Raw genomic sequence first — 56669 nt, 5'->3', positions numbered from 1 at the left:
TACGCCCGCCCCCGCCATCCCTATACGCGCGCGCTGCTGTCCGCCGCGCCGGTGCCGGATCCGCGCGCCCCGCGTTCGCGTATCCTGCTCAAGGGCGATATCCCCAGCCCGGTCAATCCGCCTTCCGGTTGTGTGTTCCGCACCCGCTGTCCATACGCCATCGAAAGCTGTGCGACGACCGAGGCGCAGGCCGCCAATGTCGGCCCGGGCCATTACGTGGCTTGTTCGCGCATCGGCGACGCCGAGCTGGCCGCCTGATCGCCGCCCAGTCCAGACCAGACCCAGGAAGCCCACATGAACATCATCCGCGACATCGTCTTCCAGATACGCAGTCGGCGGGACTCGCTAAGCGTCACCGAGCGCAAAGTCGCCGACGCCATTCTTGACGACATCATCTGGGGCGCCAGCGCCACCGTCGACCAGCTGGCGGCCAAGGCCGGCGTCAGCATCGCCACCATCTCGCGCTTTGCGCGCACTGTCGGTTGCGACGACACGCGCGACCTGAAACTGAAGCTGGCCCAGGCCAGCACCGTGGGCAGCCGCTTCCTGGACCCCAGCGCGCCCCCCGAAGAAAGCACCTTCTACGCCCGCATCTACGCCGACATCGAAAGCACGTTGCGCGCGCATCTGCCCAACTTCACTGAACAACTGTTCGAGGCCGCAGCCGGCATCGTCGACGGCGCGCGCATGATCTATGTATTCGGCATGGGCGGCGCATCGGCCGTGCTGGCGCAGGAAGTGCAGTCGCGCCTGGTGCGCCTGGGCTACCCCATTGCCGTCTACAGCGATGCGGTGCTGCTGCGCATGGTGGCGGCCACCCTGGACGAACGCGACGCCGTGCTGATCCTGTCGGCATCCGGCCTGACGCCGGAAATCGTGGGTGCGGCACGCATCGTCAAGCAGTACCGGGCCCGCATCGTCGCTATCACCGATGCGACCTCCGCGCTGGCCGAGCTCGCCGACGTGGTGCTACCCATCCGCACCGACGAAACCGACTTCATCTACAAGCCTTCGGCATCGCGCTACGCAATGATGCTGGCCATTGACCTGCTTTCGACCGAGCTGGCCATGCTGAACCAAGAAGAAAACCGGGAACGCCTGCGCCGCATCAAGCTGGCGCTCGACGAACACCGCGGCGGCCCGAACCGCCTGCCGCTGGGCGATTGAACTGGAACACAAGATGTACGACACCCTCATAGGCAATGTGCTGGTCGTGGACGGCACCGGCGAGGCCGCCTACCGCGCCAGCGTCGCGCTGGAAGGCGGCCGCATCGCCGCCATCGGCGACCTGCCCGGCGCGGCCGCCCGCCAACGCTTCGACGGCACGCGGCTCGCCCTGGCCCCCGGCTTCATCGACGTCCATACCCACGACGACACCAACGTCATCCGCACGCCGGACATGCTGCCCAAGCTGTCCCAGGGCGTAACCACCGTGGTGGTAGGCAATTGCGGGATCAGCGCTTCGCCCGTGGCCTTGCGCGGCGAGCCGCCGGATCCGATGAACCTGCTGGGCGCCCGTGCCGACTTCAGCTATCCCACCTTTGCCGACTACACCCGCGCCATCGAGGCCGCTCGCCCCGCCGTGAACGTAGCCGCGCTGGTCGGCCACACTGCCTTGCGCAGCAATCACATGGACCGGCTGGACCGTCCCGCCACGCGCGCGGAAGTACTGGCCATGCGCGAGCAGCTGCGCGACGCGCTGGCCCATGGCGCCATCGGCCTGAGCACCGGGCTGGCGTACGCCTCGGCCTTCGACGCGGACACCGAAGAGGTCAAGCTGCTGGCCGAGGCCCTGGACGAATTCGGAGCGCTCTACACCACTCACCTGCGCTCGGAATTCGCCGCGATCCTGGAAGCCATGCAGGAAGCCTTCGACATCGCCCGGCACGCCCGCGTGCCGGTGGTGGTGTCGCACTTGAAATGCGCCGGCGCCGGCAACTGGGGCCGCACGAAAGAGGTGCTGTCCACACTGGAAACCGCGGGCCGCCTGCAACACGTGGGCTGCGATTGCTATCCCTATTCGGCCAGCTCATCGACCCTGGACCTGAAGCAGGTCACGGACGAATTCGACATCGACATCACCTGGTCCGTGCCGCATCCCGAGCAGGCTCGCCGCAAGCTGGCCGACATCGCCGCCGACTGGGGCGTGACCTTGCTTGAAGCGGCCGCGCGCCTGCAGCCCGCGGGCGCGGTGTACCACAACATGCATGAAGACGACGTGCGGCGGGTGCTGTCCCATCGGCTCACCATGGTGGGTTCGGACGGACTGCCCAACGATCCCATGCCGCACCCCCGGCTGTGGGGCGCGTTTCCGCGTGTGCTGGGGCACTACAGCCGCGACGTGGGCCTGTTCCCGCTGACGGAAGCCGTGCACAAAATGACGGGCCTGTCCGCCGCCCGCTTCGGGCTGGCCGATCGCGGCCTGGTGCGCGAGGGCTATCACGCCGACCTGGTGCTGTTCGATCCGGCTACGGTCATCGACCGCGCCACCTTCGCCGCCCCCGTGCAGACCGCCGCCGGCATCGAGGCGGTATGGGTCAACGGCGCCCTGTCCTACCGCCAGGGCGCAGCCACCGGCGACCGCGCCGGCCGCTGGCTGCCGCGCAGCGGCGACCTGCGCAAGAACTTCCAGTAAATGCCGGGCGGGTGCCTTGCGCGTCCGCCATCAATTCAAGGAGAGAACCATGAGCACGACTCCCACCGCCGACGACAACGGCATCACCCGCTACGGCGTCGCCGGCGGCACGGGCCAAGGCGGCTCGCACATGCCCTTTGCCCGCGCGGTTGCGGCCGACGGCTGGCTGCACGTATCCGGACAGGTGCCAATGGAAAACGGCGAAGTCGTCGAAGGCGGCATCGTGACGCAGTCCCACAAAGCGATCCAGCAGGTGCTGGCCATCCTGAAGGAAGCAGGCTACGGTCCAGAACACGTGGTGCGCTGCGGCGTATGGTTGGACGATGCGCGCGACTTCGCGTCGTTCAACAAGGTGTTCAAGGAGTACTTCGGAGAGAATCCTCCGGCCCGGGCCTGCGTGCAGTCTTCGCTGGTGGTGGACGCCAAGGTCGAGGTCGACTGTATCGCGTATAAGCGCCCCCACGCCGCGCCCGCTAACGCGGGCTAGCTGCCCCCCGAGGGGGCCCTTTCCCCTTGGGGCGGCCCGGCGGGGAAAGTGCGCCCCCACGCCACGCCCGCTAACGCGGGCTAGCTGCCCCCCGAGGGGGCCCTTTCCCCTTGGGGCGGCCCGGCGGGGAAAGTGCGCCCCCACGCCACGCCCGCTAACGCGGGCTAGCTGCCCCCCGAGGGGGCCCTTTCCCCTTGGGGCGGCCCGGCGGGGAAAGTGCGCCCCCACGCCACGCCCGCTAACGCGGGCTAGCTGCCCCCCGAGGGGGCCCTTTCCCCTTGGGGCGGCCCGGCGGGGAAAGTGCGCCCCCACGCCACGCCCGCTAACGCGGGCTAGCTGCCCCCCGAAGGGGGCCCTTTCCCCTTGGGGCGGCCCGGCGGGGAAAGTGCGCCATTCCTACGAAAAAAAGCCCGGCGTTGCCGGGCTTTGTCTTTACATCTTCACCACATCCACGCCCTTGGGCGCGACGAACTGGAATTCCTTGGCGGGCAGTTGCGGGTTGGCGGCAATGCCGGACAGATCCACGCGGGTGGTCTGGCCGAACGAGTCCAGCAGTTCCACGCGAACGGGCAGGTTGTCCTTCATGCCGATGTCGACGCGCGAAAAACCCGCGTCGGCGGTGCGCGGCTTGGCGCGCAGCCAGTCGATTCCGTCCTTGGACGGCAAGGCGGATACGTCGAACGACTGCTCCAGCGAACCCGAGCCGAACAGAATGGCCGCAGGCGACGTGCCGATGGCGGCATCGACCTTGCGTTCGGTCACCTGGGCCAGATCGGGGTCGAACTGAAACACCTGGCGGCCATCCGACACGACCAGTTGTTCATAGGGCTTCTGCACCGCCCACTTGAACTTGCCGGGACGCTGAAACGAAAACACGCCGGTCTGGGCGGGTTGCGTGCCGCCCTGGTTGTTCACCGTGTACTGCGAAAACGAGCCAGTGGCCGAGGTCACCGTGGCCACGAAGGCTCGCAGTTGTTCCTGCGCGCTGGCGGCGAACACCATGGCCGGCGCCAGGCTCAGAGCCGCGACGGCGGCCAGGCGGCGTAGGGTCTTCATCAAGCTTCCTCTCGGGCGGCGGCCGCCGCGGGAACGAGGATCTCGCGGTTGCCATTGGACTGCATCGCCGACACCATACCCGATTGCTCCATCTGCTCCAGTAACCGGGCCGCACGGTTGTAACCAATGCGCAGGTGGCGCTGCACCAGCGAGATGGACGCGCGGCGATGCTTGAGCACCACTTCGCAAGCCTGGTCGTACATCGGATCCGATTCGGCGTCCCCGCCGATGCCGGTCACGCTGCTGGCGCCTTCGCCTCCATCGCCGTCCAGTCCGCCTTCCAGCAGGCCTTCGATGTAATTGGGCTCGCCCTGCGCCTTGAGGCTTTCCACCACTCGGTGCACTTCGTCGTCGCTGCAGAACGCGCCGTGGACGCGAACCGGCAGGCCTGTGCCCGGCGGCATGTACAGCATGTCGCCCTGGCCCAGCAGGGTTTCGGCGCCCATCTGGTCAAGAATGGTGCGCGAATCGATCTTGGACGACACCTGGAACGCAATACGCGTCGGGATGTTGGCCTTGATCAGACCCGTGATGACGTCCACGCTGGGACGCTGCGTGGCCAGGATGAGGTGGATGCCGGCGGCGCGCGCCTTCTGCGCCAGGCGGGCGATCAGTTCTTCGATCTTCTTGCCCACCACCATCATCAGGTCGGCAAGTTCGTCGATGACCACCACGATGGTGGGCAGCGGCGACAAGGGCTCGGGCTGGTCGGGCGTCAGCGAGAACGGATTCGGGATGGGCTCTTCACGCTTGATCGCGTCGCGGATCTTGGTGTTGTAGCCCGCCAGGTTGCGCACCCCCATCTTGCTCATCAGGCGGTAGCGCTTTTCCATTTCGCCCACGCACCAGTTCAGCGCGTTGGAAGCCTGGCGCATGTCGGTGACCACCGGTGCCAGCAGGTGCGGAATGCCTTCGTAGACGCTCATTTCGAGCATCTTCGGGTCGATCAGGATCAGCCGGGTATGGGACGCGTCAGCCTTGTACAGCAGCGACAGGATCATGGCGTTGATCCCCACCGACTTGCCCGAACCGGTCGTGCCCGCCACCAGCAGGTGGGGCATCTTGGCCAGATCGGCCACCACCGGATTGCCGGCGATGTCCTTGCCCAGCGCCATGGTCACGACGGAATGACTGGCGTGGTAAGTCTGCGAACCCAGGATCTCGGACAGGCGCACCATCTGGCGGCGCGGGTTGGGCAGTTCCAGGCCCATCAGATTCTTGCCGGGGATGGTTTCCACCACCCGGATGCTGACCAGGCTCAGCGCGCGCGCCAGGTCCTTGGCCAGGTTGACGATCTGGCTGCCCTTCACACCGGTGGCGGGCTCGATTTCGTAGCGCGTGATGACCGGGCCGGCCTGCGCCGCCACCACGGTAACCGACACACCGAAGTCGGCCAGCTTCTTTTCGATCAGGCGCGACGTGAATTCGATGGTCTCGGCCGACACGGTTTCCTGGTTTGCCAGCGGCGGATCCAGCAGGCTGATCGCCGGCAGATCGCCTTCGGCGCCGCCGGACGGGGCGAAGAATAGCGACTGCTGCTTTTCCTTTTCGACCCGTTCGGACTTGGGCACCACGGTAATCGCGGGCTCGATCCGGACCGGTTGTTCGTGAACCAGCTTTTCCTGCTTGGCCACGACCTGTTCGGTACGAACGGCCTTGGCGACTTCGCCTACCTTGCGATCTTCGCGCGCGGCATAGGAATTGCGGATGCGGCGCACCAGACCTTCCAGCCACGAACCGACGCGTTCGGCCACGGACAGCCACGAGAACGAAAAGAACAGGCTCAGGCCGATGGCCAGCATCACCAGGAAGGCCAGCGTGCTGCCGGTGAAACCGATGCTGCGGCCGATCAGGTCGGCCAGCGTCTGGCCGATCACCCCGCCGGCGCCGCTGGCGTTCTCGGAGGCGCCAGGCAGGTGCGTGCCGCGGCTGGCCAGGCGCAGGGCTTCCATGCCCAGCGAACCCACCAGCAGCAGGAAGAAACCAATGCCCTCTTCCCAGTGGACGCGGGGCAACACTTCCGGTTGCTTACTGTTTGTAACTTTAAGATGACTGGCAAGGCGCCGATAGCCGGCCCGCACCCGGTGCAACAGCAGTACTACCCACCACCAGGCGGAAAAACCGAACAGATACAGGAGGATGTCCGCCAGATAGGCGCCCAAAGTCCCGCCGCGGTTGTGGATGGCCCCGGCAGGAACGGAATGCGACCAGCCCGGGTCGGCCGGGTTCCACGTGGCGAGCACCAGCGTCAGCCAGGCCGCCAGGGCGGCGAAGAGGATCCAGCGGGCTTCGCGCAGCAGTGCGGATAGGCGCGTCTGCAGGGGAGAGGGCCCGTTACGGGTATTGCGCGAGGCGCGCGGAGAAGCAGTCGAGATACGCGGCATGCGGCTCATTATAATTGGGCGTTAACCTAAAGATACCCGCCCATGTCCACGCCCAAGCACGCTAAAGTTTTGATACTCGGTTCCGGCCCTGCCGGTTACACGGCGGCCGTCTATGCGGCACGCGCCAATCTGAGCCCTGTTCTTGTTACAGGTCTGGCCCAAGGCGGCCAGCTCATGACCACCACGGACGTCGACAACTGGCCGGCGGACGCGGAGGGCGTGCAGGGCCCGGACCTGATGCAGCGCTTCCAGAAGCACGCCGAACGTTTCAACACCGAAATGATCTTCGACCACATCGCCAAGGTTGATGTGTCCAAGCGCCCGTTCACCCTCACGGGCGACACCGGCAAGGTCTACACCTGCGACGCCCTCATCATCGCCACCGGCGCCTCGGCCAAGTACCTCGGCCTGCCGTCGGAAGAGGCCTTCATGGGCCGCGGCGTGTCCGGCTGCGCCACCTGCGACGGATTCTTCTACCGCAACCAGGACGTGGTCGTGGTCGGCGGCGGCAATACCGCCGTGGAAGAAGCGCTCTACCTGTCGAACATCTGCCGCAAGGTCACCCTGATCCATCGCCGCGACAAGTTCCGCGCCGAGCCCATCCTGGTCGACAAGCTCATGAGCAAGGTCGAGAACGGCAATATGGAACTCAAGCTGTTCCATACGCTTGAGGAAGTGCTGGGCGACGACAGCGGTGTGACCGGCGTGCGCGTGCGCCACGTGGACACCGGCGTCACCGAAGACATGGCGGCCACCGGCGCGTTCATCGCCATCGGCCACCAGCCCAACACCGAAATCTTCCAGGGCCAGCTGGAAATGAAGGACGGCTACATCGTCACCAAGAGCGGCCTGTCCGGCATGGCCACGATGACCTCGGTTCCGGGCGTGTTCGCCGCCGGCGACGTGCAGGACCACGTCTACCGCCAAGCCATCACCAGCGCGGGCACGGGCTGCATGGCCGCGCTGGACGCGCAACGGTGGCTCGAGAATGCGGGGCAATAAGGTCGGCCTGGCCGACCTGAAACGCCTGAAGAAAGACCTGCAGGCCGAGCGCGAACGCGCCGCCCTCGCCCAACGGACGGCGGCGCTGAAAAAGCCCGAGTCCGCTCCCCTGGACGAAATGGCGGCGTTCAAGCGCACGATGCAGTCGGTCACGCCGCTCAAGCAGTCCGCGCGGGTGGAACACAAGCCCATGGCGCAACCCGCGCCTGCCTTGCGCCGCGCCAATGCACTGGGTGAGACGCCCTCGCGCGCCGATGCCGGCGTCTCCGATGGCGGCGAAATTACGCATCTGCTGTCCGAAGGCGGCACGGCCTTCGTGCGCAGCGACGCCGCGCCGGACACCGCCCGTAATCTGCGCCGCGGCCAATGGCGGGCCGGCGCCGAGCTCGATTTGCACGGCCTGCGCGTGGAACAGGCCCGCCACGCCCTGCTGTCGTTCCTGGACGAATGCCTGGAACACGGGATCCGCTGCGTGCGCATCGTGCATGGCAAGGGCTACGGCTCGCAGGGGCTTGAACCGGTGCTGAAGGACAAGGCCCGCACCTGGCTGGTGCAAAAGAGCGACGTCCTCGCGTTCTCCGAGGCTCCGGAACGCGAAGGCGGCGCCGGCGCCCTGCTGGTGCTGTTACGGCAATCGGAAGGAACCCGCAAATGAAGTGGCTTTACCTGGGCGTGGCCATCATCGCCGAGATCTTCGCAACCAGCGCGCTCAAGGGATCCGAAGGCTTTACCCGGCTGATGCCGTCCATCGTCACGGTGTTCGGCTATCTGATCTCCTTCTACTTCCTGTCGCTGACGCTGCGCGAGATCCCGGTGGGCATCGCCTACGCCATCTGGTCTGGCGTGGGCATCGTGCTGATTTCCATCGTGGGCGCGGTGCTGTTCAAGCAGCACCTGGATACCCCGGCGCTGATCGGCATCGGGCTCATCATCGCCGGCGTGGTGGTGATGAACGTCTTCTCGAAGTCCGTTTCGCACTGAGCCGCCGCGGCGCTCAGGCGCGTTCGCCCTGCGGCTTGGTCGCGCCCGGATGACGCAGGTAGTCCACCAGCGCCAAGGTGGCGCGGTCGGGCGGCGGAGTCAGCAAGGACACCACGATTATCGTCAGGAAGGCCACTGGCGCGCCGAACACGCCCGCCGCGATCGGCTGGATGCCCCACCACAGGTCCACAGGCTGCGTGCGCGAAATGCCCAACACCCACTCGCGCAGCCACGGGTGCGTATGCGTCATGTAGGCGAACGTCACCGCCAGCCCCGCCGCCATGCCCAGCGTAGCGCCCCACTTGTTGGCGCGGCGCCAGAAAACGCCCATGACCAGCGCCGGGAAAAAGGACGAGGCCGCGAACGAAAACGCGGCCGACACCATGAACAGAATGTCCGCCGGCTTGCGCGCCGCCACCCACGCGGCGCCGAAGGCCACCAGCAGCAATAGGATCTTGGACACCATCACGCGGCGCGCCGCCGACATGCGCGGCGAAACCATCCGGTACCACATGTCATGCGAGAGGGAATTGGACAAGGTCAGCAGCAAGCCATCGGCGGTGGACAGCGCCGCAGCCAGCCCGCCCGCTGCCACCAGGGCCGAAATCACGTAGGGCAAGCCGCCGATTTCCGGCATGGCCAGCACCACTACGTCGGCGCCCATGCTGATCTCGCTCAATTGCACGATGCCGTCGCGATTGACATCGGTCACGTCCAGCAGGTTGCTGTCCACGGCGCTCCAGGCGTGCACCCAATTCGGCAGGCTGAGGAAGCTGGACCCGACCACCTGGGTATAGACCTCGTACTTCACCAGCAGCGCCAGCGCCGGCGCCATGAAGTACAGCAGCAGGATGAACAGCAGCGACCAACACACCGATTTGCGCGCCTCGATGACCGAGGGCGTGGTGTATGAGCGCATCAGGATATGCGGCATGCCCGCAGTACCCAGCATCAGGCAGAGCACCAGCGCCAGGAAGTTGACACGCATGTTGCTCTGTTCGACCGGGTCCTTGGAAGGGAAAGGCTCCGCATGCGGCGTGGCCGGCGCCGCCCGCGCCTCGAAAGCGGCCTTCGATTGCGCCCATGCGATCCGCGCCTCTTCCACGCTGCCGGGATAGCTGGCCAGCTCGCGCTCGGCCGAGCGGATTTCGACCATGGGTGCGTCGGTGGCGTTCAGTTGCGCCAGCCGGCTGCGCAGCTTGTCCTTTTCCAGCGCCCACGATTCGGGCAAGGCCGCCATGCGGCGGCCCATCTCGTCGGCGCGCTCCTGCCATAGCCGCCGCACCTCGATTTCGGATGGGTCGTTCTGCAGGTAGACCTCTTTTTCGGTGACCTGCTGCAACACCACGCCGGCCGACAACTGCGGCACGGGCATGTTCGTGTGCTTGATCGACAGCCACACCACCGGCACCAGATAGGCGATGACCAGGATGATGTACTGCCCCACCTGGGTCCACGTCACCGCGCGCATGCCGCCCAGGAACGAACAGACCAGCATTCCGCCCAAGGCCACGAAGATACCGAGCTCGAAAGAAATGCCGGTCATGCGCGTGGTGATGATGCCCACGCCGTAGATCTGCGCCACCAGATAGGTGAAGGAACAGAGGATGGCGCAGGCCACGCCCGCCAGGCGCGGCATGTTGCCGCCGTAACGGGCGCCCATGAAATCGGGAATGGTGTACTGGCCAAAACGGCGCAGATAGGGCGCCAGCAGCATCGCCACCAGCACATAGCCGCCGGTCCAGCCCATGATGTAGGCCAGCCCGCCGTAACCCGTCAGGTAGAGCGTGCCGGCCACGCCAATGAAGGACGCCACCGACATCCAGTCGGCGGCCGTGGCCATGCCGTTGTAGATCGCCGGCACCCGGCGGCCCGCGACGTAGTACTCCACCTGGTCCGAGGTCCGGCAGACGATGCCGATGCCGGCGTACAGGCTGACCGTGACCAGCAGGAACACGTAGCCGATCCAGTTGCGGGGCATGCCCAGGATTTCGGCCAGCGCCATCAGCAGGATCATTAGCGCGAAGCCTGCCGTATACAGCACGTAGATGCGCCGCAGCCGGACTCTGAATTGCTGGGGTGTGTCTCCGCTGAAAAACGGCATCAGCGGGGCCCCCCCGCGTCCTCGGAGCGCTCATCGGCGCGGTTCATGACCCGGGCGTAAATGCCGATGATGACCAGATAGGCCAGCGGCGCGCCGTAAGCGGCCATCCAGAAGGCGAACGGCCAACCGATGAAGTCGACGCTCAGGCTGCGGGCAAAAAAAGCGGGGATGAAGGTCAGCGCGGCCCAGACGACAAGCAACACCAGGATCAGCCACAGATTGCGGCGCCAATAGGGAGTCGTGTCGGGTTTCGAGGATGAAAAACGCGATTCCGGCATAACTAGGACGAGCGGACCCTACCTGATTATTGCGAAACGCGGCGCTTGAAAAGCCTTTGCGCTTGAAATGCCGGCTTTTTATGCGACAACGGCTGGCACTACCTGGTGCCAGCCGTTGTGCGTTTTGCTTTTTTTGGGTACTGCTTTACTTTTTTTATGTACCGGTGCCGCCGGTATTTGCCCATGCAGGGCTTTGTCTCCTCACCTGCATGGGAAGAGATTCTGCACCAGATGCGGGATTGTCACACTAGGGGAATGCCCTAAGAAGGAGCATTCATTTACATATTTCCCGCACCAATGTGGTGCATTTTGCCTATCAAGTTCTAAATATTGGGATTTTTGGGGAGCCTTGCGGCCCAAGATGCTCCCGACGCCCCGCTCCCGACGCCGTTTCCGGCAAGCCTTTCAGTGTGAGGCACAGCGGTGGACACTCCATGCCCGTATTCGGGCAGCGCCGGGCCCCACCGCGCGTTTACGTTTCATTTATACCCCCCTCCCCAACGTATACCCCGTTTTTATCCCCTGCTCCGTAACCTGCCGGTGTCCTGATTGGTCACTTCGCCTGCCCGGCGCGCATCCCTCGCCGCGCAGGCCCGTCGTTCGAAGGGAGCGCCGCTCCCGGGGAGGAAAAACGTGGATGCCATCTATATCGCCGTCTTCGCCGTCATGGCCGGGCTGACTTTCGCTCTGCTCCGGTTCTGCGAAGCCTTGTCTTCGGGAGAGCAGTCATGAACTGGCTCTATGGGTTGAGCGGCCTGACGGCCGCCGTGCTGTTCGTGTACCTGCTGGTCGCGCTGTTCAAACCGGAGAAATTCTGATGACCGCCGAATTCATCGGATTGCTGGTCGCATACCTGGCAGTCCTGCTTGCGATCGCGCCGCTGCTGGGCCGCTACATCCGCATCGCCATGGAAAACGGACAATCCCGGATGACCGCCTGGGGCCGCCCGATAGAACGCGGCATCTATCGGCTGGCGGGGATAGACCCGCAGGCGGAGATGGGATGGAAGCGCTACGCCGTGGCAGTGCTGGCCTTCAATATCATCGGTATCGCGGCGGTCTACGCCTTGCAGCGCCTGCAGGGTGTGCTGCCGCTGAATCCTGCGGGCATGGGCCCGGTGTCTCCGGACTCCGCCCTGAATACCGCCATCAGCTTCGTGGCCAATACCAATTGGCAAGGCTACGGCGGCGAGTCGACGATGAGCTATCTGACGCAGATGCTGGCGTTGACGGTACAGAATTTCGTCTCGGCAGCCACCGGCATCGCCGTGCTGTTCGCGCTGATCCGCGGCCTGTCGCGCCACTGTTCGGCCACGGTCGGCAACTTCTGGACCGACATGGTGCGCAGCACGCTTTACGTCCTGCTGCCGCTGTCGCTCGTGCTCGCGCTGGCGCTGGTGAGCCAGGGCGTGATCCAGAACTTCAGCCCCTACCAGGAAGTCCAGACGGTCGAGGCCGTGCACTATGACCAACCGCGCGTGGACGCCCTGGGCCAGCCCGTGCTGGACGCCAAGGGACAAGCCGTGACGGATCCCGCCGTCAGCAAGACTCAGACGCTGGCCATGGGCCCGGTCGCCTCGCAGGAATCGATCAAGCTGCTGGGCACCAATGGCGGCGGCTTCTTCAATGCCAACTCCGCGCATCCATTCGAAAACCCCACACCCCTGGCGAACTTCCTGGAAATGCTGGCCATCCTGGCGATTCCCGCCGCGCTGTGCTTCTCGTTCGGCGAGATGGTGGGCAACCGGCGCCAAGGCATCGCGATCCTCGCGGCCATGACCGTGCTGTTCGCGGCATTCGCTCTGTCCGCCGGCTATTTCGAGCAGCAGCCCAATCCGATGGCGGCGCAGGCCGGCGCCGACAGCTCGCTCAGCGTCTTCTCGCCCGGCGGCAACATGGAAGGCAAGGAGACCCGCTTCGGCATCGCCGCCACTTCATTGTTTGCCACCGTCACCACGGCGGCGTCCTGCGGCGCCGTCAACGGCATGCACGATTCACTGAACGCCATGGGCGGACTCACGCCGATGCTGCTGATGCAGTTGGGCGAGGTGGTCTTCGGCGGCGTGGGCTCGGGCCTGTACGGCATGCTGGCCTTCGCCATCCTGGGCGTCTTCATCGCCGGCTTGATGATAGGCCGCACCCCGGAGTACCTGGGCAAGAAAATCGAAGCCTACGACATGAAGATGGTCTCCATCGTCATCCTGGCGACCCCGCTGCTGGTGCTGGCCGGCACTGCGCTGGCGGTTTCGGTAGCGGCTGGCCAGGCTGGCGTGCTGAACCCCGGCATCCACGGCTTTTCCGAAATCCTCTACGCCCTGACGTCCGCCGCCAACAACAACGGCAGCGCCTTTGCCGGCTTGTCCGCCAACACCCCCTTCTACAACGTGCTGCTGGGCATCGCGATGTGGTTCGGCCGCTTCGCGATCATCGTCGCCATCCTGGCGATGGCCGGCTCGCTGGCCGCCAAGCGTCGGCTCCCCGCCGGCCCCGGCAGCATGCCTACGACGGGCCCGCTGTTCGTAGTGCTGCTGATCGGCGCGGTGCTGCTGGTGGGTGCTTTGACGTACGTGCCCGCGCTGGCCTTGGGCCCCGTGGCGGAACACCTGCAAATTAAAGGCTAGGAATGAAAATGGCCAAGATTGAAACCTCTACTACCGGCGCCGGAGGCGGCGCCGCCCGCGCCGCATCGCACGGCGTGCATGAACGCCAATTCGGCATGTGGTCGCGCGCCCTGATCGGCCCAGCGGTGCTGGACAGCCTGCGCAAGCTCTCGCCCGCCGCCCAGTTGAAGAACCCCGTGATGTTCGTGGTGTACGTGGGCAGTATCCTGACCACGGCGCTATGGATCATGGCCTTGCGCGACCAGGCCGAAGCGCCCGCCGGATTCATCCTGGCGATCGCGGTGTGGCTCTGGTTTACCGTGCTGTTCGCAAACTTCGCCGAAGCCCTGGCCGAAGGCCGCGGCAAGCAGCAGGCCGCCACCCTGCGGGGCCTGCGCACCACCATCGACGCGCGCCTGCTCAAGGGCTTTCGCGATGCGGACGCCAGCACGGCACAGCCCGGCGCCTGGCGCGGCAAGGCCGTCAACCAGCCATCGGGCCTGCTGCGGCGTGGCGACGTAGTGCTGGTCGAAGCGGGCGAGACCATCCCGGGCGACGGCCAGGTCATCGCCGGCGTCGCGTCGGTGGATGAAAGCGCCATCACGGGCGAGTCCGCTCCCGTGATCCGGGAATCCGGCGGCGACTTTTCCTCGGTGACCGGCGGCACGCGCGTGCTGTCGGACTGGATCTTCGTGCGCATCGCCGCCGATCCCGGCGAGAGTTTCCTGGATCGCATGATCGCCATGGTCGAAGGCGCCAAGCGCCAGAAGACGCCGAACGAACTGGCGCTCACCATTCTGCTGGTGGGCCTGACGGTGGTGTTCCTGCTGGTGGTCGTCACCCTGATGCCCTTCTCGATCTACGCGGTCAGCGCCGCGGGCGGCGGCGCAACAGTCACCGTCACGGTGCTGGTCGCGCTGCTGGTCTGCCTGATTCCCACCACCATCGGCGGCCTGCTGTCGGCCATCGGCGTGGCCGGCATGAGCCGCATGATGGGCGCCAACGTCATCGCGACGTCCGGCCGCGCGGTCGAGGCGGCCGGCGACGTGGACGTGTTGCTGCTGGACAAGACCGGCACCATCACCTTCGGCAACCGCCAGGCCTCGACCTTCCTGCCCGCGCCAGGCGTCTCCGCGCGGGAGTTGGCCGAGGCCGCGCGCCTGGCATCGCTGGCCGACGAAACGCCGGAAGGCCGCAGCATCGTCGCGCTGGCCGACAGATCCATCCACGCGCCCGCCCCGACCACGGCAAACGCCGAGTTCGTGCCTTTCACCGCGCAGTCCCGCATGAGCGGCGTGAACCTGAATGGCCGCATGATCCGCAAGGGCGCCGTCGACGCCGTGCAGGCCTGGCTTTGCGCGCAGGACTCAGCCGTGCCGGAACAGGCCCTGCGCCTGGCCGAAGACGTGGCGCGCCGCGGCAGCACGCCGCTGATGGTCAGCGACGGCAACCGCGCGCTCGGCGTGGTCGAACTGAAGGACATCGTCAAGCCGGATATCCAGTCGCGCTTCGCGGAACTGCGCCGCATGGGCATCAAGACCGTGATGATCACGGGCGACAACAAGCTCACTGCCGCGTCCATCGCCGCCGAAGCGGGCGTGGACGATTTCCTGGCTGAAGCCACGCCCGAGGCCAAGCTCAAGCTGATCCGCGCCTATCAGGCCGAAGGCCGGCTGGTGGCGATGACCGGCGACGGCACCAACGATGCGCCCGCCCTGGCGCAGGCCGACGTAGCGGTGGCGATGAATTCAGGCACCCAGGCCGCCAAGGAGGCGGGCAACATGGTGGACCTCGATTCCAATCCCACCAAACTGATCGAGATCGTCGAAATCGGCAAGCAGATGCTGATGACGCGGGGCGCGCTCACGACCTTCAGCGTGGCCAACGACGTGGCCAAGTATTTCGCGATCATTCCGGCCGCGTTCGCCACCGTCTATCCGCAGCTCAACGTCCTGAACATCATGGGCCTGGCCACGCCTGCCTCGGCCATCCTGTCGGCCGTGATCTTCAACGCGCTGATCATCGTGGTGCTGATCCCGTTGGCGCTCAAAGGCGTGCGCTACCGGCCGCTCGGCGCGACCGTCCTCTTGCGCCGCAATCTGCTCATCTATGGCCTGGGCGGGCTGCTGGTCCCCTTCGCCGGCATCAAGCTGGTCGATATGGTGCTGGCCGCCCTGGGTTGGGCCTAGGCCCCGAACTGCTAGGAGATTCACATGAGAAATTCCACATCCCTGCCGCGCCAAGGCGGCATTCTGCGCCCCGCGCTGGTCGTCTTCGCGGCGCTGTCGCTGGTGACCGGACTGGCCTATCCCTTTCTGACCACGGGCATCGCGGCCGCCGTCTTCCCCCACGAAGCGGCCGGCTCGCTGATCAAGCAAGACAACCGCATCGTAGGTTCGGAGCTGATAGGCCAGGCGTTCAGCTCGCCGGGCTACTTCTGGGGTCGCCCCTCCGCCACTGCACCCATGCCGTACAACGGCGCCGGCTCCAGCGGTTCGAACCTGGGGCCGCGCAATCCCGCGCTGGCTGACGCCATCCAGTCGCGCATCGCCGCCTTGAAGGCAGCCGATCCCGATAACCCGGTCCCGGTGCCGGTGGACCTGGTTACCGCGTCGGGCAGTGGCCTGGATCCGCACATCAGTCCGGCCGCGGCGGCCTATCAGGCCGCACGCGTCGCGCGCGCCCGCAACCTGTCGCGCACGGACGTCGACGCCCTGATCCAGGCCCATACCGAAAGACCCTGGTTGGGCGTACTGGGAGACCCTGCGGTCAACGTGCTGACGCTGAACCTGGCGCTGGACCAATTGCGTCCGGCGCGCTGATGCCGCGGCGTATAGTATTGCCAGCCGTCTCCTCATACCTATTGCGCGTTCATGGCTGATATCGCTGGCGAGCGTCCCGATCCCGACGCGCTCTTGAAGACCCTGGACGATGCCGCGCGCCAGGCGGTGCGCGGCAAGCTGCGCGTCTACTTCGGATCGTCCGCCGGCGTGGGCAAGACCTACGCCATGCTGGTCGCCGCGCGCGCGCAGGCCACCCAGGGCGCCGACGTGCTGGCAGGCATCGTCGAAACCCACGGGCGGCGCGAAACCGCCGCGCTGCTGGAGGGCCTGCCCGTCCTGCCGCTCAAGGACGTCGCGTACCGGGGCCATGCCCTCAAGGAATTCGACCTTGATGGCGCGCTGGCCCGGCATCCGGACCTGGTGCTGGTGGACGAACTGGCCCACTCGAACGCGCCCGGTTCGCGCCATGCCAAGCGCTGGCAGGACATCCATGAACTCCTGACGGCCGGCATCGACGTCTGGACCACGCTGAACGTGCAGCACCTGGACAGCCTGAACGAAGCAGTGGGCAGCATTACCGGCGTGCGCGTCTGGGAAACCGTACCCGACGAGGTCTTCGACGCCGCCGATGAAGTCATCCTGGTGGACCTGTCGGCCGACGAGCTGTTGCGCCGCCTGAAGGAAGGCAAGGTCTATCTGCCCGAGCAGGCGCGCCACGCCACCCGCAATTTCTTCCGCAAAGGCAACCTGATCGCGCTGCGCGAGCTGGCGCTGCGCCGCACCGCCGATCACGTGGACGAGGACGTCCAGGCGTACCGCCGCGACCGGGCCATCGAGCCCGTATGGCGCACGCGCGAAGCCGTGGTTGCCTGCATCGGCCCGGACATGGACGCCGACTACATCATCCGCAGCGCTCATCGCCTGAGCCAGCAGCTGGAATGCGATCTGCACGTGGTCACCATCGACACCCCGCGCGCTGCCCCGCCGCCTCAGGCGGAGCAGGAACGGATGCAGCGCAGCCTGGCCCTGGCGGACGCGCTGGGCGCGCGCAGCGAGGTCCTCGCCGGCGGCGACATGGTCGATGCAGTCGTGCGCTACGTGCGCCGCCACAACATCACCAAGGCCATCATCGGACGGACCCGCGCCAGCGGCCTGCAACGCCTGCGCCTGTCACTGTCCGCCGTGTTGACCGCGGCCCTCTCCCCGGGATGGCTATGGCGCCGCCACAGCTTTGCCGACATGCTGGCTGCGGGCTGCCCAGAGATCGACATCATCCGCCTGGGAGCGCCCCCGCTGCCAGCCGCCTCCCCGCCCGGACGCGATCCGCTCACGCTGGGCAGGCAAGCACGCCAGGCCGCCGATGAAAGCAACCCCCGGCCGCTGGCGGGCTACGCCTGGGCGCTGTGCTACTGCGCGGCGGCCACCGCGCTGTCCATGCTTGCCTTCCCTGCCCTGCACCAGACCAACATCGTCATGCTGTTCCTCCTGGCAGTAGTGGCGGTGGCGCTGCGCCACGGCCGTGGACCGGCGGCGCTGGCCTCGGTAGTCAGCGTCGGCCTGTTCGATTTCTTCTTCGTGCAGCCGCTGGCATCCTTCGCCGTTTCGGACGTGCAGTATCTGCTGACTTTCGGCGTGCTGCTGTCGGTGGGCCTGCTCATCGGCCAGTTGACGGCCGGCCTGCGCTTGCAGGCGCAGACTTCGGTCAAACGCGAAGCCGATGCGCGCAGCCTCTACGAATTCGCGCGCGAATTGTCGTCGGCGCTGCTGCCGGAGCAGATCGTCACCCTTGCCGGCGCCTTCGTGCATGCCACCTTCGGCTCGCGTTGCGCCCTGTACATCCTGGGCATGGACGACAGGCTGAAGCTGGCGTCGCCCGCCGCGGAGGACATGCCGCCGCTGGAATCCGCCCTGGCCCAATGGGTCTATGACCACGGGCAGCCCGCAGGCGCTGGCACCGCCACCCTGTCCAATAGCGAATTGCTGTACCTGCCGCTGAAGGCGCCCATGCGCACGCGCGGCGTGCTGGCGCTGGCGGCCCCGCGTCGCAGCCTGTTCCTGAATCCGGACTCGCGCCGCCAGATCGAGGCCTATGCCACGCTCATCGCCATTGCGCTGGAACGCCTGCACTATGTGGAAGTCGCGCAGCAGGCGCTGGTCAGCATGGAATCCGAGAGGCTGCGCAATTCGCTGCTGGCGGCCGTGTCGCATGACCTGCGCACCCCGCTGACCAGCCTGGTCGGCATGACGGACACCCTTATGCGCCAGCAGGCGGCGTTGCCGCCCGACATCCACGAGACCATCCGCGCCATGCGCGACCAGGCCCAGCGCATGCACGCGCTGGTCGCCAACCTGCTGGACATGGCGCGGCTGCAAAACCGCGACACGCCGCTGCGCCTGGAATGGCAGTCCATCGAAGAGCTGGTCGGCGCCTCGCTTGCCGCCATGCGCGAACCATTGGCCGCGCACCGCGTCACCGTGGACCGCCTGTCGCATCTGCCGCTCGTGGAATGCGACGGCGTGCTGATCGAGCGCGTGCTGTGCAACCTGCTGGAAAACGCGGCCAAGTACACGCCTGCGGGCAGCGCGCTGCGGCTGCATGCCGCCGTCCAGGACGGTGAACTGCGCGTCTCCGTCAGCGACAACGGTCCCGGCGTGCCGCCGGGCGCGGAGCGCCGTATCTTCGAGAAATTCACGCGCGGCGACCGCGAGTCGGCCACGCCGGGTGTCGGCCTGGGCCTGGCGGTCTGCGAAGCCATCATTGCGGCCCATCATGGGAAAATCTGGGTCGAGCATGCCCCCGGCCAGGACTCCGGCGCGCAGTTTGTCTTCACACTGCCCCTGGGCACGCCGCCTCCGATCCAATCCGAAACCCCTTGAGCCTCCCACCGCATGTTCGATTACCAGCCTGCCGTCCTGATCATTGAAGACGACGCCAACATCCGGCGCTTCGTGCGCCAGGCCCTGGAAAGCGAGGGCTGCGTCGTCCACGAGGCCGAAACCGTCAAGCGCGGATTGATCGAAGCCGGCACGCGCCAGCCCGACGCGGTGGTGTTGGACCTGGGCCTGCCCGATGAAGACGGCATGACCCTGATCCGCGAACTGCGCGGCTGGACCGAAGTGCCGGTGCTGGTGCTTTCCGCCCGCAGCGCCGAGGCCGACAAGGTCGATGCGCTGGACGCGGGGGCCGACGACTACCTGACCAAGCCCTTTGGCGTCAGCGAATTGCTGGCGCGCCTGCGCGTGCTGCTGCGGCGGCACGCCAGGGGCGGCGCCGGCAATGCGTCCGAGATCGCCTTTGGCGGCGTGCGCGTGGATTTCGCCCGTCGCGTGGTCGAACGCGACGGCCAGCACGTGCACCTGACCGCCATGGAATACCGGTTGCTGGCGGCGCTGCTTGCGCATCGCGGCAAGGTCATGACGCACCGCGAACTGCTGCGCGAAGTGTGGGGGCCGTCGCACGTGGAAAGCAACCACTATCTGCGCATCTACATGGGCCATCTACGCCAGAAGCTGGAAGCGGACCCGGCCCAGCCCGTCTACCTGTTGACCGAGATTGGCGTGGGCTATCGCTTCGCGGGCTGAGCCAGGCGCCGGCGGCGCGTATTGATGCCGCCTTTACACGCAGCCCGCAAGTCTTGTCTCGGGCTTTATGCCATTCCTCCTATTGTTGCGGTCCCATCCAACACTAGGAGCACTCCCCATGCCCCGCCATCCCCTGGCCGCCTTCGCGCTGCTGACCCTGGCCGCCGCGCAAGCCGGCAATGCACTGGCCGCCGACGCACCCGACGACACCGCTGCCGGCGTGCCGGCCGTCTCTGATTTCACCTTGACGGCCAATCTCACGCTGGCCAGCCAATACCGGTATCGCGGCCTGATGCAAAGCAATAACAAGCCGGCCATCCAGGGCGGATTCGATCTGAGCCACTCCAGCGGCTTCTACCTGGGCAACTGGAACTCCAGCATCAGCTGGCTCAACGACAGCAACAGCGATGTCTCGGCCCCCGTGGAAATGGACTTCTACGGCGGCTACAAGGGCACTCTCGCAACGGACGTGCCCGTCGACCTGGGCGTCCTGCGGTACTACTACCCGGGCGACTATCCTTCCGGCTACACCAGCCCCGATACCACGGAGCTGTATGCCGGCATCGGCTATGGACCGGTGATGTTCAAGTATTCCCTGTCCCTGACCAACCTGTTCGGTTTCGCCGACAGCAAGTACAGCCAGTATCTGGACCTGTCCGGCAACTTCGACACGGGCCTCTGGGGCCTGACCCTGAACGCCCACGTCGGCCGGCAGTGGGTGCGCAACGTCGACAATGGCAACTACACGGACTGGAAACTCGGCCTGACGAAAGACTTCGGCCAGGGGCTCTCGGTGTCGCTGGCCTATCTGGACACCAATGCCGATCGCGCTGTGTACACCAACACGCGCGGCCGCGACATGGGCCGCGCCACCGGCCTGCTGTCACTGACGAAGACATTTTGAAGACCCCGGGCGTTGACGCGTTTTTTACGCGTCGCGTCCGTTTTTATCGGCAGGATTTATGGCGCCCTTCCTATAGTGGAACCGTCATCAACCAACCCGATCGCGGAACGCCGCCAGCAGCGTCTGCGTCCCGCTCACCGCCATGATCCCTCGACTGCAACCCCGCCACACCCCTATGTCCGACAACCTGCCCGCGCAGCGCACAAAAGGCTTGGCAGACCTGGTCGCCCTGACCGTCAGGATCGACACGCTGGACGCGCTGAACGTGCGGCTGGCGCTGCATCGCGCGCTGGGCGAGCGCATCGGCGTCTACATTCTGTCCGTGGATCACGCCCATGCGCAAAGCGTGCTGCAATTGCAATGCGACCGCGCACAGCTCGACGCGCTGATGCACGCTGTCATGTCCGGCCTGCCCCGCGCGGAGTTCGGCGCCGTGCGCCCCGCGCACCCGATCACGGTGCAGTGAGCCATGGACACGCCACGAAAGACTGCATTCGAGGGCATCTGGCTGCCCATGATCACGCCGATGCGCGGCGGCTATGTGGATCTGGAGGCCGCGCAGGCGCTGGCCCGCTATTACCGCAACGCGGGCATCGCCGGCCTGGTGTTGTTCGGGTCCACTGGCGAGGGCAGCCTGCTGAGCATGCCAGAAAAGATCGACATGATCGAAGCCATTTCCAGCGACCCGCACGCGCTGCCCCTGGTGTTTGGCGCGGGCGGCGTCGATACGCGCGGCGTGGCCACCGCGATCCGGCGCCTGGACAAATACCAGCCGGCCGGCTACCTGGTGCCGCCTCCCTACTATCTCGGACCGTCTCAGGCCGGCATTCTGTGGCACTACCGGCAGATCGCCTGGGCCACCGAGCGGCCCATCATCCTGTACAACATCCCCAAGCGCACCGGCGTGACGATGACCGTCGAAACCATGGAGACGCTGGCTGCCCTGCCCAACTTCAGCGCTGTGAAGGAATGCAATCCTTCCGTATTGGCGGCGCTGAACGCGCGCGGCACCTTGGCTCCCCTTTGCGGCGAGGACCTGGCTCTGCTGGACCACTTCGCGGCGGGCGGCCGCGGGGCCATTCCGGCCGCCGCGCACCTCTATCCCGAGCGTTATATCGAGGTGATGCAACTGGCCCGCGACGGTCATCTGGAAGCCGCGCGCGAACTGTTCGAGCCGCTGCGCGGCTTGATACGCCTGCTTTACGCCGAACCCAATCCCGCGCCGATCAAACGGGCGCTCGCCATGCAGGGGCTTATCGCCGACGAACTGCGCATGCCCATGACCAGCGCCAGCCGCGAGCTGGGGCAACGCCTACAGCGGGCCATGAGCGTGGTGCAGGGCTCGCCTAGCCGGCTGCAGACAGCTTGAAGACGGACACCGCGCTCGCCAGTTCGCCCGCCTGGTCGCTCAGGGCGGCGGCTGATGCCGCGAACTCTTCGACCAACGCGGCGTTCTGTTGCGTCACGCCGTCCAGATGCGTGACGGCCTGATTGATCTGCTCGATGCCTACGCTCTGCTCGGCCGACGCCGTGGCAATCTCACCCATCAGCGGTGCGCTGGTGGCGGCCGATTCCAGCACGTTGCCCATGGTTGCGCTGGCCTGCTCGACACGCTGGCTGCCCCGAGCCACCGAGTCCGCCGACGCTTCGATCAATGTCTTGATTTCCTTGGCTGCGGTGGCCGAACGCTGAGCCAGCGCGCGGACCTCTCCCGCCACCACCGCGAAGCCCCGGCCCTGTTCACCCGCTCGCGCAGCTTCCACGGCGGCATTCAGCGCCAGGATGTTGGTCTGGAATGCGATCTCGTCGATCAGCCGGATGATTTCGTCAATACGCTGCGAGCTCTGCGAAATCTCGCGCATGGCATCTATCGCGTGCTGGGTTTCATCGCTGCCTTGCCGTGCCAGTTGCGCCGCCTGGCCGGCCAGCGAGCTGACCTCGCGGACGTGCTCCGCGCTTTGCTTGGCGGTCGCGGTAATTTCCTCGACGCTGGCGGCCGTCTGCTCCAGCGCGGCGGCCTGCTTTTCGGTGCGGTCCGATAGGTCCATGCTGCCCGCCGCGATCTGGCGCGACGCCGCGGCAATGGATACCGTGGAATGCACGATGCTGCGCACCGCCGCATCCAGGCGTCCCTGCATCCGCGCCATGGCATCGAACAATCGGCCAATCTCGCCCCGCTGATTGCGAGGCACGTCGCCGGACAGATCGCCGTCCGCCACGCGTTCGCACACCGCCACCGCCTCGTCCAGCGGCCTCAGGACGTGGGTGCGGAAGAAGCGCAGCGCCGCCGCCAGCAGCAGAACCAGAAGGCCCAGCGTCATGCCGCCCTGCCGCCACAAAGAACTGTAGAAAGCCTGATCGACGTCGTCCACGTAAAGACCCGAGAACATCAGCCAGCCCCATTCGGGGTCGTAAGCGGCGTAGCTGATCTTGGGCAGTGCCCGCTCCGTTCCCGGCCGTGGAAAGAGATAGTGCGTATAGCCCCCGCCCGCCTTGCCCTGGGCATACAGATCCTCGAAAATCGCTTGCCCCTCGCTGTCCTTGATGGCCCGCACGTTGGTGCCAACCAGTTTGGCATCGGGATGCACAAGCAACTCATAGCCATCGCTGAAGGCGCCGACGTAACCGTCCTCACCGTAGCGCAATTGCGCCAGCCGCCGCGCCACATTGCGCTTGGCCTCGTCCACGGGCATCCCCTCGCGCACGCTCTGCTTGCCGTTACGCACGATGCCCGCCGCCAGGTCCAGAACATGGCGCAGCTCTGTCTTGCGCTCGGCCACCATCTCGGCACGGCGTTCCCAGGTGCCCCATGCGCCCAGGGCCAGCACTGCGGCGCCAACCGCGAACACAAACCACAGCAGCTCTCTGCGCAAGCTGGAATTTTTCATAGTCCCTCTTATCTCTGACCATCCGCCATGAAACCAATCACGGCTGAATGTGACTATTTATGTATACGTTTCGTCAGAATAAGGGACGGCACCAGGGTTTTCACCAGGTCTGCGAGAGCAGCTTGATCTATCGCAAGAGGCATAAAAAAAACGCAAGGCGCGCTTGCCTTGCGTTTCTCCAGGGGTGGCGATTTCAAGCCGCGGGTTTCTTCACGTCATCCTAAGATGCCTGCCGTCGCGCATCCGCGGAACGCGGCGTGGTCAATGCGATCAGCGCCACCACGATCAAGGAATAGGTGGGAACGCTGCGCATGTTGCGGAACATCATTTCGGTCAGGCTGAAGGCGCAATACCCCAGGCAGAACAGCAAACCCATCTGCGCGCCGATGCGTATGACGCGATCGTCGCTGGCCAGCCGGCGCAGAAACACGACAGCGGGCACCAGATATAGCGCCAGTATGCTCAGCAAGCCCAGCAGGCCGTATCCGGACAACGCGGCAAGCAGGTCGTTGTGAGGTTCGCCGTAGCCTTCGACCACCTCCTTGGACACCACGCCCTGCTTCTGCAGCTCAAGCAGTTCGTTGCGGAAATTGCTCGGCCCCACCCCTACGACGGGGCTTTTCTGGAACATGAGGAGCGACGCGTGCCACAGCTGCAGACGGATGCCGAACGAGGTATCCCGGTCAGCCGATGTGGAGAACCCCTGCAACTCGGTCGCGACCGACTGCATGCGGCTACTGAAATTCCATATTCCGACCGCGCTGACGATCAGCACCACGCTGACCGCCAATGCACAATATCCTTTGTGACGGGTGCTCCAACCACGCAGCCCCAGCAGAAACACCACTGCCAGGATAGGAAGCAGCATCCAGCTGCTACGCGTCAGCGACAGCCAGGTCGCCCATACGCTCAAGGCAAAGGCCAGGATCTTGAGCGCGGTTTCCGCGCGCGGCCAGCGCGACAAAGCGCCCCAACCGATCGACAACAACGACATCGAACCGAACAGCAGGGTCATGTTCGCAAAGGCAACGGCGTTGTAGCGCCCGCCGATATCGACCACCGAACCCCGCCCCCAGTACGTCATGGCGACGATCAGTATTCCCGACCCCGCCAGCGCACCGGCCAGAATGCTCCATTGGATCTGCTTGAGCCACTGTTGCGGCGCTCTCAACAGCAGCCAGAGCACCGGCACCGCCAGCGCGAACCGCAGCAGCTTCTCCAGTTCGGAATTGCTCCATACGCCTCGCACCATGGACGTGAGGGCCAGGCAGAGCAGCGGCAGCAGCAATACCAGGCCCACGGGCCAGAGGGCCCGGAAATTCATAGGTTCGTAGTGCTTGATCGCATTGGCCGCCAGCGCCGTCAGCGCAATCAAGCCGGACAGATAGACAATGGCCGGCCCCCCTACTGGACTGGTCAAGGCCAGTGCGGGAACCAATAACACCAGCCACGTGGCCAAGAGAACGTACATTCGGGGCACAACAATCAACCTGGGAAAAACGCGGCATGCATCATGCCGTTTGATTAGTTAGACAAAACCCGCCCGCCATGACGGCGGGCGGGTCTGGGGAAACGCGGAAAGCTAGCCGCCAGGGCTGCTTACATATTATCGATCATCACCTGGCCGAAGCCCGAGCACGACACCTGCGTCGCGCCTTCGAGCAAGCGGGCAAAGTCGTACGTGACCTTCTTGGACAGGATGGATTTTTCCATGCTGGAAATGATCAGGTCGGCCGCTTCGGTCCAGCCCATGTGGCGCAGCATCATTTCGGCCGACAAGATTTCGGAACCGGGGTTCACGTAGTCCTTGCCCGCGTATTTTGGGGCCGTGCCGTGGGTTGCTTCGAACATGGCGACAGAATCGGACAGATTCGCGCCCGGAGCTATGCCGATGCCGCCCACCTGCGCTGCCAGTGCGTCGGAGATGTAGTCGCCGTTCAGGTTCAACGTGGCGATTACGTCATACTCGGCCGGGCGCAGCAGGATCTGTTGCAGGAACGCGTCGGCGATAACGTCCTTGACGATGACTTCCCGGCCGGTCTTCGGATTCTTGAACTTGCACCACGGGCCGCCGTCGATCAGCGTGGCGCCGAATTCCTTCTGCAGCAGCGCGTAGCCCCAGTCGCGGAAGCCGCCTTCCGTGAACTTCATGATGTTGCCCTTGTGCACCAGCGTCAGCGACGTGCGGTCATTGTCGATGACGTACTGCGCCGCCTTGCGCACCAGGCGCTCGGTGCCTTCGCGCGACACCGGCTTGATGCCGATGGACGAGGTGTTCGGGAAGCGGATCTTCTTCACGCCGAGCTTGGTCTGCAGGAACTGGATCAGTTCCTTGGCCTGCTCGCTTTCGGCCATGTATTCGATGCCGGCGTAGATGTCTTCCGAGTTCTCGCGGAAGATCACCATATTGGTCTTTTCCGGCTCGCGGACCGGCGAAGGCACGCCCTTGAAATACGCCACCGGGCGCAGGCAGACGTACAGGTCCAGCTGCTGGCGCAACGCCACGTTCAGCGAACGGATGCCGCCGCCCACCGGCGTGGTCAGCGGGCCCTTGATGGACACGACGTAATCCTTGACCACATCCAGGGTCTCGTCGGGCAGCCACACGTCCGGGCCGTAGACCTTGGTGGCCTTCTCGCCGGCATAGACTTCCATCCAGTGGATCTTGCGCTTGCCGCCGTAGGCCTTCTGCACCGCCGCGTCGACGACCTTGATCATCACCGGCGTGATGTCGGCGCCCGTACCGTCGCCTTCAATGAAGGGGACGATGGGCTGATCGGGCACATTCAGCGAGAAATCAGCATTGACCGTGATCTTCTGGCCGCCAGCGGGAACCTTGATATGTTGGTAGGACATGAATGCTCCATTTGCTCCGAGTGGTTTTTCTGCACGCGCCGGCATCGGGAAGTGCCCGTTCCGGCGGAGATGATCGCCCTCGGGAACCGCGCACTGGATGGCCGATAGCAACCAATTCTATATCGCAAAGCGGCCGGCGAGCCTGACCGTCCGCGCACGGCGGTAAAATAATGCATCACCAGCCCGCTTTCCGCCCCCCTCAGATGTTCAATCCCTCCCGCGACCAAGTCCGCGAATTCTTTATCGAAACCTGGCGCAAGCACCGCGCCTCCGAAGTGCTGACCCCGCTCGAGGCCATCGCGCTGGACTGGATCATCGAACATCCCGAGTACCACGGCGACCTGGAAAACCCCGAGGCGATGACGGCCGAATACTCCGTGGAAAAGGGCCGTACCAATCCCTTTCTGCACCTTTCCATGCACCTGGCCATCGCCGAACAGCTGTCCATCGACCATCCGCCCGGGATCCGTCAGGCCTACCAGCAACTGGTGGCCCGCAGCGACGCCCACCAGGCCGCGCATGAAATCATGGAATGCCTGGGCCAGGTAGTCTGGGAAGCGCAACGCCTGGGCACCCCGCTGGACAGCGATACCTATATCGATCTGATCCGCCAGCGCGCCAGCCGCTGAAACGCCCCGCCTGCCCAAAAGAGAAAAGCCCTCGAATCGAGGGCTTTCTTGTTTTGCGGAAGGACGAGCCTGCGTTGCCTATTTACGCACGCCCAGGTCGCTCGGCTGGGCGGCCAGCCAGGCAGCCACGTTGGAGATGTCCTGGTCGGACAGTTGCGTCGCGAAGGCGCCCATGATGGGGTTCTTGCGCACATTGGCCGTGGCCGCGCTGCCGGAGGCGCCGCGCTTGTAGGCCTTCAGGGCGTGCACCAGGTAATCCGCGTGCTGACCGGCGAGGGTCGGATAGGCCGGATCCACCGCCGTCTTGGCGTCCGCGCCGTGGCAGGATGCACAGTTGAACTTGTCGAAAACGGCCTTGCCGGCCGCCAGGTCCTGCGCCTGGGCGGCAACGCCCGTCATGGCCAGGGTCGCGCCCGCAAGGGCAAGCATGTAGCGATTCATGTGTTTGCCCCCTTACTTGAGATTCGAGTAGTACGCGGCCAGGTCGGCGATGTCCTGGTCGGACAGGCTGCCGGCGATGGCGTCCATCGTGGGATGGCTGCGCGCGCCTTTCTTGTACTCGTTGAGGGCGGTTTCGATGTACTTGGCGTTCTGCCCAGCAATCATCGGCACGTGGTAGAGCTCAGGAAATGTTGCCTTGTAGCCTTCGATGCCGTGGCAACCGATGCACATGGAAACCTTGTCACGGGCGTTCTGGACATTACCGACCACTGCTGCGTCTGCAGCAACAGCCTGGCCGGCGATCGCACAGGATGCCATCGTGGCCAACACGGATACCGTGTACTTCAGAGAGGTTCGCAACTTCATTGGAATGGCTCTTCTTGGTATGGCTAAGGACTAGGGCCTGCTCACACGAAAAGGCCCTCGGCAAACACGTTGCGGGTCGAACCCAAAGCAAAACCGCCTGATTGTACGATAATTGCTCAGGATTAATACCTTACGATGGTATTGATTACCGTCAAATCTCAGAAGCCATCAGACCATGTCCGCAGCCCAGTCCGCTACCTCCGCCTCGCCAGACCGCTTCGACGGGACCGACAACTATGTCGCCACCGATGACCTGAAACTCGCCGTCAATGCCGCCCTTACCTTGCAGCGCCCGCTCCTGATCAAGGGCGAGCCCGGCACCGGCAAGACCATGCTGGCGGAGGAAGTAGCGCGGGCGCTGGGGCGTCCGCTGCTGCAATGGCACATCAAATCCACCACCAAGGCCCATCAGGGTCTGTACGAATACGACGCGGTGTCGCGCCTGCGCGACTCGCAATTGGGCGACGAAAAAGTCCGTGATATCCGGAACTACATCGTGCAGGGCACGCTGTGGCAGGCCTTCCAGTCGCCGGAACCGGTCGTGCTGCTGATCGACGAGATCGACAAGGCCGACATCGAGTTCCCCAACGACCTGCTGCGCGAACTGGACCGCATGGAGTTCCACGTATATGAAACGCGCGAAACCATCTCGGCGCGCCATCGTCCGCTGGTCATCATCACGTCCAACAACGAAAAGGACCTGCCCGACGCCTTCCTGCGCCGCTGCTTCTTCCATTACATCCGCTTCCCCGACCGCGAAACCATGCGCGATATCGTGGCGGTGCACTATCCGCACCTGAAGCAGGACGTGCTGCGCGCCGCGCTGGACACGTTCTTCGCGCTGCGCGACGCGCCTGGCCTCAAGAAAAAGCCGTCCACCTCCGAGCTGCTGGACTGGTTGCGCCTGCTGCTGGCCGAAGGCTCGACCGCAGCGGAAATCGACGCGCACACCGCCACGGCCGTGCCGCTGATGGCGGGCGCGCTGCTCAAGAACGAGCAGGACGTGCACCTCCTGGAACGCCTGGCGGCCATGACGCGCGGCGGCCAACGCCGCTGAGCCGCCTCCTTGCACCGACGGCCCGCATATGCTGATCGATTTCTTCTACCACCTCCGGGCGCACAAGCTCCCCGTCTCGGTCAAGGAATACCTGACCCTGGTGGACGCGTTGCGCCAGGACCTCATGGCGCCCACGCTGGACGAATTCTATTTTCTGGCGCGCGCCACGCTGGTCAAGGACGAGGCGCTCTACGACCGCTATGACAAGGCTTTCGGCGCCTACTACAAGGGCATCGCGGCCGCGCTGCCGGCGGGCAAGGAAATCCCGCTGGACTGGCTCATCAAGCAATTTGAAAAAAGCCTGACCCCGGAAGAAAAAGCCGCGATTGAAAAGCACGGCTGGGACAAGCTGATGGAACTCTTCAAGGAGCGTCTCGAAGAGCAAAAGGAACGCCACGCCGGCGGCAGCAAATGGATCGGCACCGGCGGCACTTCGCCCTTCGGCAATGGAGGCTATCACCCCGAAGGCATACGCGTGGGCGGCGATTCCGCCGGCAACCGCAGCGCGGTCAAGGTCTGGGACATGCGCCAGTTCAAGGACTACGACGACCAGGTCGAACTGGGCACGCGCAACTTCAAGGTTGCCCTGCGCCGCTTGCGGCGCTTCGCGCGGCAAGGCGCGGAAATGGAACTGGATCTGGACGACACCATCGCCAGCACCGCGCGCAATGCCGGCCACCTGGATCTGCGCATGGTCCCGGAACGCCACAATACCGTGAAGGTGCTGATGCTGCTGGACGTAGGCGGCAGCATGGACGACCACATCGGGCGTGTCGAGGAACTGTTCTCGGCGGCGCGCAGCGAATTCCGCAACCTGGAAGTCTATTACTTCCATAACTGCCCCTACGAAAGCCTGTGGCAAAGCAATCGCAGGCGCCAGAGCGAGCGTTTCGACACCTGGGACGTCCTGCGCAAGTACAACCCGGACTGGCGCCTGATCATCGTCGGCGACGCCACCATGAGTCCCTACGAAATCCTGCAGCCGGGCGGCTCGGTCGAGCACTACAACAAGGAGCCCGGCGCTGAATGGATGCGCCGGTTGCTGGACGCCTGGCCCAAATCGGTCTGGCTCAATCCCGAACCCACGGCGTCGTGGCAATACCGTCAGTCCATTGCGCTGATGCGCGACATCATGCAGGGCCGCATGTACCCCGTAACGGTTGCCGGCCTGGAACAGGCCATGCGCGTGCTATCGAAGTAGAAGCAGAGGGGACTGGCGCTCAGCCATCCACGGGCTTTTCCGGCGTATCCAGCGTCAGCTGATAGAACGCCAGATCCAGCCAGCGTCCGAACTTGAAGCCCGCCTCGCGTATGGTGCCCGCATGCGTGAAGCCCAGCTTCTCATGCAGCCGGATGCTGCCCTGATTGGCGGCGTCGATGCCGCCGATCAGCACATGCACCTGATTGGCCCGCGCCCGCTGGATCAGCTCGCGCATCAGCGCCTCGCCCAATCCCCGCCCGCGAAAGCGCCCGTCCACGTACACGGAATGCTCCACCGAGTACTTGTACGCAGGCCAGGCGCGGAATGTGCCATAGCTGGCAAAAGCCATGAGCTCGCCGGCTTCGTTCTCGTATCCCACCACCGGAAATCCGCCCTGCTGCTTGGCCTGGAACCAGCCCTGCATCGCCTCGCGCGGCCGCGGCTTGTAGTCGTACAGCGCGGTGGACGTGGCGATGGCGTCGTTGAAAATGGCTAGTATCTGGTCGGCATGGCGGGCATGCGAACAATCGACCAGGGTTGCGCCATCCGGCGCGCGGGTTTCGGCGTGCGTAGTCATGGCGCAAATTGTAGCGAGCCGCAGGGCCTTGCGGGCCTCGGGCCGGCGGCCGATCCGGACAAAAAAAACCGGCGAAGCCGCCGGTTCAGTGGGGTGTTGCCGCTTCTGGCCACTCTCAGGCGGCGCGGCTCTCCGCAGATCGGTCGATGGACGGCTCGCGGCGCAGGCCGGGGCAATTGCGCCATGCAAGCTCGTCCGCATCCATGTCCAGGTCGAACAGGTCATTGGCGGCGGGCCAGGGATGGCTGCGCGCCGCCGCGCCTTCCATTTCCAGCACGTGTCCGGCAAAGCCCCTGGGCGAGCCGCCGCACTCCGCGAAATATCGTTGTGTGCTCAGGTCCACCACATAGGTGGTCATGTCATGGGTCAGTATGGCCACGAATTGGCCGTCATCACTGGCATAGGCGTACTGAAACTGTCCTTTGATCCCGTCGCCGCTCATGGGGCTGCCGGTCAATTGGGACAAGGCACGCGTGACGATCTCGGTCAGCATGGGTCGTTCCTCCGGTAAATGCGCCGGCAGGATGCCGGCGGCGAAGGCGCGAACGACAAGCACCGGCGCCGCGCGAGAGGCGGCGTCTGGCGTTGGACGGGAAACCTGTGGGCGGGCTGTCGCGCATCCCGTCTGCAACTGGACTGCGTCCTGAAAAGCTTACACCCGCGGGCCCATCGACCTCAAATCAGCCCGGTATTTCGTGATATTGCAGCGCAACATCCCGCATCGACGGCGCTCGCACCCTCTTATGCCGCGGCAACCGGCATGGCGCCTGGCTCTGCGTCACCGTTTTCTTGCCCGCGCCAGTCAGCGCGCCCGATCCGGTACAACACATGCCGCCGCAGCGGATGACCTTCCGGTACCGCGGGATGGTCGAATTCCTGCGGATCCGCCTTCATGCCCAGGCGGTCCATGACGGCGCGCGAGCGCAGGTTGCCGGTGGCCGTGAACGCCACGATCTCTTCCAGCCCCACCTGCTCGAATCCGGCGCGCAGGGCGGCTTGGGCCCCTTCGCTGGCGTAGCCCTTGCCCCAATACCGTTGTGCCAAGCGCCAGCCGATCTCCACGCCCGGCGCGAATGGCAAGACGGGCGTCAACGGCTTGATGCCGACAAAGCCGATGAACGGCGCCACACCCGGCGCCTCCACGGCCCAGAAGCCCCAGCCGTGCTCGTCGATGCCAGCGGCCAGCCTGTCGGCGAGCGCGTCGCTCTCCGACGCGCTCAGCGGCAGCAGATATTCGGTCACGCGGGAATCCTGGTTCAGCGCCGCGAAAGGTTCACGATCGGCGGCGCGCCACTGTCGCAGGACCAGGCGCGGTGTTTCGATTTCCAGGGATAGAGACATAACGGACTTCCTTGCCTTGTGATGCCAGGCCGCCGGTGGCCGAGAAGCCCGTCCCGCGGAAAGGCCGCCCCGCGGAAAAGGCCGCCCCGCGGCCCCTGAACCATTGCCAACGTATACACTCCAACGGATTCTGCCATGCCAAAGGAATTGTCTGCCATGCGCTTGTCCCTGTCGAAGCTGCCGCGCCCGCTGAGCGTGCTGCTGTTTTCCTCCTTCCTGGCCTTTCAGGCCGGCGCCGCCAGCCTGCCGGCGGGCGTCTCGGAGGCCGCCTCGATTGAAGGCATCACCGAATACCGCCTCGCCAATGGCCTGAGAGTGCTGCTGGTTCCAGACGAATCCAAGCCGTCCACCACCGTCAACATGACCTATCTGGTGGGCTCGCGCAACGAGAACTACGGCCAGACAGGCATGGCGCACCTGCTGGAGCACATGCTCTTCAAGGGCACCTCGACCACCCGCAACGCCATGGGCGAGTTCTCGCGCCGCGGCCTGCAAGCCAACGGCTCGACCTCCAGCGACCGCACCAATTACTTCGCCAGCTTTGCCGCCAACCCCGAAACGCTCAAGTGGTACCTGGGCTGGCAGGCCGACGCCATGGTCAATTCCTTGATCGCCAAGGAAGACCTGGATTCGGAAATGACCGTCGTCCGCAACGAAATGGAAAGCGGAGAAAACAGTCCTTTCCGCATCCTGATGCAGAAGATGCAGGCCGCGGCATTCCAGTGGCACAGCTACGGCAAGAACACCATCGGCGCGCGTTCCGACGTCGAGAACGTGGACATCGGCCAGTTGCGCGCCTTCTATCACGAGTACTACCAGCCGGATAACGCGGTGCTGATCGTGGCGGGCAAGTTCGATCCGCAGGCGACGCTGGCCGATATCGAGGAAACGCTGGGCAAGCTACCCAAGCCCGACCGCAAGCTCCCACCCGAATACACCGTCGAACCCGCCCAGGACGGCGAACGCTCCGTGACCTTGCGCCGCACGGGCGGCACGCCGCTGGTCGCGGCTATGTACCATATCCCGGCCGCCGGCAGCGCCGAGTTCGTGCCGCTGGATCTGGCCGCCACCATCCTCGCCGACACGCCTTCGGGCCGTCTCTATCACGCCCTGGTCCCGACCAAGCTGGCCTCCGGCGTGTTTGGCTTCACCATGGAAAACCTCGATCCGGGCCTGGCGATGTTCGCCGCCCAACTGACGCCCGGCAAGAGCCTGGACGCGGCCATGAAGGCGCTGACCGGCACGCTGGAAACGCTGGACAAAAAGCCGTTCACGCAACAGGAACTGGATCGCGCCCGCAGCAAATGGCTGACGGCCTGGGAACAGACCTACAGCGATCCTGAGCAGGTGGGGGTGGCACTGTCGGAGGCCATCGCCGCCGGTGACTGGCGTCTGTTCTTCCTGCAGCGCGATCGCGCCCGCAAGGCAACGCTGGCCGAAGTGCAGCGCGCCGCGACCACTTATTTCGTCCGCAGCAACAGCGTCGAAGGCCGCTACATCCCCACCGAAAAGCCCGTGCGCGCACCGCAAGAGCAGCGAGTGGACCTGACCGCCGTCTTCAAGGACTACAAGGGTGATCCGGACTTCAAGGCCGCCTCGGCCTTCGATCCCACGCCTGAAAACATCGACAAGCTGACACAACGCAAGAAGCTGGATCTGCCCAATGGGCCGGTCCAGCTGGCGCTCCTGCCCAAGGCCACGCGCGGCAACCGCGTACAGGCCCAGATGCTCATCCAGTTCGGCAACGAAAAGGACCTGCTCGGCCAACGCGTGAACTCCAGCGCCGTGGCGGACTTGCTGATTCGCGGCACCGCCAAGCTGTCGCGCCAGGACATCCAGGACCGCCTGGACAAACTGCAGGCGGAACTCGGCTTTAGCGGCGGCGGCACGACGCTGAAGATCGCCATGTCGACCAAGGGCGAAAACCTGCCGGAACTCACCGCCCTGGCCCTGGACATCGTCCGCAACGCCAATTTCCCCAAGGAACAGCTCGAGGAATACCAGCGCCAGCTCGAAACCTCGATCCAGAACGCCATGACCGAACCCTCGGCGCTGGCCGGACGCGCGCTGGCCCGCCAGGACAACCCGTGGCCCGCGAATGACCTGCGCTACGTTCCGACCTTCGAGGAATCGCTTGCCGGCGTGCGCGCATTGAACCGTGACGCGCTGGTCAAGTTCCATTCCAAGTTCTACGGCGCAGGCAATATCGAGTATTCGGCAGTGGGCGATTTTGAACCCGCGGCAGTGGAGCAGGCGCTCACGAAGGGACTGGCTGGCTGGAAGAAGGCTCCCGCCTACACCCGCGTGCCCAATCCCTACCGTGACATTCCCGCCAAGCAGTTCGACATCGACACGCCCGACAAGGCCAATGCGTTCTATATCTCGCGCATGCCGCTGAAGCTGCAGGACACAGACGCGGACTACGCCGCGCTGTACCTGGCCAACTACCTGTTCGGCGCCTCGGAAACCTCGCGTCTGTGGAACCGCGTGCGCGAGACCGACGGGCTGTCGTATAACGTACGCAGCTCGCTGTCGGTGTCTTCGTACGAACCGTCAGCCAGCTGGACCATGTATGCCATCTACGCTCCGCAGAACCGCGAACGTCTTGAGAAGGCTGTCGGCGAAGAACTGGCTCGCGTGCTGAAGGACGGCTTCTCCGACAAGGAAATCTCGGACGGCATCACCGCCCTGCTGAACTACCGCAACCTGGCCCGCGCGCAGGACGACGTCCTGGCCAGCACCTGGCTGGACTACATGCAGCGCGGCCGCACGTTTGCCTGGTCAGCAGAGATGGACAAGAAGATCTCCGCGCTGACCGCCGCCTCGGTCAATACCGCCTTGCGCAAGTACCTGCGCGCCGACGGCTTCAGCACGGCAGTGGCTGGCGATTTCAAGAAAAAGACAGCCCCCTGACCCTCTTGTAACCGACAAAGGCCCCGCCATGGCGGGGCCTTTTTTTGCCTTCCAGCGCTTCTGTACTTGGAAAAAGTCCCAGAATTCAAGCTCGACTATGCCAAAAATGGATGAAATAAGGATAGCGGATTAGATTACTCGGCTATTTGGAAAGATGTTTTCAGGAAATACGGGTTTATCCCAGGTGGGACAACGCGCACAATTCAGTCATCGGGAACAACAACGAACCACGACGGAGGGCCGCCGGATTCGGTCCCCAACTAAGACGAATTGGAGGTCTACCATGAAAACCCTAACCACCACCCTGCTCCTGTCCCTAGCCCTGGTTGGCGTCGGTGCACAAGCTGCCGGCGTTGAACAAGCCAAGAGCAGCGCCCAGGTCGCAACCGAACTGCAGCAAGCCAAGGCCAGCGGCCAGTACACCTTCGGTGAACTGGAATATCCGCCCGCCCTGCCCCAGACCACCAGCCTGAGCTCGCAGGAAGTGCAGGCGCAGCTGCAACAAGCCAAGATCAGCGGTCAATACACCTTTGGCGAGCTGGAATACCCGGCGGCTGTGTCCGCCCCGGCCAGCGCCAAGACCCGCGCTGATGTCCAGCAGGAACTGGCTCAAGCCAAGGCCAGCGGCCAATACACGTTCGGCGAACTCGAGTACCCGCCGATCACCCGGTGAGCTGCTTGCTGTGGCCCGGCCGGCCTCGAACGGCATCATGGTTTGAGGCCGGTTTTTTCCGGCGACAGCAGCGGTAGAAGTAGCAGTAGAAGTTGAAGTAGCAGTAGAAGTTGAAGTTGATACAGCATTTGCAGTACTTGCAGTAGCAGTAGCAGCACGGGACCGCGGCGCAAGCCGCGGTCTTTTCACGTGCGCGTTCCCCATGCTTCGCACCGGCAAAAAAAAGCCGCGACCCGGGTCGCGGCTTTTTGTTTGCTTCGGGCAGATCAGCTGAAGAATTCCTTCACCCGGTCGGTCCAGGACTTGCTTTGCGGCGAATGGCGGTCGCCGCCGTCATTCAGCGAAGCCTCGAACTGGCGCAGGATATTCTTCTGATCCTCGCTCAGGCGTACCGGCGTTTCCACCACCACGTGGCAATAGAGGTCGCCCGGGTAGCTTCCGCGCACGCCGCGGATGCCCTTGCCGCGCAGACGGAAGGTCTTGCCCGATTGCGTGCCTTCGGGGATCGAGATCTCGGCCTTGCCGCCCAGCGTTGGCACCTGCAGTTCACCGCCCAGCGCCGCCGAGGTGAACGGAATCGTCAGCTCGCAGTGCAGGTCATCGCCATCGCGCTGGAAGATCTTGTGCTGCTTGATGTGGATTTCCACATACAGATCTCCCGGAGGACCGCCGTTGATGCCCGGCTCGCCGTTGCCGCTGGAGCGGATGCGCATGCCGTCATCGATACCGGCAGGAATCTTGACCTGCAGCGTCTTGTTGCGGCGGATACGGCCCACGCCGTCGCAGGCGGGGCAGGGATCGGTGATTTCCTTACCGTTGCCATGGCAGGTCGGGCAAGTCTGCTGCACGCTGAAAAAGCCCTGCTGCATGCGCACGGCGCCCGAACCGCCGCAGGTGCGGCAGGTCTTGGGCGAAGTGCCGGCCTTGGCGCCGGAACCGTGGCAGGTGTCGCAGTTCTCCCAGCTGGGCACGCGGATTTCTGTGTCGAAGCCGGCCGCGGCCTGCTCCAGCGTGATTTCCAGCGCGTACTTCAGGTCAGCGCCGCGATAGACCTGCGGGCCGCCGCCACGGCGGCCACCGCCGCCGCCGCCAAAGATCTCGCCAAAGATGTCGCCGAATGCGTCGGCGAAACCGCCGCCCATGCCACCGCCCATGCCGGCGGAGTTGGGATCCACACCCGCATGACCGTAGCGGTCGTATGCGGCGCGCTTTTGCTCATCGCCCAGGACCTCGTAGGCTTCCTTGGCTTCCTTGAACTTCTCTTCGGCTTCTTTGCTGTCCGGATTGCGGTCCGGATGGTATTTCATGGCCAGCTTTCGATAGGCCTTCTTGAGGTCGTCGTCCGAGGCGTTCTTCGCTACGCCCAGGACGTCGTAATAGTCACGTTTTGCCATGATCCGTGGGCTCGAAAACGAGCCTTCTTTTCAGTGCTACAGAATGAGTACGCCCGGTAGGCGGATTTCTCCGGCTACCGGGCGGCAGAGGCAGGTCAGCGCCCGGCCATTATTGGTCGCGCTTGACTTCCTTGAAGTCGGCGTCGACGACATTGTCGTCCACCGGCTTCGCGTTGTCGGCCGCTTGCTGCTGGCCGGCGGCTTGCTGCGCCTGCATGTCGGCGTACATCTTCTCGCCCAGCTTCTGCGAAACCGTCGACAGGGCTTCCACCTTGGCGTCGATCGCGGCCTTGTCGCCGTCCTTCAGCGTGTCTTCCAGTTCCTTGATGGCGGCTTCGATGCCTTCCTTTTCGGAAGCCTCGAGCTTGTCGCCATACTCGGTCAGGGACTTGCGGGTGGCATGCACCAGCGCATCGGCCTGGTTGCGCGACTGGGCCAGTTCGGCAATGCGGTGATCTTCCTCGGCGTTGGCCTCGGCATCCTTGACCATGCGCTGGATCTCGTCTTCCGACAGACCCGAGTTGGCCTTGATGGTGATCTTGTTTTCCTTGCCGGTGCCCTTGTCCTTGGCCGACACGTGCAGGATGCCGTTGGCGTCGATGTCGAACGTGACTTCGATCTGCGGCATGCCGCGCGGCGACGGCGGGATCCCTTCGAGGTTGAACTCGCCCAGGGCCTTGTTGCCCGCGGCAATTTCGCGCTCGCCCTGGAACACCTTGATCGTCACGGCCGGCTGGTTGTCGTCAGCGGTCGAGAAGGTCTGCGAGAAACGGGTCGGGATGGTCGTGTTCTTCTGGATCATCTTGGTCATCACGCCGCCCAGGGTTTCAATGCCCAGGGACAGAGGGGTGACGTCCAGCAGCAGCACGTCCTTGCGGTCGCCCGACAGCACGGAACCCTGGATCGCGGCGCCAGCGGCGACGGCTTCGTCGGGGTTCACGTCCTTGCGCGGATCCTTGCCGAAGAATTCCTTCACCTTTTCCTGAACCTTGGGCATGCGGGTCATGCCGCCGACCAGGATCACGTCGTCGATGTCGGAAACCTTCACGCCGGCGTCCTTGATGGCCACGCGGCAGGGCTCGATCGTGCGTTCGATCAGTTCTTCGACCAGCGCTTCCAGCTTGGCGCGCGTGATCTTCAGGTTCAAGTGCTTCGGACCCGAAGCGTCGGCCGTGATGTACGGCAGGTTGATCTCGGTCTGTTGAGCCGAAGACAGTTCGATCTTGGCCTTTTCAGCCGCTTCCTTCAGGCGCTGCAGGGCCAGCACGTCCTTGGACAGATCAACGCCTTGTTCCTTCTTGAACTCGGCAATGATGTAGTCGATGATGCGCTGGTCGAAGTCTTCGCCGCCCAGGAAGGTGTCGCCGTTGGTCGACAGCACTTCGAACTGCTTTTCGCCGTCCACGTCGGCGATTTCGATGATGGACACGTCGAACGTGCCGCCGCCCAGGTCATAGACGGCGATCTTGCGGTCGCCCTTTTCGGTCTTGTCCAGGCCGAAAGCCAGCGCGGCAGCGGTCGGTTCGTTGATGATGCGCTTGACTTCCAGACCGGCGATGCGGCCGGCGTCCTTGGTGGCCTGGCGCTGGCTGTCGTTGAAGTAGGCGGGCACGGTGATGACGGCCTCGGTCACTTCTTCGCCCAGGTAGTCCTCGGCGGTCTTCTTCATCTTGCGCAGCACGTCGGCCGACACTTGGGGAGGCGCCATCTTCTTGCCGCGCACTTCCACCCAGGCGTCGCCGTTGTCGGCCTTGACGATGGCATAGGGCATCAGGTTGATGTCCTTCTGCACCGCCTTCTCTTCGAACTTGCGGCCGATCAGGCGCTTCACCGCGTACAGGGTATTGCGCGGGTTGGTCACAGCCTGGCGCTTGGCCGGCGCGCCGACCAGGGTTTCGCCATCGTCCATGTAGGCGACGATGGACGGAGTGGTGCGGGCGCCTTCCGCGTTTTCAATGATTTTGACCTGCCCGCCGTCCATGACAGCCACGCAGCTGTTGGTCGTGCCCAGGTCAATGCCAATAATCTTGCTCATGGTCGGTTACCTTGATTGAATCTGAATCTATGAAAATAGGGAGAAACTTCTTGTCCCCACATAACTGGGGCTACCCGCAGGGTTTTTCAAGACACCTGGCCGGAATTTTCTGCAGCGCTTTCCTGCAAACGGCGAATGGCCGCGGTGAACTGCGGCAGGCCGGGCCAGCCCGTGATGCGGCCCAGCCGCTTGCCGGCCCGGTACAGCACAAAAGTGGGGACGCCATGCAGCGAAAACCGCCTTCCCAGCGCCTCGTCTGCGTAGACGTCGGCCTCGAACCAGGTCAAGCCCAGTTCCAGCAGCGTTTCCTGGTGCAGCAGCGCGGCCTGCTTGAACAGATTGCAGTTATAGCAATCCTGGCCCCACAGGAACACGCAGCGCAGATCCGTCCCCGGCGCCTGGACCACGTCCGCGTCGAAACCCGCAGTGTCGACATGCCGCATGCCGAACACCTGGAATACCTGGGCGGGATCGAAGCGGGGGTCCGTCATGGCGCGCGGCCTGCTCAGCCCTGGCCGGCGGACACCACCACCAGCGCCGGGCGCAAGGTCCGGTCCGCGATGGCGTAGCCCTTCTGCAGCAGCTGCACCACCGTATTGGCGGGCTGTTCCGCAGGGATGGACGAAATGGCCTGATGCAGGTGCGGGTCGAACTTGTCGCCCTGCGCCGGCGCGATTTCCTTAAGCAGGTTGCGCTCGAAGGCAGCGGTCAGCTGCTTGAGCGTCACCTGGACGCCTTCGCTCAGGGTCTCGACGGTTTGTTCGGGCTGGGCCAGCGCGGCTTCCAGGCTGTCCTTGACCGGGACCAGGCTTTCGGCAAACGACTCGATGCCGAACTTGCGCGCCTTGGAAACGTCTTCCTGGGCGCGGCGGCGCACGTTCTCGGCTTCGGCCCGCAGGCGCAAAAGCTGGTCGTGCTGCTCATTGACGGTAGCCTGGGCGGCGTCCAGCTGGGCGCGCAACTCGTTCAGCTCGGCCTGCGCGGCGCCCTCGGCGGCGGAAGCCGCATCGGCGTTCTGGCCGACTTCGGGCGTCTGATCTACAGGCTCGTTGGGTGCCGTCATGGGGAATCCTCCAAAAAGTATGGCTTTCGCAGACATGAATGGGGGCCAATACCCCTATTTCAAGCCCGGGAAAGCAAATATTCCCTGACGGCGGGTAGAAGCGCAGCCAGGCGGAAATCGTGAAAAATCCGCCCAACTTCTGCCAAATGCCGTCAAATCCGAGACTGCAAGCATAAATACATCGCCTTCAGTCGCCATCCGGCAAATGGCGGACGCCGCAGCGGCGCTACTTCTTGCGAGGCTGCGCGGGCGCCACGGGATCGCTGGCGGGAAAACTGTCCTTCAGGGCCCGATCCACCTCGCGGTCCTCGTCGGGTTCCGGGTTGATGGCAATGGGATCGCTGGCGGGAAAGGTCTCGGCCAGCGCCTCGTCCAGCTCGTGCTCTACCTGATCTTCGTCCACCGGGGTGCTGACCTGCCCCTTTTTGACGACCTTTCCAGTCTTGGGATCATGGTGCATGCGCCTTCTCCTTCAAGTCCGTGATTTGCCCGGGCCACCCCTGCAAGTGGCGTTCCACCAGGCTGGCCAGCCCTGCGATCCAGGCCGGATCGTCATTGATCGCCGGGATGTAGCGGAACTGTTTGCCGCCGGCGCCGATGAAGGCGTCGCGGCACTCCAGGCTGATTTCTTCCAGGGTTTCCAGACAGTCTGCCACAAAACCCGGACACACCACATCGACCTCGGTCACCCCGGCCGCGGCCAGCGCCTTCAGGGTGGGTTCGGTATAGGGCTCCAGCCAGCGGGCGGTGCCGAAGCGGCTCTGGAAGGTCACCTCGATCTGCTCGCGCGGCAGCGACAGGCGCTGGGACAGCAGGCGCGCCGTTTCCATGCAATCGCGGTAGTACGGATCGCCCAGCTCGATCGAATAGCGCGGCAGGCCATGGAAGCTCATGACCAGCTTCTGCGGCTTGCCGTTATCCTGCCAGTAACGTTCGATACGGCCGGCCAGCGCGTCCAGATAGGCAGGCTCTTCGTGGAAGCGCTTGATGAAGCGCAGTTCGGGCTGGTCGCGCAGGCGAGCCGCATGGCGGGTGACCGCGTCCACCACCGTGGCGGTGGTGCTGGCGGCGTACTGCGGATAGAGCGGAACGGTCAGGATGCGCTCGCAGCCTTGCTGCCGCAGGCGCGACATGGCGTCGGGGATCGAAGGGTTGCCGTAGCGCATACCGAGCTCGACCACGGCATCGATGCCGGCCTCGGCCAGGGCGGCGCGCACGCCGTCGGCCTGGCGCCGGCTGTACACCATCAGCGGCGAACCTTCCTTCATCCAGACGCCGGCATAGCGCGGCTCCAGCTTCTTGGGCCGCATCGTCAGGACCAGGCAATGCAGGATGGGCTTCCACAGATAGCGCGGGATCTCGATCACCCGCGGATCGGACAGGAACTCGCGCAGATACCTGCGTATGTCTTTCCGGTCCGGCGTGTCGGGAGTGCCCAGGTTCACCAGCAGCACGCCGAGCTTGGCGGCGCCACGCGGCGCGGGATCTTCATTGAAGGGGTCCTCCTGCTCGGGTTCCGGCAGATAGCGCTCGGGCCACAGGTACTTGAACAGGCGAAGAAACACAAACACTCCCCTTCCTCCGCGAGGAGGACGTAGCTTCGGATGGACCTACTGGTTGTGGCTGAGGGCGTTGGACAGCAAGCGCGCCGTGATATCCACGATGGGAATGACGCGTTCGTAGGCCATGCGCGTGGGACCGATGACGCCCAGCGTGCCCACGACCTTGCCGTCCACGCCGTAAGGCGCGGTGATGACCGACACTTCTTCCATCGGCACCAGCTGCGAATCGCCGCCGATGTAGATCTGCACGCCCTGGGCGCGGGTGGACACGTCCAGCAACTGCAGCAGATCGGTTTTTTTCTCGAACAACGAGAACATTTTGCGCAGCCGATCCATGTCGGATGCGATGTCGGTTACGTCCAGCAGCTTGCGCTCGCCGGAAATGACCATGGCATCGCCGTCTTCGGCGGCTTCCGCGCTGGCCTCGACCGCGGCCTGCATCAGACGCGAGATGTCTTCGCGCAGTTGCGCCAGTTCAGTCGACAGGGTCTGCCGCACGGCGTTGAAGGATTTGCCGGCAAAGTGCATGTTGAAGAAATTGCCGGCTTCCAGCAGTTCCGCTTCGGAATAGTCGCGCTGCACGAAAAGAATGCGGTTCTGGACGTCGCCGTCGGGCGTGACGATGATGAGCAGCACGCGCTTGTCGGACAGCCGGATGAATTCGATCTGGCGAAACACCTGGGCGCGCTTGGGCGTCAGCACCACGCCCGCGAATTGGGTCAGGTTGGACAGCAATGCCGCCGCGGCGTTGACCGCCCGGGTAGGTTCGGCGGCCGCCAGCATTTCGCCCATGTTGTGAGGCTCCAGCTGGTAGGATTGGACCGCCAGCAGCGAATCGACGAACATGCGGTAACCCCGCGGCGTGGGAATACGGCCGGCGGAGGTGTGCGGGCTATGGATCAGTCCCAGTTCTTCGAGGTCCGCCATGACATTGCGGATCGTGGCCGGGGACAAGTCGAATACTTTCGATAGCGTCCGCGAGCCGACTGGCTGCCCATCGGCGATATAGCGTTCGATCAACGCTTTCAGTAGTGCGCGTGCGCGGTCATCCATAACAAGTATTTTAGGGAATCTTTTTCAGTTGAGGCGATTTTTGTCCCGCAAGCCCATATGCGGCCCCATATAATCGGCTAAACCGTCCATCCCGGGCAGGTTTCGGCTTTCCGGTTTCGCCTTTTCATTCGCAAGCAGCCATGCATTTTCCTACCGTAGCCCTGATCGGCAGATACCAGGACACCGGCCTGGACACACCGCTGAGAGCACTGGCCCACGCGCTGACGCAGGCGGGCCGGCAGGTGCTCATCGACGCGGACACGGCGCGCAATACCGGACTGACCGAATACCCCGTCGCCACGCTCGAGGAAATCGGCAAGACCGCATCGCTCGCCGTGGTCATGGGCGGCGACGGCACCGTGCTCGGCGCAAGCCGCCACCTGGCTCCCTACGGCATGCCGCTGGTCGGCATCAACCACGGACGCCTGGGTTTCATCACCGACATCGCCTTGCAGGACGCGCATGGCGCGCTGGCGCGCGTCCTCGAAGGCAGCTTCCAGATCGAAGAACGCATGCTGCTTGAAGGCAGCGTGTGGCGCGGCGACCAGAAGATGTACTCCGCGTCCGCCCTGAACGACGTGGTGCTGAACCGCGCGGGGCGCGGCGGCATGATCGAAGTCCGGGTCGAACTGGACGGCTCCTTCATGTACACGCAGCGCGCCGACGGCCTGATCATCGCCACCCCGACCGGCTCCACCGCGTACGCGCTGTCGGCCAACGGCCCCATCCTGCATCCCGGCATGAACGCCATGGTGCTGGTGCCGGTAGCGCCGCAAACGCTGTCCAACCGCCCCATCGTCATCCCCGACACCGGAGTGTTGAACATGACGCTGACCGCAATGGGCCGCGTGGAAGTCGGCGCCAGCGTGCATTTCGACATGCAGACGTGGTCCGACCTGCAGCCGGGCGACCGCATCGTCGTGCAGCGCGCCCCCTATACCATCCGCTTCGTGCATCCCGAAGGCTACAGCTTCTTCTCCACCCTGCGCCGCAAGCTGCATTGGAACCTGATGCCCGAGGCCACCGACAACGTAGAGTAGTAAAGCGCCCCGACATGCTGCGCACCCTGCATATCCGCGACTTCGTCATCGTCGAACAGACCGAGATCCATTTCGGTCCCGGCTTCACCGTCTTTTCCGGCGAGACAGGCGCAGGCAAATCCATATTGGTGGACGCCCTGGCGCTGGCGCTGGGCGAACGCGGCGACGCCAGCATGCTGCGCGAGGGCGCGCCGCGCGCCGACATCACGGCCGTTTTCGACACGCCCAAAGGGCTGATCGCCTGGCTGCAGGAACGCGAGATCGACGTAGACACCGAGCTGTCCCTGCGCCGCGTCATCGACGCGCAGGGCCGCAGCCGCGCCTATATCAACGGCACGCCCGCCACCGTGGCGCAATTGCGCGAACTGGGCGACAGCCTGGTCGACATCCATGGCCAGCATGCGCACCAGAGCCTGATGCGCTCGGATGCTCAGCGCGACCTGCTGGACGCCCACGGCGGCCATGGCGAACTGCGCAACACCGTCGGCCAGGCCTGGAAACAATGGCGCGCACTGGCGCGCCAGCTGGAATCCGCCGAAAAAGACGCCGCCAGCCTGGCCAACGAACGCGACCGCCTGCAATGGCAGGTCGACGAACTGGACCAACTGAACCTCGGCCCAGACGAATGGGAAGCGCTGCAGTCCGAGCACACGCGCCTGTCGCATGCGCAATCCCTGCTGGACGGCGCCAACCAGATCCTCGAAGCCCTCGACGGCGAAGGCGACTCTGCGCATCACCGGCTCACCTCGGCAAACCACCGCCTCCAGCAGATGCTGCGCCATGATCCCGGCCTGCAAGGCGTGCACGACGAGCTGGAATCGGCGCGCATCGCAATCACCGAAGCCGTTTCCGACCTGAACAACTACGTCAGCCGCGTCGACCTTGATCCCCAGCGGCTCGTCGCCGTTGAAGCGCGGCTGGGCCTGGTGTTCGAAACCGCCCGCAAATTCCGCGTGGAGCCCGACGCGCTGTGCGAACTGCGCGACTCGCTGCATACGCAGCTTGCAGCGCTGCAGGCCGCGGGCGACGTCGATGCCCTGCGCGCCCAGGCGCAGGCCGCCCAGGCGCAATACGACGCCGCCGCCGCCAAGCTGACAACGGCGCGCCGCAAGGTCGCCAAAGACCTCGGCAAACAGGTCACGCTAGCCATGCAGACGCTGGCCATGCAGGGCGGCAAATTCGAGCCCACGCTGGCCGAGTCGGCGCCATCCGCCCACGGCAACGAGCAGGTCGAGTTCCTGGTAGCCGGCCACGCCGGCACCACGCCGCGCCCGCTGGCCAAGGTAGCCTCTGGCGGCGAACTGTCGCGGATATCGCTGGCGCTGTCCGTCATCGCCAGCCGCGCCGCGCGCGTGCCCACCCTGATCTTCGACGAAGTCGACAGCGGCGTGGGCGGCGCGGTCGCAGAGGCCGTCGGCAAGCTGCTGCGCGAGCTCGGTGAACGCCATCAAGTGCTGTGCGTCACCCACCTGCCTCAGGTCGCGGCTTGCGCCAACAACCAGTTCCTGGTCAGCAAGACCGAATCGCGTGGCACCACCCGATCCAGCATCGAAGAGCTAGACGCGCAGGCTCGCGTAGAGGAAATCGCGCGCATGCTGGGCGGCATCAAGCTCACCGCAACCACCCGCGAACACGCCCGCGAAATGCTGGAAGGTTTCGGCCAGACCTGACCTGCCGCCTGCTGGCGGAGCCCCCCCCCTGGTTCCGCTGCGATCCCCTGGCGATAAAAAAAGCCCCTTCCGTGGGAAGGGGCTTTGGATCTCACATGCCCGCTGCGAGCGTGGCCGCGGGCCTGGTGCTCAGGCCGGAATCAACGGCCCTTCATGCAGCTGCCGCAAATGCCGTACAGCACCATGGCGTGGCTTTCCAGCGCGAAGGCGTTGTCCTTGGCAATCTTTTGTTGGCGCTTTTCGATTTCCGGGTCGGAAAACTCGACCACCTTGCCGCAATTCGTGCAGATCAGGTGATCGTGGTGATCGCCGTCGTTGAGCTCGAACACCGCCTTGCCGCTGTCGAACTGGCTGCGGGCAAGGATGCCGGCCTGTTCGAACTGTGTCAGGACACGGTAGACGGTGGCCAGCCCGATTTCGACGTTTTCGCCGATCAGGGCGCGATAGACGTCTTCGGCGCTCAGGTGCCGTTGATCCGATTTCCGGAAAATATCAAGAATTTTCAGGCGGGGGAACGTCGCCTTCAAACCCATGTTCTTCAGTTCGCTTTGGTCGCTCATGGTGTAATCGCTCTCCGTCCGCGTTGGCATGGGCAGGATGGGTGCACCGCGAGCCGGCTCACCGAAATCATGCCGCCACGCGGAACTATCCTTATGAAACCTTTATGATAACGGTTTTGTCTGCTTCCAAATAATAGGGGCGCGTAGTGTCCATGATTGCACGAATTCCCTCCCGCTCGCTGAAGACCGGTCTGGCCGTGGCCGCCCTGGCCGTCGCCCTGGCCGGATGCTCGGGGGACAAGTGGGGCTTCCCCTACAAGGCCAGCGTCCAGCAAGGAAACTGGATCACCCAGGAGCAGGTCGCCCTGCTGCAGCCCGGCATGACACGCGAACAAGTGCGCTTCGCGCTCGGCAGCCCGACGCTGACCAGCGTGCTGCACGCCAACCGTTGGGACTACCCCTACTATTTCAAGCCCGGCTACGGCGACGCCCAGGAACGCAAGTTCACCGTCTGGTTCGAAAATGACCGCCTGGTCCGCTGGGAAGGCGACAAGCAGCCCGACCTGCAGCCTTACCAGATCAACACGCCGAACGCCGTCGCCGACGAAAAAGCGGAAAAGCGCCTCAGCGAAGACGAGGCCCGCCAGAAGGAAGAGGAAGACCAGCGCAAGCGTGACGCCGCCGCTCCGGTCAGCCCCCTCAACCAGTATCCTGGCCAGCCCGGCAACGCCCCCGAACCGCTCAAGTAACACCAAGGACTCTCTATGCGTATCGCAATTGCCGGCGCAAGCGGCCGTATGGGCCAGATGCTGATCGAAGCCGTCCTGAACGCTTCCGGCCTGCAACTTGCCGTGGCGCTGGATCGCCAGGGCTCGGCCGCGCTCGGCCAGGACGCCGGCGCGCCGTTGGGCAAACAGACGGGCGTGTCCATCACCGATGACCTCGATGCCCTGGCCCAGGCCGACTGCCTGATCGACTTCACCCGCCCGGAAGGCACGCTTGAACACCTGCAGGCTTGCGTCAAGCATGGCGTTAACGCCGTCATCGGCACGACCGGTTTCGACGACAACGGCCGCGCCGCGATCGAAGTCGCCGCCCAGAAGATCGGCATCGTCTTCGCGCCCAACATGAGCGTGGGTGTCAACGCCACGCTCAAATTGCTCGACATGGCCGCACGCATCCTGAATTCCGGCTACGACGTCGAAGTCTTCGAAGCGCATCACCGCAACAAGGTCGACGCCCCCTCAGGGACCGCGCTGAAAATGGGCGAAACCATTGCGTCGGCCTGGAACGTGGCCCTGCCCGACGTCGCCACCTGGAGCCGCCACGGCGATACCGGCGTGCGCAAGCCTGGCACCATCGGCTTCTCCGTACTGCGCGGCGGCGATATCGTGGGCGACCACACAGTGTCCTTCTGCGGCACCGGCGAACGCATCGAAATCACTCACCGCTCGGCCAGCCGCGCCACCTACGCGGAAGGCGCACTGCGCGCCGCCCGCTTCCTGGAAGGCAAGCACAACGGCCTGTACGACATGCAATCCGTGCTGGGCCTTTGATGCCGGCCCGGCCATGAAAAAGGACCCCGCGGGGTCCTTTTTCATTTTTGGGCCTCAATCGACTCACACGACCACGGGTTCCGGTTCGAGCCGCACGCCGTAACGCTCGGAAACCGCCGCCTGGATGGCATGGGCCAGGCCCATGATGTCGGCGGCCGTCGCTCCGCCGCGATTGACCAGCACCAGCGCCTGCCGCTCGTGCACGCCGGCCGCGCCCAGCGCACGGCCCTTCCAGCCGCACTGGTCTATCAGCCAGCCCGCCGCCAGTTTGTAGCCGCCATCCGGCTGCGCATAAGACACCAGCCCGGGAAACCGGCCGAGCAGCGCATCGCGCACTTTGGCCGACACGATAGGATTCTTGAAAAAGCTGCCGGCATTGCCTGTTACTGCGGGATCGGGCAGCTTGGCCCGGCGGATCTCGCAAACGGCATCGAAGATATCCCGCGCGGCTGGCGCATCACCGGCCAGGCCGGGGTGGCGCTGCAGGTCCGGGTAACCCAGCACCGGCCGCCATGGCCGGGGCAAGGCAAAACGCACGCGCGTAATGACCCACCGCCCAGGCTCGTCGTGCTTGAAGACGCTGTCGCGATAGGAAAACCGGCAGTCCGCCGCGCTCATTTCGACCTGCCGGCCTGCCCGCACATCCCAGGCGGTCAGGCTATGGAAACGTTCCTGCAACTCGACCCCATAGGCGCCGATGTTCTGCACGGGCGCCGCGCCCACCGTGCCAGGAATCAGCGCCAGGTTTTCCAACCCGTCCCAGCCCTGGTTCACGCAAGTCTCGACGAAGCCATGCCAGGACTCCCCGCCCGCCGCCTCGATCAGCCAGGCATCCGGCCGGGCTTCCAGCAGGCGCACCCCTTTGAAGGCAACCCGGGCGACCAGCCCGTCCACCTGACGCGGCAACACCAGATTGCTGCCCCCGCCCAAGACCAGCAAGGAAGCCGCCTGGCTCGCCAGTTGCGACAGCGCTGGCAATTGCGCCGGGTCTTCCAGCGTCACGAATGCGACCGCCTGCGACGCCAAGCCCAAGGTGTTCAGCCGAGTGAGATCTTGGCTGACTGGAGACAAGGCAAGGGGCTGATCGGTATCGACGGAGAAATTTGACATGGATCCTGCGGGTTGCTATAGTTTCTGTCTTCGCTCATATTACTTGATTGAGTGCTTGCCCTGAGTTTCGGGCCTTGTTCTACAACTGCGTCTACAACTGCGACTGAAATTGCTTGAAGTAGGCAAATGCAGTGAGCAAACGCAGTGAACAAAGCTGAAAAAACACAGGCCAAGACAAGCTCAAAAAAATCATGTAGAATGCGCGCCTTCTGATCGATAACCAAGTTGATCAGAGTGAATAAGAAAATTGGTTCTGCCCGTTTCTACTGCAGAACCCACGCGGGAGTAGCTCAGTTGGTAGAGCGCAACCTTGCCAAGGTTGAGGTCGCGAGTTCGAGACTCGTCTCCCGCTCCAAATTCTGATTTTCAGCCGCCTTCCCGGCATGCTGAAAATCCTTGAGAAAGGGCCTGCGGGCCCTTTTTTCATTCCGGTGACATCCACCGAAATCCCCATTCCACCGAACCTTCGCGTACGCAACGGGCGTGGGCTCTCCTCTGCCCGGCACTCCCATGGCATCGTCGCGCCGCAAGAATTTGGGAATTGTCTGATGGGTCGCCGTCGCGGTAGCCCCCTAACATTTCACATAAATCAATTGAGCCTGATCGCGGCGTCAGGCGCCTGTCTGCAGTGAGCAACCAGGCAGGAATGGGGGGTTCAGATGCATGCTTTACGGTGGCTGGCGGTCATCGCGCTTGGTGTTTCGGGTCGGGCCTGGGCGACGTGTGACGTGCGCGGCGCTCCCCAGACCTTGACCTACACCGGCCCAGGAAATATCACAGTGCCTCGCGATGTGCCTGATGGGACGGTGGTGTATCGCGAGACGAAAGTCCTTTCTGAAATCACCTTCGACTGCTTCGGCAGTACGAACCTGTATGGACTGAAGGTCTCCCCCAAGCGCGGACCCCCTCCTCCAGCAGGCACATTCGACTTTCCTACCGGCACACCAGGGCTATCGTTTCGAATGATGATACGGACCGGGGCTTACATGCCACCGCCGTTCGCGCTCGAACCCGGCCAATATAAGTTGGTCGGCAATATCACCCTGGAAATCGTCAAGAGCGCAGCATTCGAGCCCAGCGGCCTGATTCAAGCAGGCGATGTAGGAACCGTAATCGCCTGGACCGCAGACCTCGTCACGTTGAAGCTCAGCCGCCCAGTTGGCTTTATCGCTGGCTCCTGCGAAAGCCCAGACGTCAACGTTTTCATGGGCGATGACTATGTGTCGTCTGACTTCAAAGGGCCCGGCACCCGGACCAGGCCGGTCTCATTTACCTTGAAGCTGAACAATTGTCCGCCAAGGATCAATAAGATCAACTACAGACTTCTGCCCGTGACCGAAGTCATTGACCCGAACCAAGGACTCGTCAGGCTCAACGAAGGCTCCGGGGCTGTCGGGATCGGCCTGCAGATCCGCGATGGCAATGACGTGCCCCTCGCCTTGAACACGCCGCACACCTTCACGGGCTACACCGGCCAGGGCGGCAGCTTCCAGATCCCGCTGATGGCCAACTATTACAGGTTGACCAACGAACCCAGGTATAAAGCCGGCGCCGCAAATACCGAGATTACGTTCGTCATGAGCTACTTGTAGCCCGCCAGGCCATTCCCCCATCGTGCATTACGCCTGAGCCTGACGACGCCGGGCTGCGCCCTAGGTTCAAAAATCATCAACCAATACGCTGCAGATCACCGATAAACTGAACTCTCCCATAGCCGGTACAAAACAGGCGCGCAGCATTTTCCAGGCGCAGCCCTAGCGGAGACACAGGTGCTTGGATCTCAGTTGATTATCCGTACGCTGCATCGCCTGGGCGTCAAGACCATCTTCAGCCTGTCCGGCAATCAGATCATGCCGCTTTATGATGCCTGTATCGACGCAGGCATCCGCATTATCCATGTGCGGCATGAGGCGGCAGCCGTCTTCATGGCGGACGCATGGGCCCAGATCACCGGCGAACTCGGCGTCGCAATGTTGACCGCCGCGCCCGGCATCACTAATGGCCTGGCGCCGCTATATTCTGCTTCGCAGGCGGAAAGCCCCGTCTTGCTGATCTCGGGCGACTCCTCGGTCCGCGAAGACGGTACCGGCGCCTTCCAGGAACTGGACCAGGTTGCCATCACCCGCTCCTTGACCAAGGTCTCGCTGCGTCCGCTGACCGTGCAGGAGCTATACCCTGCGCTGGACAGCGCGGTGACGCAGGCGCTTGCCCCTCGCCGCGGGCCGGTCCACCTGGCCCTGCCCTTCGATCTGATGACGGCCGAGACCGGCTTGGAAGAACTTCCTGCCGCCACCATGAAGCGCGAAGCCGCCGCGACGGACACCGTCGGCCTGGAAGACCTTGCCGCCCTGGTGAATTTGTCCCACCGCCCACTGGTGCTGGCCGGGCCGACTGGCGCGCGGCCGCACATGCGCGCCACCCGCGAGAAGCTGGAAGCGGCGCTTGGCGCGCGCATCATTCCCATGGAAAGTCCTCGCGGCCTGAAGGACCCTTCCCTGGGATCCTTGGCAGAGCTCATGCCGCAGGCAGACCTCATCGTGCTGGCGGGCAAATGCCTGGACTTCACGCTGGGATTCGGCGGACCCGCCGCGCTGGGCAAGCATGCCCGTGTCGTGGTGATCGACGCGGACCCCGCCATGCTGGCGCGCGCGAGCCGCCTGCTGGGAGATCGCCTGGCCCTGACCATACAGGGCGAGCCCTATGCCTTGCTCGCCGCCGTGCAGGCGACGCCAGCTCCTGCAGAGCGCGCCGCTTGGCGTGCGCGGGTGGATGAGGCGGTGAACAACCGTAGCGCCCAGGGCGTCGCCTCGCCCGCCAGCGGCGCATTGGGGCCGCGCGCGCTCTGCGCAACGGTCCAGGAATTTCTTGCCTCGGTTCCGAACCCTATCCTTGTCTGCGATGGCGGCGAATTCGGCCAGTGGGCCCAGGCGTATTGCCAGGCGCCCGTGCGCATTATCAACGGCATGTCCGGCGCGATCGGCGCGGGCATCTGCTATGCGATCGCCGCCAAGATTGCGCGGCCCGATGCGACGGTGGCGGTACTCATGGGCGACGGCACGGCGGGCTTTCACCTGATGGAGCTGGACACGGCGGTACGCGAACAGGCCCCCGTCATCGCCGTGATCGGCAATGACCTGCGCTGGAACGCGGAACACCTTATCCAGATGCGCACGTACGGTCCGCAACGATTGATCGGCTGCGAGCTCGCGCCGACCGCGCGCTACCACGAGGTCGCCTCGGCGCTTGGCGGGGCGGGCTTTGCCGCGCATGACAACGACAGCCTCGCCACCGCCCTGGGCATGGCGATGAACAGCGGGCTGCCCGCCTGCATCAACGTTTCCCTGGCGGGCGAACCCGCCCCGGTTTTCAGCGCATCAACGCAGTCCACGACCGGTCATTGACCTCGAGGCATCGAGCACAGCTGCCGTCCGGTTTCGTCCCTTAGCACGACAGGAGACTTCCCATGATCAGACCTACCGGCCTGCGGCCGGGCGCGTTCGCTCGCGCCGCGTTTCTTCTGCTTGGCGCGCTGCCCGGGCTCGCTTGCGCCCAAGCCTATCCCTCCAAGCCAGTGCAGCTCATCGTTCCGTTCAGCGCGGGCGGCGATGCCGACATGGCGGCCCGCAATCTGGCCGCGGCCGCGCAAGGCGCACTCGGCCAGCCCGTGGTCGTCGTCAACAAGGCGGGCGCGAACGGCGCGATCGGATCCGCCGCCGTGAAAAGCGCCGCACCCGACGGCTACACGCTGCTGGTGGGCCGGATAGGGTCCCAGGTCCTGCTGCCGGCGCTACAGCCCAAGACCACGCCCTATACCTCGAAAGACTTCACGTACATCGGACTACTGGAACTCAATCCCGTCGTGTGCGTCGTACATCCTGACAGCCCCTATAAGACGATCGGCGATCTCGCGCAGGCGTTGAAGGCGCGCCCCGGCAAGCTCAACTACAGCCATTCCGGGCCGGCGACGGTGCAGAATCTTGCGCCCCAATTGCTGCTCAGCAGCCTGGGGCTGAAGCCAGAGGCCGTGGTCAATGTTCCCTACAAGGGTGGCAACGAGGTCGCGTTGGCGGTTCTTAGCAAGGATGCCGATTTTGCCTGCAACAACCTGAGCTCGATGACCGGCCTGCTCGCCAGCGGCAAGCTGCGGCCGTTGTTGACGACCACGCCGGAGCGCCTGGCGCAGTTCCCTCACATACCGACCGCCCGCGAACTCGGGCTGCCTCAACTCGAAGCGGTCATAGGCTGGAGCGGCCTGTTCGGGCCGCCCAACATGAACCCTGAAGCCGTGGCCAGATGGGCCTCCGCGCTCAAGCAGATTGCGCAGGATCCAAAGTGGGTCGCGGGAAACGCCAACTTTGGCGGCATCCCCCACGTGCTGTCGCCCGCCGAAACGGAAAAATACGTCAGCCAGGGCGCCGCGATCTATGCCGATCTCGTGGCCAGGGCCGGGCTGCAGGTCAACTAGCGGGCCCCTCCGTTGCCTCGGACCGTCCGCCGAGCGCCTCGGAGGCTGGAATCTCCTCGCGCAGGTAGCCCACGAACGAAGAAACGGTCAAGGGCACGCGCGGCGTGTAGGGCCTGACGGCGTACAGCCGTTCCGCATAGTCGCCCACCACCCGCCAGCCACGCAGGACTTCAACCAGCTCACCGCTGCGCAGGGCCGGGTTCGCGCTGAAATCCGGCAGCAGCGCAATCCCCAGCGATCCGGCCGCCACCTCCCGCAGCACTTCGCTGTTGTTCGCCGTGAAGCTGCCCCGCACCGGCACCGCCACGCGCTTGTCCCCTTCGAGCGATTCGAACGACCAGGTGGCGCTGCCGCTGCGCCGCAGGTAGTGCAGGCAATTGTGGCCCGCCAGATCGAGGGGGGTCTTCGGCGTGCCGTGCGTCGCAAGGTATTCCGGAGTCGCCGCCAGGACGGAACGCGTCTCGCAGATGACCGAGGCGACATGGGTATCGGGCACGCCGGCCACATGCCGGATCGCCAGGTCAAAGCCTTCGGTGGCCAACGATGCCAGATGGTCGCTGAGCTCCAGCTGGATCCGGACATCGGGAAAGCGTTTCAGGAACCCAGGTATCAGCGGCGCAATGACCTGACGCCCCAGGGCCACGGGTGCGGTCACGGAAAGCACGCCGCGCGGTCCCTGGGACAGATTCCGCACGGCCGAGAAGCCCTCCTCGATGCGCGAATAGGCCGCCGCGGTCTGATCCACCAGGGTCTGCCCGGCCTCGGTCAAGCCGACGCTGCGCGTGGTGCGGCGCACGAGGGGGACGCCGGCCGCCTGCTCCAGTTCGACGATCCGCTGGCTCACCGAGGCCTTGCTGATCTGCAGGCGGCGGGCCGCCGCCGTAAAACTGCCGGTATCGGCCAGCACCCCCAGGCAATGGATATGCGACCACAGATCTTCCAGGCGCCTCGTTTTCGTCATGTCCCGCTCCATTGTTCGAAACCGCAAACACTGATTCCAGCCCTCCGGTCTCGACGGCCGGCCGGCAATGCGCGACATTGCCTTCTTCCGAACACCATGCCTGAGCCAGGAGCCCACCATGACCGCAAGCAATGCCAGCGCCCAATCCCGCGATGCCGGACACTTCATCGGCGGCAGCCTCGTCGACGGGGCGGGCAGCCGCCAGCCCGTCTTCAATCCGGCGACGGGCGCCGTTGCCAAGCAGGTGGCCCTGGCCACGCCCGACGAGGTGAACCGCGCCGTGGCCAGCGCCCGGGCGGCATTTCCGAAATGGGCGGATACGCCTCCCATCCGGCGCGCGCGCGTGTTGTTCAGGTTCCTTGAACTGATGAACAAACACCGCGACGAACTGGCCCACCTGATCACCGCCGAGCATGGCAAGGTTTTCAGCGATGCGCAAGGCGAAGTCACCCGCGGCATCGATATCGTCGAGTTCGCCTGCGGCGTCCCCCAGCTCCTGAAGGGCGCCCACACCGAACAGGTTTCCACCGGGATCGACAACTGGACGCTGCGCCAGCCGCTGGGCGTGGTGGCCGGCATCACCCCGTTCAATTTTCCCGTGATGGTCCCGATGTGGATGTTCCCCGTGGCGATCGCGACGGGCAACACCTTCGTGCTCAAGCCCAGCCCTACGGACCCCAGCGCGTCGCTGCGCATCGCCGAACTGCTCCAAGAGGCCGGCCTGCCCGACGGAGTATTCAACGTCGTGCAAGGGGACAAGGTAGCGGTGGATGCGCTGCTCGAACACCCTGATGTCAAAGCGGTGAGCTTCGTGGGTTCGACGCCTATCGCCAACTACATCTACGAAACCGGCGCGCGCCACGGCAAGCGCGTGCAGGCCTTGGGCGGCGCCAAGAACCACATGGTGGTCATGCCGGATGCGGACATAGACCAGGCAGTCGATGCGCTGATCGGCGCGGGCTATGGTTCGGCCGGCGAGCGCTGCATGGCGATCAGCGTGGCAGTGCTGGTGGGCGACGTCGCCGACAGGCTGCTCCCCAAGCTGATCGAACGCACCAAGACGCTGAAGGTGCTGGACGGCGAGAACCCTGCGGCAGAAATGGGCCCTATCGTGACCCGCGCCGCGCACGAGCGCATCAGCGGCTACATCGCCCTGGGCGTGGAGGAAGGCGCGCAATTGCTGGTGGATGGCCGCGGCTTCCGGGGTTCACTGGCGGGCGAGCGCTGTGGCGACGGTTTCTGGATGGGCGGCACGCTGTTCGATCACGTCACGCCCGACATGCGCATCTACAAGGAAGAGATCTTCGGCCCGGTGCTTGGCTGCGTGCGCGTGAAAGACCTGAAAGAGGCGGTGGACCTCATCAACGCCCATGAATTCGGCAACGGCGTCGCCTGCTTCACGCGGGATGGCAACGTGGCGCGTGAATTCGGCCGGCGCATCGAGGTGGGCATGGTTGGCATCAACGTGCCTATCCCGGTGCCCATGGCCTGGCACGGCTTCGGCGGCTGGAAGCGCAGCCTGTTCGGCGACATGCACGCCTACGGCGAGGAAGGCGTGCGCTTCTACACCCGGCAGAAGTCGATCATGCAACGCTGGCCCGAGAGCATCGACAAAGGGGCTGAGTTCGCCATGCCTACGGCAAAGTAAGCGACGCCTTCACGAAGGAGAAATCCATCCGCGATAGATGGCGCCGGCGCCCGCTATCGCGAGCAGCACAAAGATGGATCGCTTCAGCTGGGCCGGGGACACCCGGGTCCTGAGGCGAGAGCCCGCATACAGCCCGATCAGGGCCACGGGAAGCAGCACTGAGGCGGCGAGCAGGATTTCCGGTTGCGCATAAAGCCCGGCGGCACCAAAGGCCGCCGCGCGAATGACGCCGCTCAGCAGGATCACCACCGAAATCGTCGCGCGGAATTGGTCCAGCGCATCGAGCCGGCGCGACAGATAGATGGTGTAGATCGGCCCTCCGGTGCCGAACAACGCGCTGAAGATGCCGCCAAAGATGCCAAACGGCAACGCCCAATGCGTATGCATCGGAGCCGCCCTCTTCCCCGACGCGCCCCACAGGCCCTTGATGCACACCGCCAGCACGAAGCTGCCCAGCAGAATCAGGGGCCACCGGGCCCCGGCGTTGTGCAGCAACGTGGCGCCCATGCCTATCCCGAGCAATAACCAGGGAAACAGCCGCATGAGCTCTTCGCGGGAGACGCGCCGCCAGTTGCTGCCTCCCACCAGGGCCGTGCAGGCCAGGTCGAACAGCACCACCAGCGGAACGGCGAACTGCAAGGGGATGAATTGCACCAGGACCGGCACGGCCACCATGGCCGCGCCGAATCCCGTCATCCCGAAGACGACATAGGCAACAAAGATGACGGGAGCGGCGATGGCGAGGGAGTCGGGCGGCATCATGCGGGCAAGATGACAAGAACAGGGGCGGGCCTGAAAATCGCGGCAGACTGGGGCGGCAAGCTCAACTCGCGGTGATCTTCTTCTTTTCCACCAGCGCCTTCCACTTGGCCGAT

53 protein-coding genes and 1 tRNA gene (2 of these 54 cut by a window edge) are annotated in these 56669 nt (G+C 64.6%); 30 read left to right on the top strand and 24 right to left on the bottom strand.

Annotation, left to right across the window (positions count from 1 at the left end; all coding sequences use genetic code 11):
- The 4 genes in view from VCS63_RS08395 to VCS63_RS08380 are tightly spaced (at most 49 nt apart) and all read left to right on the top strand, a layout consistent with a single transcriptional unit that may run on beyond the window.
- Positions 1–258, top strand: partial view of an ABC transporter ATP-binding protein gene (locus VCS63_RS08395; protein ID WP_063960046.1) — the 3' portion only. It extends 744 nt beyond the left edge of the window; 258 of the gene's 1002 nt are visible here — the last part of the coding sequence; its start codon lies beyond the left edge, outside the window; it ends in the stop codon at positions 256–258.
- Positions 259–294: 36 nt separating this feature from the next.
- On the top strand, positions 295–1167 hold the full coding sequence (locus VCS63_RS08390; RefSeq protein ID WP_063642159.1) for a MurR/RpiR family transcriptional regulator: 873 nt from the start codon (positions 295–297) through the stop codon (positions 1165–1167).
- A gap of 13 nt (positions 1168–1180) precedes the next feature.
- Entirely contained in the window at positions 1181–2635 is a 1455-nt protein-coding gene (locus tag VCS63_RS08385; RefSeq protein ID WP_323879289.1) for a D-aminoacylase, read from the top strand.
- A gap of 49 nt (positions 2636–2684) precedes the next feature.
- Positions 2685–3122: a RidA family protein gene (locus VCS63_RS08380; RefSeq protein ID WP_042796617.1), complete on the top strand. Its 438-nt coding sequence runs from the start codon at positions 2685–2687 to the stop codon at positions 3120–3122.
- Between the two features lie 432 nt (positions 3123–3554).
- On the opposite strand, the gene lolA is transcribed toward VCS63_RS08380, so the two are convergent.
- Together lolA and VCS63_RS08370 are read right to left on the bottom strand one after the other, a co-directional pair.
- Positions 3555–4178, bottom strand: a complete 624-nt coding sequence (gene lolA, locus VCS63_RS08375) for an outer membrane lipoprotein chaperone LolA (RefSeq protein WP_323879287.1) — start codon at positions 4176–4178, stop codon at positions 3555–3557.
- The gene (locus VCS63_RS08370; protein WP_104654016.1) at positions 4178–6562 is read right to left on the bottom strand and encodes a DNA translocase FtsK; all 2385 of its coding nucleotides are present in this window, start codon (positions 6560–6562) and stop codon (positions 4178–4180) included. The genes lolA and VCS63_RS08370 overlap by 1 nt, the downstream gene beginning before the upstream one ends.
- Positions 6563–6604: 42 nt before the next feature.
- Here VCS63_RS08370 and trxB point away from each other — a divergent pair, with 42 nt between their 5' ends.
- Genes trxB through VCS63_RS08355 form a run of 3 tightly spaced genes read left to right on the top strand, consistent with a single transcriptional unit; the run spans position 6605 to position 8545 of the window.
- Complete coding sequence (gene trxB / locus VCS63_RS08365; protein ID WP_042796614.1) at positions 6605–7564, top strand: thioredoxin-disulfide reductase; 960 nt, start codon at positions 6605–6607, stop codon at positions 7562–7564.
- Positions 7551–8219 (top strand): Smr/MutS family protein, encoded by a 669-nt coding sequence (locus VCS63_RS08360; protein WP_253637703.1) that lies wholly within the window; start codon positions 7551–7553, stop codon positions 8217–8219. Before trxB ends, VCS63_RS08360 begins: the two co-directional genes overlap by 14 nt.
- Positions 8216–8545 carry a DMT family transporter gene (locus VCS63_RS08355; RefSeq protein WP_008158844.1) on the top strand — a complete coding sequence of 110 codons (330 nt, stop codon included), beginning with the start codon at positions 8216–8218 and terminating at the stop codon, positions 8543–8545. Before VCS63_RS08360 ends, VCS63_RS08355 begins: the two co-directional genes overlap by 4 nt.
- 13 nt (positions 8546–8558) lie before the next feature.
- Here VCS63_RS08355 and VCS63_RS08350 read toward each other — a convergent pair whose 3' ends face one another.
- Positions 8559–10649: a sodium:solute symporter family protein gene (locus VCS63_RS08350; RefSeq protein WP_076816032.1), complete on the bottom strand. Its 2091-nt coding sequence runs from the start codon at positions 10647–10649 to the stop codon at positions 8559–8561.
- A complete protein-coding gene (locus VCS63_RS08345) occupies positions 10649–10927 on the bottom strand; it encodes a sodium/substrate symporter small subunit (protein WP_323879283.1) in 279 nt (92 codons plus the stop codon). The genes VCS63_RS08350 and VCS63_RS08345 overlap by 1 nt, the downstream gene beginning before the upstream one ends.
- Positions 10928–11655: 728 nt before the next feature.
- On the opposite strand from VCS63_RS08345, the gene kdpF reads away from it, so the two are divergent.
- The 9 genes from kdpF to VCS63_RS08300 all read left to right on the top strand — a co-directional run bounded on the left by kdpF (position 11656) and on the right by VCS63_RS08300 (position 22164).
- The gene (kdpF, locus tag VCS63_RS08340) at positions 11656–11745 is read left to right on the top strand and encodes a K(+)-transporting ATPase subunit F (RefSeq protein WP_323879280.1); all 90 of its coding nucleotides are present in this window, start codon (positions 11656–11658) and stop codon (positions 11743–11745) included.
- Positions 11745–13547 (top strand): potassium-transporting ATPase subunit KdpA, encoded by a 1803-nt coding sequence (kdpA, locus tag VCS63_RS08335; protein WP_042796609.1) that lies wholly within the window; start codon positions 11745–11747, stop codon positions 13545–13547. The genes kdpF and kdpA overlap by 1 nt, the downstream gene beginning before the upstream one ends.
- A gap of 8 nt (positions 13548–13555) precedes the next feature.
- Positions 13556–15715 (top strand): potassium-transporting ATPase subunit KdpB, encoded by a 2160-nt coding sequence (gene kdpB, locus VCS63_RS08330; RefSeq protein WP_323879278.1) that lies wholly within the window; start codon positions 13556–13558, stop codon positions 15713–15715.
- Positions 15716–15739: 24 nt separating this feature from the next.
- Positions 15740–16348: a potassium-transporting ATPase subunit KdpC gene (kdpC, locus tag VCS63_RS08325; protein ID WP_042796608.1), complete on the top strand. Its 609-nt coding sequence runs from the start codon at positions 15740–15742 to the stop codon at positions 16346–16348.
- A gap of 51 nt (positions 16349–16399) precedes the next feature.
- Entirely contained in the window at positions 16400–19186 is a 2787-nt protein-coding gene (locus tag VCS63_RS08320) for a sensor histidine kinase (protein ID WP_063960043.1), read from the top strand.
- A gap of 12 nt (positions 19187–19198) precedes the next feature.
- Positions 19199–19891 (top strand): two-component system response regulator KdpE, encoded by a 693-nt coding sequence (gene kdpE / locus VCS63_RS08315; protein WP_042796607.1) that lies wholly within the window; start codon positions 19199–19201, stop codon positions 19889–19891.
- Between the two features lie 118 nt (positions 19892–20009).
- The gene (locus tag VCS63_RS08310) at positions 20010–20795 is read left to right on the top strand and encodes a TorF family putative porin (protein ID WP_253637708.1); all 786 of its coding nucleotides are present in this window, start codon (positions 20010–20012) and stop codon (positions 20793–20795) included.
- A 175-nt stretch (positions 20796–20970) separates the two neighbouring features.
- On the top strand, positions 20971–21261 hold the full coding sequence (locus VCS63_RS08305) for a hypothetical protein (RefSeq protein WP_254594570.1): 291 nt from the start codon (positions 20971–20973) through the stop codon (positions 21259–21261).
- Positions 21262–21264: 3 nt separating this feature from the next.
- A complete protein-coding gene (locus VCS63_RS08300; RefSeq protein WP_063642165.1) occupies positions 21265–22164 on the top strand; it encodes a 4-hydroxy-tetrahydrodipicolinate synthase family protein in 900 nt (299 codons plus the stop codon).
- On the opposite strand, the gene VCS63_RS08295 is transcribed toward VCS63_RS08300, so the two are convergent.
- The 3 genes from VCS63_RS08295 to icd form a co-directional block, all read right to left on the bottom strand.
- Positions 22142–23683 carry a methyl-accepting chemotaxis protein gene (locus VCS63_RS08295; protein ID WP_323879274.1) on the bottom strand — a complete coding sequence of 514 codons (1542 nt, stop codon included), beginning with the start codon at positions 23681–23683 and terminating at the stop codon, positions 22142–22144. The genes VCS63_RS08300 and VCS63_RS08295 overlap by 23 nt on opposite strands.
- Before the next feature lie 220 nt (positions 23684–23903).
- Entirely contained in the window at positions 23904–25163 is a 1260-nt protein-coding gene (locus VCS63_RS08290) for an O-antigen ligase family protein (protein WP_063960041.1), read from the bottom strand.
- A gap of 119 nt (positions 25164–25282) precedes the next feature.
- On the bottom strand, positions 25283–26539 hold the full coding sequence (gene icd / locus VCS63_RS08285; RefSeq protein WP_042796604.1) for an NADP-dependent isocitrate dehydrogenase: 1257 nt from the start codon (positions 26537–26539) through the stop codon (positions 25283–25285).
- Positions 26540–26742: 203 nt separating this feature from the next.
- On the opposite strand from icd, the gene VCS63_RS08280 reads away from it, so the two are divergent.
- Positions 26743–27168, top strand: coding sequence for a DUF1841 family protein (locus VCS63_RS08280; protein ID WP_042796603.1), 426 nt, complete (start codon positions 26743–26745; stop codon positions 27166–27168).
- 78 nt (positions 27169–27246) lie between these two features.
- Here the strand turns inward: VCS63_RS08280 and VCS63_RS08275 are convergent, their stop codons facing one another.
- Together VCS63_RS08275 and VCS63_RS08270 are read right to left on the bottom strand one after the other, a co-directional pair.
- Positions 27247–27609 carry a c-type cytochrome gene (locus VCS63_RS08275; RefSeq protein ID WP_042796602.1) on the bottom strand — a complete coding sequence of 121 codons (363 nt, stop codon included), beginning with the start codon at positions 27607–27609 and terminating at the stop codon, positions 27247–27249.
- A 12-nt stretch (positions 27610–27621) separates the two neighbouring features.
- On the bottom strand, positions 27622–27975 hold the full coding sequence (locus tag VCS63_RS08270) for a c-type cytochrome (RefSeq protein ID WP_042796601.1): 354 nt from the start codon (positions 27973–27975) through the stop codon (positions 27622–27624).
- Between the two features lie 175 nt (positions 27976–28150).
- Between VCS63_RS08270 and VCS63_RS08265 the strand changes: the two genes are divergently transcribed.
- Together VCS63_RS08265 and VCS63_RS08260 are read left to right on the top strand one after the other, a co-directional pair.
- Positions 28151–29032: an AAA family ATPase gene (locus VCS63_RS08265; RefSeq protein WP_042796600.1), complete on the top strand. Its 882-nt coding sequence runs from the start codon at positions 28151–28153 to the stop codon at positions 29030–29032.
- Positions 29033–29060: 28 nt separating this feature from the next.
- Positions 29061–30233 (top strand): vWA domain-containing protein, encoded by a 1173-nt coding sequence (locus tag VCS63_RS08260; protein ID WP_042796599.1) that lies wholly within the window; start codon positions 29061–29063, stop codon positions 30231–30233.
- 19 nt (positions 30234–30252) lie between these two features.
- Here the strand turns inward: VCS63_RS08260 and VCS63_RS08255 are convergent, their stop codons facing one another.
- From VCS63_RS08255 to VCS63_RS08245, 3 genes are all read right to left on the bottom strand, one after another.
- The gene (locus tag VCS63_RS08255; protein ID WP_063642166.1) at positions 30253–30810 is read right to left on the bottom strand and encodes a GNAT family N-acetyltransferase; all 558 of its coding nucleotides are present in this window, start codon (positions 30808–30810) and stop codon (positions 30253–30255) included.
- A 115-nt stretch (positions 30811–30925) separates the two neighbouring features.
- Positions 30926–31303 (bottom strand): hypothetical protein, encoded by a 378-nt coding sequence (locus VCS63_RS08250; protein WP_042796598.1) that lies wholly within the window; start codon positions 31301–31303, stop codon positions 30926–30928.
- A 248-nt stretch (positions 31304–31551) separates the two neighbouring features.
- Positions 31552–32151, bottom strand: coding sequence for a GNAT family N-acetyltransferase (locus VCS63_RS08245; RefSeq protein ID WP_323879268.1), 600 nt, complete (start codon positions 32149–32151; stop codon positions 31552–31554).
- A 156-nt stretch (positions 32152–32307) separates the two neighbouring features.
- Here VCS63_RS08245 and VCS63_RS08240 point away from each other — a divergent pair, with 156 nt between their 5' ends.
- A complete protein-coding gene (locus VCS63_RS08240; RefSeq protein WP_063642168.1) occupies positions 32308–35064 on the top strand; it encodes a M16 family metallopeptidase in 2757 nt (918 codons plus the stop codon).
- Positions 35065–35347: 283 nt separating this feature from the next.
- On the top strand, positions 35348–35737 hold the full coding sequence (locus tag VCS63_RS08235) for a DUF4148 domain-containing protein (protein ID WP_063960039.1): 390 nt from the start codon (positions 35348–35350) through the stop codon (positions 35735–35737).
- Positions 35738–36003: 266 nt separating this feature from the next.
- Here the strand turns inward: VCS63_RS08235 and dnaJ are convergent, their stop codons facing one another.
- The 7 genes from dnaJ to hrcA all read right to left on the bottom strand — a co-directional run bounded on the left by dnaJ (position 36004) and on the right by hrcA (position 42844).
- Positions 36004–37131: a molecular chaperone DnaJ gene (gene dnaJ / locus VCS63_RS08230; RefSeq protein WP_042796595.1), complete on the bottom strand. Its 1128-nt coding sequence runs from the start codon at positions 37129–37131 to the stop codon at positions 36004–36006.
- Positions 37132–37240: 109 nt separating this feature from the next.
- The gene (gene dnaK, locus VCS63_RS08225; RefSeq protein ID WP_042796594.1) at positions 37241–39166 is read right to left on the bottom strand and encodes a molecular chaperone DnaK; all 1926 of its coding nucleotides are present in this window, start codon (positions 39164–39166) and stop codon (positions 37241–37243) included.
- An 86-nt stretch (positions 39167–39252) separates the two neighbouring features.
- Positions 39253–39657, bottom strand: a complete 405-nt coding sequence (locus tag VCS63_RS08220) for a thioredoxin family protein (RefSeq protein WP_042796593.1) — start codon at positions 39655–39657, stop codon at positions 39253–39255.
- A gap of 14 nt (positions 39658–39671) precedes the next feature.
- Positions 39672–40229 (bottom strand): nucleotide exchange factor GrpE, encoded by a 558-nt coding sequence (grpE, locus tag VCS63_RS08215; protein ID WP_042796592.1) that lies wholly within the window; start codon positions 40227–40229, stop codon positions 39672–39674.
- Positions 40230–40455: 226 nt separating this feature from the next.
- Positions 40456–40689, bottom strand: coding sequence for a hypothetical protein (locus VCS63_RS08210; protein WP_042796591.1), 234 nt, complete (start codon positions 40687–40689; stop codon positions 40456–40458).
- Positions 40679–41794 (bottom strand): ferrochelatase, encoded by a 1116-nt coding sequence (gene hemH / locus VCS63_RS08205; RefSeq protein ID WP_063642344.1) that lies wholly within the window; start codon positions 41792–41794, stop codon positions 40679–40681. Before hemH ends, VCS63_RS08210 begins: the two co-directional genes overlap by 11 nt.
- Positions 41795–41839: 45 nt before the next feature.
- On the bottom strand, positions 41840–42844 hold the full coding sequence (hrcA, locus tag VCS63_RS08200) for a heat-inducible transcriptional repressor HrcA (protein WP_042796590.1): 1005 nt from the start codon (positions 42842–42844) through the stop codon (positions 41840–41842).
- Positions 42845–42984: 140 nt separating this feature from the next.
- Between hrcA and VCS63_RS08195 the strand changes: the two genes are divergently transcribed.
- Together VCS63_RS08195 and recN are read left to right on the top strand one after the other, a co-directional pair.
- Entirely contained in the window at positions 42985–43884 is a 900-nt protein-coding gene (locus VCS63_RS08195) for an NAD kinase (RefSeq protein ID WP_042796589.1), read from the top strand.
- Positions 43885–43898: 14 nt separating this feature from the next.
- On the top strand, positions 43899–45554 hold the full coding sequence (gene recN / locus VCS63_RS08190; protein ID WP_042796588.1) for a DNA repair protein RecN: 1656 nt from the start codon (positions 43899–43901) through the stop codon (positions 45552–45554).
- 140 nt (positions 45555–45694) lie between these two features.
- Here the strand turns inward: recN and fur are convergent, their stop codons facing one another.
- On the bottom strand, positions 45695–46114 hold the full coding sequence (fur, locus tag VCS63_RS08185) for a ferric iron uptake transcriptional regulator (RefSeq protein WP_013391855.1): 420 nt from the start codon (positions 46112–46114) through the stop codon (positions 45695–45697).
- A 152-nt stretch (positions 46115–46266) separates the two neighbouring features.
- Here fur and VCS63_RS08180 point away from each other — a divergent pair, with 152 nt between their 5' ends.
- Both VCS63_RS08180 and dapB read left to right on the top strand, forming a co-directional pair.
- Positions 46267–46803 (top strand): outer membrane protein assembly factor BamE, encoded by a 537-nt coding sequence (locus tag VCS63_RS08180; RefSeq protein ID WP_042796587.1) that lies wholly within the window; start codon positions 46267–46269, stop codon positions 46801–46803.
- A 15-nt stretch (positions 46804–46818) separates the two neighbouring features.
- Positions 46819–47610 (top strand): 4-hydroxy-tetrahydrodipicolinate reductase, encoded by a 792-nt coding sequence (gene dapB / locus VCS63_RS08175; RefSeq protein ID WP_042796586.1) that lies wholly within the window; start codon positions 46819–46821, stop codon positions 47608–47610.
- A gap of 63 nt (positions 47611–47673) precedes the next feature.
- Here the strand turns inward: dapB and murB are convergent, their stop codons facing one another.
- A complete protein-coding gene (gene murB / locus VCS63_RS08170) occupies positions 47674–48720 on the bottom strand; it encodes a UDP-N-acetylmuramate dehydrogenase (protein WP_323879264.1) in 1047 nt (348 codons plus the stop codon).
- A gap of 279 nt (positions 48721–48999) precedes the next feature.
- Between murB and VCS63_RS08165 the strand changes: the two genes are divergently transcribed.
- From VCS63_RS08165 to VCS63_RS08150, 4 genes are all read left to right on the top strand, one after another.
- Positions 49000–49075: transfer RNA gene (locus VCS63_RS08165), tRNA-Gly, on the top strand.
- A gap of 424 nt (positions 49076–49499) precedes the next feature.
- Complete coding sequence (locus VCS63_RS08160) at positions 49500–50312, top strand: fimbrial protein (protein WP_254594571.1); 813 nt, start codon at positions 49500–49502, stop codon at positions 50310–50312.
- A gap of 192 nt (positions 50313–50504) precedes the next feature.
- The gene (locus VCS63_RS08155) at positions 50505–52121 is read left to right on the top strand and encodes a thiamine pyrophosphate-binding protein (RefSeq protein WP_323879262.1); all 1617 of its coding nucleotides are present in this window, start codon (positions 50505–50507) and stop codon (positions 52119–52121) included.
- Between the two features lie 62 nt (positions 52122–52183).
- Positions 52184–53185: a tripartite tricarboxylate transporter substrate binding protein gene (locus VCS63_RS08150; protein ID WP_323879259.1), complete on the top strand. Its 1002-nt coding sequence runs from the start codon at positions 52184–52186 to the stop codon at positions 53183–53185.
- Here the strand turns inward: VCS63_RS08150 and VCS63_RS08145 are convergent.
- On the bottom strand, positions 53178–54146 hold the full coding sequence (locus VCS63_RS08145; protein ID WP_042796581.1) for a LysR family transcriptional regulator: 969 nt from the start codon (positions 54144–54146) through the stop codon (positions 53178–53180). The genes VCS63_RS08150 and VCS63_RS08145 overlap by 8 nt on opposite strands.
- A 118-nt stretch (positions 54147–54264) precedes the next feature.
- Between VCS63_RS08145 and VCS63_RS08140 the strand changes: the two genes are divergently transcribed.
- Positions 54265–55794 (top strand): CoA-acylating methylmalonate-semialdehyde dehydrogenase, encoded by a 1530-nt coding sequence (locus VCS63_RS08140; RefSeq protein ID WP_042796580.1) that lies wholly within the window; start codon positions 54265–54267, stop codon positions 55792–55794.
- A gap of 9 nt (positions 55795–55803) precedes the next feature.
- Here the strand turns inward: VCS63_RS08140 and VCS63_RS08135 are convergent, their stop codons facing one another.
- Positions 55804–56556, bottom strand: a complete 753-nt coding sequence (locus VCS63_RS08135; RefSeq protein ID WP_323879256.1) for a sulfite exporter TauE/SafE family protein — start codon at positions 56554–56556, stop codon at positions 55804–55806.
- Between the two features lie 61 nt (positions 56557–56617).
- Positions 56618–56669: the end of a Bug family tripartite tricarboxylate transporter substrate binding protein gene (locus VCS63_RS08130; protein ID WP_063642176.1), read on the bottom strand. It continues 950 nt past the right edge of the window; only the last 52 of its 1002 coding nucleotides appear in the window; its start codon lies beyond the right edge, outside the window; the stop codon is at positions 56618–56620.

Source organism: Achromobacter sp. D10, from assembly GCF_035282245.1.
In the GTDB taxonomy this organism is placed as follows: Bacteria; Pseudomonadota; Gammaproteobacteria; order Burkholderiales; family Burkholderiaceae_B; genus Achromobacter; species Achromobacter insolitus.
The sequence above is the reverse complement of the archived record's forward strand: the minus strand, read 5'-3'. Positions and strand labels throughout refer to the sequence as shown.

Coding starts and splice junctions, on each gene's coding strand:
- VCS63_RS08390 (WP_063642159.1), top strand. CDS start 295: ATGAACATCATCCGCGACATCGTCTTCCAGATACGCAGTCGGCGGGAC.
- VCS63_RS08385 (WP_323879289.1), top strand. CDS start 1,181: ATGTACGACACCCTCATAGGCAATGTGCTGGTCGTGGACGGCACCGGC.
- VCS63_RS08380 (WP_042796617.1), top strand. CDS start 2,685: ATGAGCACGACTCCCACCGCCGACGACAACGGCATCACCCGCTACGGC.
- lolA (WP_323879287.1), bottom strand. CDS start 4,178: ATGAAGACCCTACGCCGCCTGGCCGCCGTCGCGGCTCTGAGCCTGGCG.
- VCS63_RS08370 (WP_104654016.1), bottom strand. CDS start 6,562: ATGCCGCGTATCTCGACTGCTTCTCCGCGCGCCTCGCGCAATACCCGT.
- trxB (WP_042796614.1), top strand. CDS start 6,605: ATGTCCACGCCCAAGCACGCTAAAGTTTTGATACTCGGTTCCGGCCCT.
- VCS63_RS08360 (WP_253637703.1), top strand. CDS start 7,551: ATGCGGGGCAATAAGGTCGGCCTGGCCGACCTGAAACGCCTGAAGAAA.
- VCS63_RS08355 (WP_008158844.1), top strand. CDS start 8,216: ATGAAGTGGCTTTACCTGGGCGTGGCCATCATCGCCGAGATCTTCGCA.
- VCS63_RS08350 (WP_076816032.1), bottom strand. CDS start 10,649: ATGCCGTTTTTCAGCGGAGACACACCCCAGCAATTCAGAGTCCGGCTG.
- VCS63_RS08345 (WP_323879283.1), bottom strand. CDS start 10,927: ATGCCGGAATCGCGTTTTTCATCCTCGAAACCCGACACGACTCCCTAT.
- kdpF (WP_323879280.1), top strand. CDS start 11,656: ATGAACTGGCTCTATGGGTTGAGCGGCCTGACGGCCGCCGTGCTGTTC.
- kdpA (WP_042796609.1), top strand. CDS start 11,745: ATGACCGCCGAATTCATCGGATTGCTGGTCGCATACCTGGCAGTCCTG.
- kdpB (WP_323879278.1), top strand. CDS start 13,556: ATGGCCAAGATTGAAACCTCTACTACCGGCGCCGGAGGCGGCGCCGCC.
- kdpC (WP_042796608.1), top strand. CDS start 15,740: ATGAGAAATTCCACATCCCTGCCGCGCCAAGGCGGCATTCTGCGCCCC.
- VCS63_RS08320 (WP_063960043.1), top strand. CDS start 16,400: ATGGCTGATATCGCTGGCGAGCGTCCCGATCCCGACGCGCTCTTGAAG.
- kdpE (WP_042796607.1), top strand. CDS start 19,199: ATGTTCGATTACCAGCCTGCCGTCCTGATCATTGAAGACGACGCCAAC.
- VCS63_RS08310 (WP_253637708.1), top strand. CDS start 20,010: ATGCCCCGCCATCCCCTGGCCGCCTTCGCGCTGCTGACCCTGGCCGCC.
- VCS63_RS08305 (WP_254594570.1), top strand. CDS start 20,971: ATGTCCGACAACCTGCCCGCGCAGCGCACAAAAGGCTTGGCAGACCTG.
- VCS63_RS08300 (WP_063642165.1), top strand. CDS start 21,265: ATGGACACGCCACGAAAGACTGCATTCGAGGGCATCTGGCTGCCCATG.
- VCS63_RS08295 (WP_323879274.1), bottom strand. CDS start 23,683: ATGAAAAATTCCAGCTTGCGCAGAGAGCTGCTGTGGTTTGTGTTCGCG.
- icd (WP_042796604.1), bottom strand. CDS start 26,539: ATGTCCTACCAACATATCAAGGTTCCCGCTGGCGGCCAGAAGATCACG.
- VCS63_RS08280 (WP_042796603.1), top strand. CDS start 26,743: ATGTTCAATCCCTCCCGCGACCAAGTCCGCGAATTCTTTATCGAAACC.
- VCS63_RS08275 (WP_042796602.1), bottom strand. CDS start 27,609: ATGAATCGCTACATGCTTGCCCTTGCGGGCGCGACCCTGGCCATGACG.
- VCS63_RS08270 (WP_042796601.1), bottom strand. CDS start 27,975: ATGAAGTTGCGAACCTCTCTGAAGTACACGGTATCCGTGTTGGCCACG.
- VCS63_RS08265 (WP_042796600.1), top strand. CDS start 28,151: ATGTCCGCAGCCCAGTCCGCTACCTCCGCCTCGCCAGACCGCTTCGAC.
- VCS63_RS08260 (WP_042796599.1), top strand. CDS start 29,061: ATGCTGATCGATTTCTTCTACCACCTCCGGGCGCACAAGCTCCCCGTC.
- VCS63_RS08255 (WP_063642166.1), bottom strand. CDS start 30,810: ATGACTACGCACGCCGAAACCCGCGCGCCGGATGGCGCAACCCTGGTC.
- VCS63_RS08250 (WP_042796598.1), bottom strand. CDS start 31,303: ATGCTGACCGAGATCGTCACGCGTGCCTTGTCCCAATTGACCGGCAGC.
- VCS63_RS08245 (WP_323879268.1), bottom strand. CDS start 32,151: ATGTCTCTATCCCTGGAAATCGAAACACCGCGCCTGGTCCTGCGACAG.
- VCS63_RS08240 (WP_063642168.1), top strand. CDS start 32,308: ATGCGCTTGTCCCTGTCGAAGCTGCCGCGCCCGCTGAGCGTGCTGCTG.
- VCS63_RS08235 (WP_063960039.1), top strand. CDS start 35,348: ATGAAAACCCTAACCACCACCCTGCTCCTGTCCCTAGCCCTGGTTGGC.
- dnaJ (WP_042796595.1), bottom strand. CDS start 37,131: ATGGCAAAACGTGACTATTACGACGTCCTGGGCGTAGCGAAGAACGCC.
- dnaK (WP_042796594.1), bottom strand. CDS start 39,166: ATGAGCAAGATTATTGGCATTGACCTGGGCACGACCAACAGCTGCGTG.
- VCS63_RS08220 (WP_042796593.1), bottom strand. CDS start 39,657: ATGACGGACCCCCGCTTCGATCCCGCCCAGGTATTCCAGGTGTTCGGC.
- grpE (WP_042796592.1), bottom strand. CDS start 40,229: ATGACGGCACCCAACGAGCCTGTAGATCAGACGCCCGAAGTCGGCCAG.
- VCS63_RS08210 (WP_042796591.1), bottom strand. CDS start 40,689: ATGCACCATGATCCCAAGACTGGAAAGGTCGTCAAAAAGGGGCAGGTC.
- hrcA (WP_042796590.1), bottom strand. CDS start 42,844: ATGGATGACCGCGCACGCGCACTACTGAAAGCGTTGATCGAACGCTAT.
- VCS63_RS08195 (WP_042796589.1), top strand. CDS start 42,985: ATGCATTTTCCTACCGTAGCCCTGATCGGCAGATACCAGGACACCGGC.
- recN (WP_042796588.1), top strand. CDS start 43,899: ATGCTGCGCACCCTGCATATCCGCGACTTCGTCATCGTCGAACAGACC.
- fur (WP_013391855.1), bottom strand. CDS start 46,114: ATGAGCGACCAAAGCGAACTGAAGAACATGGGTTTGAAGGCGACGTTC.
- VCS63_RS08180 (WP_042796587.1), top strand. CDS start 46,267: ATGATTGCACGAATTCCCTCCCGCTCGCTGAAGACCGGTCTGGCCGTG.
- dapB (WP_042796586.1), top strand. CDS start 46,819: ATGCGTATCGCAATTGCCGGCGCAAGCGGCCGTATGGGCCAGATGCTG.
- murB (WP_323879264.1), bottom strand. CDS start 48,720: ATGTCAAATTTCTCCGTCGATACCGATCAGCCCCTTGCCTTGTCTCCA.
- VCS63_RS08150 (WP_323879259.1), top strand. CDS start 52,184: ATGATCAGACCTACCGGCCTGCGGCCGGGCGCGTTCGCTCGCGCCGCG.
- VCS63_RS08145 (WP_042796581.1), bottom strand. CDS start 54,146: ATGACGAAAACGAGGCGCCTGGAAGATCTGTGGTCGCATATCCATTGC.
- VCS63_RS08140 (WP_042796580.1), top strand. CDS start 54,265: ATGACCGCAAGCAATGCCAGCGCCCAATCCCGCGATGCCGGACACTTC.
- VCS63_RS08135 (WP_323879256.1), bottom strand. CDS start 56,556: ATGATGCCGCCCGACTCCCTCGCCATCGCCGCTCCCGTCATCTTTGTT.